The sequence below is a fragment of the Streptomyces sp. NPDC042638 genome, assembly GCF_040647235.1.
GTDB classification, from domain to species: Bacteria; Actinomycetota; Actinomycetes; order Streptomycetales; family Streptomycetaceae; genus Streptomyces; species Streptomyces rameus.
Genome location: NZ_JBEZBT010000007.1, coordinates 117,822 through 174,046, shown reverse-complemented (window position 1 = coordinate 174,046; position 56,225 = coordinate 117,822). Strand labels below are relative to the sequence as shown.

The following is a 56,225-nucleotide window of genomic DNA, read 5'->3' as shown; positions in this document are numbered from 1 at the left end:
GGGCGTGCGAGAGCAGCGGGAGCACGCCCGCGTCGTGCGCGCCGCGTGGTCCGTCGGCGCTCACCTCGCGCACGATCAGCTCGGCGAGCCCCGGTTCCAGTTCGAGGCCCACGGCCCGGGCCGGGCCGGTCACCGCGTCGCGCAGCTCGGAGTTGGTCAGCGGGCCGAGCACCATGTGGCGGTGCTGGAGCGCGTCGGACAGTTCCGGGTAGCCGAGGCACTGCTCGTAGAAGTCGGCGCGGATGCCGAGGACGACCCGGGCGGGCGCGGGCTCGGCGGAGCCGGCGGGCGCCGTGCAGGCCGCGTGCAGGAAGTGGATGAAGGTCCGCCGCTCCGCCTCGTCGGAGCAGAGGGTGAACGCCTCCTCGAACTGGTCCACGATGACGACCGGCCGCCCGTCCGGGGCGTTCGCGCCGCCCGCCCAGCCCGTGATCGCCGCGCGCACGGCCCGGGTGACGCGCGGGGCGTCGCAACCGGGCAGCGCCGGGTTCTCCGCCGTCTCCCGCTCGGCCGCGAGCGCTTCGGCCGCGACGGCGGCGAGATCGGGTATACGGCGGACCAGCTCACCGAGCGGATCGGCACCCGGGACGAACTGCAGGACGGGGCCGGGCAGGACGGCGGGGGGATCGGCGGGAGGCGGAGCGGGCCGGGAGGAACCGGCCGGCTGCTGCCGGGGATGAGGGAGCGGGCCGGCCTGTGCCGGGCGAGCCGCGGTGGCCGTCTCGCCCCGCTCCCGCTCCCGTTCGTGCTCCTGCTCCTGCTCCTGCTCCTGGGGGGTGTGGACCGCCCCGTCGGCCGCCGGGGCGGTCCGTCCGGAGCCGGAGCCGGTGGTCAGGGCGCCGCCCCGGACCGCGGGGACCAGGCCGGCGTTCAGCAGGGACGACTTTCCGGCTCCCGAGGCGCCGACCAGCACGATCAGTCCGCCGGACCGCTCGGCCGCGCGGAGCTGGGCGACGAGGGTGTTCGTGCTCCGCTCCCGGCCGAAGAACCACCGGGTGTCCTCCTGCCGGTAGGGGGACAGCCCCCGGTACGGGCACACGCCACCGGCGACGGGCGGCGCCTGGGCCGGTGGCCGCCGGTTCTCCTCCGCGGGCGGCGCGGGGCGGTCGCCGACCGGTCCGGCCAGCGCCAGCTCCCACAGCCGCTGCCAGTGGGCGATGTCGTACAGGCCGGCGGAGACCGGAACGGGACGCAGGCGCCGGGCCTCCGGGATCAGGATCTGCAGGACCGCCGCGAGGGCGGCGAACTGGGCCGGTACGTTCCTGGCCCGGCGCCAGTCACTGATCCGCTGCGCGGACACCCGTACGGGCCGGCCGCGCTCGTCGATCCGCTGCAGCCGTCCGACCGACTCGGCGACGCTCTTGAGGGGAGGATTTCCGGCCTCCTTGTACAGCAGCGCGAGCCGCTCGGCGAAGGCTGTGCGTGCCCCTGAGTCGGAACTCAAGGTTCCACCCCTTACTTTCCCCCGCGTGCGAACGTCCGGACCGGAAAACCCACCCTATACGCCTGACCTGCGAATAAGGGGTGGTCCGAAGACCGGAACCTCCTCGACGGCGGTGACAGATGGCAGGATCCGAACCCGGTAGCCGGCCCGTCACATACCGTCCGGACAGGCCACCGGCACAGTGCTCTGAGAGACAGTCTCATGGCACCGATCGTTCTCGGTCAGGTTCGGTCCATCGGTACCGCGCCCGGCGGCTGACCCGGCGGGCACCCCGTGGAACCCGCCCGTACTTCGACCCGCGCCGTACGCCGACACGGTACGGGTCGACGGCCTCGCACCGTCCGGCACCGGTCCCCACGAGGGGAGGGACCGGTGCCGGGCGGTCGGGAAGCGGAATCCGTCAGGCGAGCCACCCCGCCTCGCGGGCCGTGACGACGGCCCGTCGCTCGGCCTCCCCGGCATCGGCGTTCAGGGCCGCGTCCCGTCCCCGTGCCGTGCCGCCGGCCGCTGCCGCCGCCGTCCGGGACGCCGTGAGTGCCGCGCGCAGAGCCGCCGCGGCGGCCGGGCCGCCGTCCCGGGCCGCGGCCAGCTGTGCCGCCAGGGCGGCGGTGGCGGCGGCGTTGCGGGCGCAGCGGGCGTCGGCCGCCGGGTCGGGAGCGCTCGCGGCCAGGGCGTCCAGCGACCGCGCCGCCAGCCGTAGCGCGTTGGCGGCCCGGCCGACGGCGTCCTTCGGCACGATCTCCGCCGCGTCCTGGCCGACACCGGCGTACCGGCACGCGGCGACCGCACGGTCGTGGGCGCTGTGGGCGCGGGCGCCGTGGACCCGGCGCAGTCCCTCCGCCCGTGTGTCCGGCCCGGCCCCCACCGCTTCCCGTCCGCTCACACCCATACTCCGGCCTCCTCTCCCGGGACGGTCTCCCGGGACGGCCTCCCGGGACGACACCGCGTGCCCCGCCGCCACGGGCCGGGCGCGGGCAGGGTGCCACGCCGGGCGCGAAGAGACCACACACGCACCCTGGATATCTGATGGGCCGTCAGCTACGGTCGGTCCGCCGGCCGTTCCCGAAGGGATGAGTGCCATGGAGAAGCAGCGTTCCCGGTGCCCGCGCCCCCCCGGCGAGCCGCGCTGGGTCGCGATGTTCCACGCGGGCGCCCAGGACACCTGGACGGTGGGCGCGGAGTCCCCGTACCGGGACCCGGTGCTGTACGCCGTCGGTGACATGACCTGGACCGCACGGGCGCGCGGGGAGGAGACGACGGTCGCGCTGTGGGGGCCCGAGGACGGCGTCTGGCGCCTCTTCGACAGCCCGTCCGCCACCGCACCCGCCCCCGGGCCGGAGCGGCCCGCGCCCGGTTCGTCCGAACCGGCCCGGCTCGCGGAACGTATGACGGGCCGCCGGCACCAGGTGCTCCTGGCCGGTCTGGGCAGGGCGGGCCTGTACGACCTGACCCCCGAGGACGGCGCGGCGGTCCGTGCCCTGGCCGAACGGCTGGACGAGCCCACCGTCCGCCGGGTGGCCCACTGGCTGTCCGCCGCGGGGGGTGGGCGGTAATCACGGGGGCGGTGAGGCGGTCGGGCGGGCGGTTCGGCGGGCGGCCGGCCGGGCAGTGACGTCCTGGAGGTCATCGCTCACGGCTGGAGGACGCATGAAGGTCTCCGTCGACCGCTCCCTGTGCTACGGCTCGGCCGAGTGCGCGTACCGGGCACCGGCCGTGTTCGCGTTCGAGGACGGGTACGGCGTCGTACGCCCCGGTGCCGCCCAGGCCGCCGACGGCCCGCAGGTCCGCGAGGCGGTGGAGAAGTGCCCCTCGCAGGCCATCGTCCTCACGGAGCGGGAGGAGCGGGAGGAGTAGCGGGAGGGGTGGGGGCCGCGGTGGCCGGGGCCGGCGGGTAGCTCCAGCCGAGGCCGGCGAGCGCGCGGGCCCGGGCCTCCGCGACCGTCGTACGGGCCGTGAGTTCGGCGGGGTCCACATGTGCCGACTGGCCCGTGACCTGCCCCTCCCACTTGCGGTACAGCAGACCGGCCTCGGCCGAGAACCAGCCGCGGCTCACCGCGTCCAGCGCCAGCAGCAGACCGGTGTCCTCGGAGGCGGGCAGTGCCATCCAGCCGCCCAGGGCGATGAGCAGCTCGCGCCGTACGCACAGGCTCGCCGGATGGACCGGGGCGCGAAAGCCGTTGCGCTTCCAGTGGTCGAGGACGGTGCCGCGTTCGATCGGGCCGTCGTCGGGGTCACCGGGGAAGCCGGCCGTGGAGCCGTCGGGCAGCAGGTCCAGGACGCGGCAGGTGGTCCATCCGACGGCGGGGTCCGCCTCCAGTACGGCCAGGTCGCGGGCGAGCGCGCCCGGGGTGAGCCGGTCGTCGGCGTCCAGCACCTTGACGTACGTGCCCTCGGCGCGCGCCAGCGCGACCGTCCGGGCCACGCCGGGACCGCCCGGCCGGCCCTGGCGGAAGCTCACGCGCGCGTCGTCCGGGAGGTAGCGGCGGACCTCGTCCGAGGTGCCGTCCTGCTGGACGACCCAGTCCCACTCCCAGCAGACGGGCATCCGCTGCGCGCACAGGGACGCGTACGCCTCCGGCAGGAAACGGGCGGACGGGCCGTGGACAGCGGTGACTACGGTGACGCGCCGGCTCACGGCAGCGCTCACCACCTTTCCGTGGGTTGCGGATCACTGCCGTACGAGGATGACGTACGACAGCGATGCCCTGCCGTGCCGTGGTGTGCCGTGGTGTGGGGGCCGGTGCTGGGGGCGGTGCGGCGGCCGGTGCGGGGGTGCGACGCGGGAGCGGCGGCGCAGTGACGGGGGAAAAGCGCGAGACCCCCGGCCGAACCCGGCCGGGGGTCTTTCCGTGTCGACTGGTGCGTACGCAAGTCGCCGTCGTGTCGAGACGTTGCGGTACTGCGGCTGGTGGCGGGATCAGCAGTCGAGGGAGGCCGAGAGGTGGTCGGTGGAAGAGGTCTCCGACGGTGACTGCGTATCGGTCTCGGCGAGGGGGCGGTGGCGGCAGCTCGGGGACTTTCCGTGGGCCTCGGCCCGGATCCGCTGCTTCATCGTGGGGGGCAGGGCCCTGGCATGGGGCCAGGCCCAGTGGTGCATCGCCGGGATCGTCGGGATCGAGTGCTGCGCGGTGCCGGTGCGGGGGCTCTCGGTCCGGGGTCCGGCCGCGGTCGCGGTGGCGGCGCCCGCGGCGACGAGTCCGAGCGCCGTGCACAGCGCGAAGAAGGCGGTGACGATGGCGGTCCACAGTTTCATGACCTTGTTCTTGGTCATGGCCCCTCACTTTCGGGTTGGGCGATTTGCGTACTTTGCTCATCATGTGTATGTGGGTCTCGAAGTGGTGGACCGACGCCCGTGGCGCGTGGATGTTCCGATGAACACCACTCGTATGGACGCAAAAGGTCAGAAAACGTCGCGAACCTGAGTGAGCCGAGCGAAGAGGGAGCAAAGTAACCGTCCGTGCGGGCGTGGTCACCCTCCGGCCCGATCGGCGTCCGACCTGGCCTATTGGGCTCACGGGGGCGGCAGTTGGGCCCCGGCGCAGGTCACCGATCGATATCGGTCGGTGTGTATAGTCGGGCGCCAGAGGTCCCCTACGTCAAGGAAAGACGAGGTCGCGCGGTGAAGAAGCTGCTCCTGGTCGCACTGGCCGCCATCGGCGGGCTCCTCGTGTACCGCCAGATTCAGGCGGATCGCGCCGAGCAGGACCTGTGGACGGAGGCGACTGACTCCGTGCCCACGGGTTCGTGAGTCCGGATACCGACTCCGATACCGAAGCTGAACAGACCCCGGCCGCCCGCGCGGCCGGGGTTTTGTGTTGCCCGGGACGGGGCGGGGCCCGGGAGGCGACGGCCTTCGTGTTGCGGGGCCCCGCGGGGTGAGGTAGCCGCGGTGGCGGGCGGTGCCGGATGGTGCCGGACGTTTCGGACGGGCGTACGCATTGCCCGGATGGCGCAGGGGCGGCCAGGGCAGGATGGAGCCCTGCGGTCCGGTACGGCTTGTCCGACGACTGGGGGTGGTGGCGCGTGCGGGGGCGAGGGCGTACGGCGTGGGCGGGGTGGCGGGTCGTCACCGCCCGTCGCGCCGTGAGCGTGCTGCTGGGACTCTGCGCCGCCGTCGGCCTGCCTGCCGTCGCCCCGGCCGCCGTCGGCGGGGCGTGGCCCGGGCCGTACGCCTTCACACCCGGCGCCCGGACCGTCACGGGTACGGAGAGCACCGCGCACGCCGCCCTGCTGGACCCCCGCCACACCTACCGCAGCTCCCTCCCACGAGGTGGCAGGCTCTACTACCGCCTGCGGCTCGCCGCCCAGGACACGGCCTACGTCCCCGTCACCGCCGTACCGCCGACGGGCACCGCCGTCTCCGCCACCGACGGCATCCGTGTCTCGCTGCGGGACGCCGACGGCACCTCGTGCTCCTACGCCTCCGCCCGCTTCGGCGCCGGACTCAGCCCGCGCCCGGTCACGGCCCTGGGGCAGCGCGAGACCGGCAAGGCGCTGTGCCAGGGCGGGGGCACGTACTACGTGCTCGTCGAACGGCTCGACGCCGGGGGCTCCGGCGCGGTGGCCTCGGCCGAGCGGTGGGGCCTGGAGATCGCGCCCGCCACGGAACCGGGCCTGGCGCGGGCCGGCACCACGACTCCGCCGCGGAACTGGGACTCCGCCACCCCGGAGCCCCTCGGCGGCCGGCCCCGCGACCGCTCCGGCGGCACCGGGTTCGCCGGGGCGCGTCCGCTGGGCCCGGGGGTCTGGCGGACCGCCCTCGCCCCCGGCGAGACCCGCTTCTACAAGGTGCCGCTGGACTGGGGCCGCCGGCTGTACGCCTCCGCCGAGCTGGGCAGCGCGCCGGGCCACGGCTATGTCGGCAGCGCACTGAACCTCTCCCTCTACAACCCGGTCCGCGGCGCCGTCGAGGACGCCTCCCTCGGCTACACCGGCGCCGCGAAGCCCGCCGCCCTCCCGCCGCTGCCGCCGGTGGAGTACGCCAACCGGTACGCCGTACAGGCCGCGGTGACCTCCGTCCGCTTCGCCGGCGAGTACTACCTCGTCCTGCACCTCAGCACGCAGCTGTCCCGCACGTTCGGACAGGGGCCGTTCGAGGTGACCCTGCGGGTCCGGGTGGACGGACAGGCACACGCGGGGCCCGCGTACGCCGGCCGTGCCGTGCCGGAGGACCTCTTCACGATCACCGGGCGGGACCGGGCGGCCGTGTTCACCGGGGGCGCCGGGGGCGGGGGCGGTGACCGGGTGATGCGGCTGGTCGCCGTCGGCGGGATCGGCTCGGGGACCGCGCTGCTGCTGTTCCTCGGCGGCTGGACGGTGACGTCCCGGTGGCCCGGGTCCCCATCCCGGGCGCGGGCGCGGGACCGGGATCGGGATCGGGCCAGGGCTCGGTGAGGGGCGGGGCTCGCAGGCTGCCCTCGGGGGACGGGTCGGGAAGTCTCAGAGGCGGGTGAGCGCCCAGAAACCCACCGCGTAGCAGGCGAGCGCCAGCAGCAGGAGCGGGATCGCGGCCTTGGCCGGCGGGCCGGGGCGGCGCGGCGCGCGGCGTGCCCGACGTCCCCGTCCGTGCCGGGCGGACGGAGTGGGCACCGGGGGCGTGAGGGGCGGCGCGAGTGAGGGTGGGGTGTGCGCAACCGCCTGTGGGTCGCGGGCGGTGTACGCGGCGGTGGTGGTGGTGTCGGTGGTGCCGGTGGGGGGCGGGCTCGGCAAGGGGGCCCCGAACTGGGCCGGGAGCGGGGGCAGGTGCGGTACCGGGCCCGGTGCCGGGGCGAGGGGCGGTGGAGGGGTCGGGTCGGGGACCGGGGCGTGCCGGGGCGGCGGCAGCCGGAAGCTGCCGGTGTCCGACAGGGAGCCGGTGGGTGTGGGCACGCCCGGTTCCCTGCCGGCGCCGGGACCGGCTCCGCTACCGGCTCCGCTACCGGCGTCAGCATCCGTGCCGGCAGCCATACCCGTGCCGGCACCCATATTCGTCCCCGCTCCCGAACCGGCACCCGCTCCCGAACCGTCGGCCGAGTCGGCACCCGCACCCGCACCCGCACCCGAGCCCGAACGGGGGGCCGATCCCGCAACCGCACCCGAGCCCGAACCGGCGGCCGATCCCGCACTCGCGCCCGCACCCGCGCCCGTGTCTGTGTTCAGGCCCGTGCCCGCGCCCGCTCGCCCTTCCGGGGTTCTCCGCAACGTCGTTGCCGACGTCGTGCCCGGGATCAGCTCCAAGGCCACACCGGATGCCTGCTGCAAGGGGCCGTCCGGTCCGAAACCCGCGGGCAGCGGGCCGAGTTGGTCGAAGACCTCGATGAGGTCGTCCTCGGGGCCCGGTTCCGGCAGCAGCTCCACGGCACCGGCGAGCGCCTTGCGCGCCCCCGTCGCGGTACGGAAGCGGTCCGCGGGATCGGGCTGGAGCAGCGAGGCGACGATCTGCCAGAGCGGTTCCGGGATGCCCTTGGGCGGGCCGGGCGTCCCGTGTTCCAGGAAGTGCTGGACGATCGCCTTGGCGTCGGGTCTGGCGCCTTCGAGGAGGTACAGGGCGACCAGGCCGACGGCGAACAGGTCGGCCGGGAAGTCGGGTTCGGCGCCCAGCATCTGCTCGGGGGCGAGGTAACCGGGCGTCCCCACCACGAGGTTGGTCTCCGTCAGCCGGGGCTCACCGAGCCGCATGGCGATGCCGAAGTCGGACAGCCGCAGCCGCGGCCGGCCGGTACCGGTGGCTTCCAGGAGCACGTTGGCGGGCTTGATGTCCCGGTGCACGACGTCCTCCGCGTGGACGGCGGCGAGCCCGGACAGCAACTGGTCGAGCAGGGTGCACACGAAGGCCGGGGGGAGGGGGCCGTAGTCGCCGACCAGGTGGACCAGTGAGCCGCCGGCCACCAGGTCCATGGTGAACAGCACCTTGTCGTCGTCGGCGGCCCAGCTGGCCGGGGCGAGGACATGCGGGTGGTCGATCCGCATGCCCTGCTCCCGGACGAAGCGGAGCAGGGAGTGGGCGTCGCGCTGCTGGAGGACTTTGGCGGCCACGTACCGCCGTCGGCGATGGTCCCAGGCACGCCATACGGCGCCCACGCCCCCGCGTCCGATCGGGTCGGCCAGCTCGTACCGGCCGGCGAAGACCTCACCCATGGCAGCCGCCGCTCCTCCCACTGGCGCTACGGAGCCTCCGGGCCCCTTGCCCCCCTCGGCTCCCTCGTTCCCCTCCCTACCCAGGGGATGAGCGATACGACCCGACGGTCCGGCCCTTGCGCCGGGACCGGCCCAGGGGTCAGTTCTGGTGGGACTGGTAGTGCGCGACGGCGTCGGCGGTGCGGCCGGCGCCGTAGACGCGGAGGAACTCCGCGAGTTCGGGGTGGTTCGGAGCGAGGGAGTCCGCGGCGTCGATGATGTCACCCGCGGCGGCCACCGAGCGGAGCAGCGACTGGATCTCGCGGACCACGCGCTTCACCGTGGGCGCACCGGAAGTGCTCGTGGTGTGCGTGGTGTTGTTGAGCACGGAGCCCCCCTGCGATTTCTTGATCTCCTCCATGCGCTCGGTCGCCTCGGCCGCGCTGACGCTGCCGTCCGCGACCTGGGACGCCAGCTCCTGCAGCAGCTGCACCCGCTGGACCACCGCCGGATTGCCGATCTTGGCGCGCTGGCCGCTCATCAGCTGCGAGAGCATCGGAGCGGACAGCCCGAGGACCGCCGCGAGCCGCGCCTGGTTCAGCCCGAGATCGTCGATGAGCTTACGGAAGAGCGCCCCCAACGGCTCCCCGTACCAGTTCCGCTGCAGCTCCCGCGCTCTGGCGGTGGCTTCCTGCTGTGCGGCATCCATTGCGTCTCCCCATCGCTTCCCCTGAAAACCGCGGTTCGCTGTAGCGAACCACGCCGAGCATCTTACGGAGAGTGGTCATCCACGGGGACCCCCAATCTTTTTGCGAGATACGGGGGGTGACCCGGTACTCTGGTCTGCGGCACCCGCCGGAACCCACACGCTCCGGCCGGGAGCTGTTTTCCGGGGCCTTAGCTCAGTTGGTAGAGCGCCGTCTTTGCATGGCGGATGTCAGGGGTTCGACTCCCCTAGGCTCCACTGCAGGTCAGACACCCCTCGAGAGTTCATCTCGGGGGGTGTTCCGGCGTTCCGGCGTTCCGGCGTTCCGGCATGCCGTCGCCGGCGGCCGACGCGGCCCACTCGGGGACGTCACCCACCGCGTCGGCTCGGTCACCCGCCGTACGAGCCACGGGTGCCGATCAGCACCCGGAACCCGGCCCGGAGGCGGCGGACTCGCGCAGGGCCTCCTCGGGGCTCAGGCGGGAGCCGTGGGTGAAGGACCGGCCGAACGCCGCGTCGCCCAGGGTCTCGCGGGCCGATCGTGTGACGCGGTCCACGTCGATGCGCTCGGCCGCCGGCAGCGGGGCGCCCACGCTGCGCCGGGCCGCGTCGGCCGCGCCGAGCAGCAGGGCCGCGCAGCCGGCGGCGGACGCGGTGCCCCGCAGGGCCGCCGCGCCGGCCAGGCCCTCCAGGGACAGCGCGAGGGCGCGCGGCTCGCCGAGTGCGCGGGCCACCTCCAGGCCGCGCAGGTGATGGGCCGTGGCCCCTTCCGCGTCGCCCCGCAGTTCGGCGACGAAACCCAGTTCGGCCAGGACCAGATGGTCGCCCGCCTGTGAGGACACGTCCGCGTAGCCGTCGCGCAGGTGCCGCAGATGCGTTTCGGCGGCGTCGAGGTCGCCGGAGCGGCGGGCGCCGAGCGCGAGGCCCATCTCGGCGTGGATCTCGCCGTACTTGTAGCCCTGCTCGGCGGCGCTGCGCCGCGCCTGTTCGTGCAGGTCCCGGGCCCGGTCCCAGTCGCGGGCCAGCAGGGCGAGGCGGCCGAGGCCCGACAGCCGGGCGGAGACCTCGGCCGCGAGGCCCAGTTCGCGTGCGATCCGCAGCCCTTCGTACTGGCGGCTCTCCGCCTCCTCGTACTCGCCCTTGATCTCCGCGAGGGCGGCGAGCGGTGACACCGTCTGGAGTTCGCCCCAGCGGTCGCCCACCTCGCGGAAGAGCGCGGCGCTGCGCCGTCCGTCACGGCCCAGTCCGGCGAGGTCGCCGCGGATCAGCGCGAGCGTGGCCCGCAGGCCGAGCGCGGCGGCGGTGCCCCATTGATCGCCCGCGGCCGTGAACAGCGTCAGCGCCCGGTCGTTCAGCTCGTCGCTGTCCGCCGCGCCCGCGCTGAACAGGCCGTACGCGCACAGCCACAGCGAGCGCGCCCGGCGTACCGGGTCGGGGAGGGCCGTGTCGTCCGGGAGGGGGACGGCCGATTCCCGATCGCCGGTGAGCAGGGCGAACGCGGTGTGCAGGAGGGTCAGTTCGGCCTGGCCGGGTGTCGGCTCGGCGGCCGTGGTGGTGTCCAGGACCGCGCGCAGGCTGCGGCGGGCCTGGGTGAGGCGCCCGCGCAGCAGCCACCACCAGGCCAGGGCGGTGGCCAGGCGCGCCGCCTGGGCCGGGGTACCGGCGGCGGCCCGGCGCACGGCCTCGTCGAGGGCCGCCCGCAGGTTGCCGGACTCGGCGTCCAGCCGGGCGAGCCAGGACCGCTGCCCGGTGCCGCGCAGTTCGGGCTCGGCACGTTCGGCGAGCGCGAGGTAGTGACGCAGATGCCGGTCGCGTACGGCGGTGAGGTCCTCCATCTCGTGCAGCCGCTCGGTGGCGTAGGCGGCGACGGACTCCAGGAGCCGGTAGCGCGGGCCGGTCGGTCCGTCCGCGACGACGACCAGGGAGCGGTCGACCAGCCGGGTCACCAGGTCGGGCACCTCGAAGGCGGCGACGCCGTCGCCCGCGCACACCGCCTCGGCCGCCCGGAGGTCGCAGCCGTCGCTGAACGCGGCCAGCCGGCGCAGCACGATGCGCTCGGGCGCGCTGAGCAGCTCCCAGCTCCAGTCGATCACCGCACGCAGGGTCTGCTGGCGCTCGGGCGCGCCGCGCCGGCCAGAGGTGAGCAGCCGGAACCGGTCGCCGAGCCGGGCCGACAGCTCGCGCACGCCCAGCGCGCGTACCCGGGTCGCGGCCAGTTCCAGGGCGAGCGGGATGCCGTCCAGACGGCGGCAGATCTCCGTGACGGCGGCACGGTCGGCGTCGTCGCAGGCGTCGGCGGCGAGGGAGAACCCGGGTGCCGCGGCGGCGGCGCGCTGCGTGAACAGCCGTACCGCGTCCGCGGTGGGCAGTGGTTCGACCAGGAACACCTCCTCGCCCGGCAGGCCGAGCGGCTCCTGGCTGGTGGCCAGCACGCGCAGGCCGGGTGCGGTGCGCAGGAGCAGGGTGGTGAGTTCGGCGGCGGCGTCGACGACGTGCTCGCAGTTGTCCAGGACGAGCAGCATCCGCCGGTCGCGCAGCACGGCGGCGAGGTGGTGGGCGGGGGAGCGGGTGCCGGTGGCGGAGACCGGTACGGCGGAGGGCGCGTGGTCGCTGATGCCGAGGGACGCGGCGACGAGCTGGGCGAGGTCGGCGGCGGTCGCGGAGCGGACGCCGGAGAACTCCACGAACCAGGTGCCGTCGGGCAGTTCCTCGGCTGTTTCGTGGTCGTGGTCGTGGTCGCGGTCGCGCAACAGTCCGTGGGGGGTCCCGTGGTCCCGTAGTCGCTCGGTGGGCTCGGTGGGCTTGGCGGGCTCGGCGGCCTGGGTGACCTGCGTGACCTGGGTGGCCTGGGTGGTCTCGGGGGCCCGTGGCTCCGTGCCGGGTCCGTCGTGCCGGAGTTCCTCGGCCGCCGCCACGGCCAGCCGGGACTTGCCCACGCCGCCCGGGCCGGTGAGGGTCACCAGGCGGGCGGCGCGCAGGAGTTCGGACAGCCGGTCGAGGGCCTCGCGGCGCCCGATGAGGGGAGTGAGGGAGACGGGCAGGTTGGAGGGGGCGGGTGCCGGCCCGGCGGCGGGGGCGGCGTCCGGGGCGGTGTCCGTACCGGCGCCGGCGGCGGGTGCGGGGCGCGGGCGGGCCGCCGGGGCGGGGGTGTTCTGCGGTATCGCCGTCAGCTCGGGGGCCTGGCGGAGGACCGCCTGGTGCAGTGCGGCGAGTTCGGGGCTCGGGTCGACGCCCAGTTCGGCGACGAGACGCGCGCGCAGGTCCTCGTAGGCCGCGAGTGCCTCGCTCTGCCGGCCGGCCGCGTACAGCGCCCGGATCTGGAGCGCGCGCAGCCGCTCCCGCAGCGGATGCCGGGCCACCAGGTCGGCCAGCTCACCGGCGAGGAGCACCTGGTCGCCGGCCGCGAGGCGGGCCTCGGCCTGCTCCTCCAGCACGGACAGCCGCTGCTCGGTGAGGCGTTGCACCGCCCCGCGGACGAACTCCCGGTCGGCGAAGTCGGCGTAGGCGGGTCCGCGCCACAGCTCCAGTGCCTCGGTGAGCAGCGTGGCCCGGGCACCAGGGTCGGGGACGCCGCCGGCGCGGTCCACGAGGGCGCGGAACCGGGCCGCGTCCACCTCGTCGGCGTCCCCCAACCGCAGCCGGTAACCGGACGGCTGGTGCACCACGCGGTCCCGGCCGAGGACCCGGCGCAGCTGCGAGACCTTGGCCTGGAGGGAGCCCGCGGGACGGCCCGGCGGGCGGTCGCCCCACAGGTCGTGGATGAGCCGGTCGGCGGAGACCGGGCCGCCGTCGTGGGCGAGCAGGTCGGCGAGCAGCGCCCGGACCTTCGCCTCGGGAACCCTGACGGCCACCCCCTCGTCGTCCCACACCACCAGTGGTCCGAGCACGCCAAACCGCATGCGCGTCACTGTACGTCACGGCACCGCTCCGGCTCGGCGGCCACCTGGGACCCGGCGGCGGAAGGCGTGGCGGGCGGGGCCGTCAGCCCGCCGTAAGCCGTTCCGAAGGTTTCCCGAAGCGGCCGGCCGCATGGTCGTGGTCACGGGGCAGTCCGAGGCGGGTGCGGCGGAGGAAACGGCAGCATGACCAAGTACACGGGCCGGACGGCCGTCGTCGTCGGAGAGGCCACCGCCGTCGGGCTGGCCGTCGCCAAGCGCCTGGTGGAAGGCGGCGCCCGGGTCGTGCTGACCGCCCGCTCCGCGGAGGAGCGCCGCCGGCTGGGCACCGAACTGGGTTCCACCGCCCGGGTCGTCGCACCGTCCGGCGTGGAGGACTGTCTCGCGTCCGGCGTGGCCGTCGACCTGCTGTTCGCCGATGTGGTGGCCACCGCCCGGCCGCTGCTGCCGCGTGTCGGGGACGGCGGCGCGGTCGTGCTCATGACCCCGGCCCCGTCGCCCGCCGCCGTGCACGCGCTCGCCGCCGAGCTGGTCTCCCGCGGCATCCGCGTCAACGCCGTGGCGCCGGGCTGCATCGCGGCGCCGGGCGGCGCCGGGGTGCCCCTGCCGCCCCTGGGCCGTCTCGGCGCCGCCGAGGAGGTGGCCCGGGCCGCGCTGTTCCTGGCCACCGACGCCACCTTCACCACCGGAGTCCGCTTCCCGGTCGACGGCGGGCTCAGCCGGCCATGAGCCCGCCCCGGCCCGCGACGAGCCCCGCCCGCCCCACCGACCAGGTCCATTCCACCCTGTCCCGAAACCCTGGAGCACAGCCATGAGCACCACACCAGAGACCGCGGCCGGTTCGCCGACGCGAACAGACGGCGATGCGCCTCGGCAGGGCGCGGAGGAGCAGCCGCAGAAGCTGCCCATGTTCGCCCTGCTGGCCCTGGCGACCGCCGTGTTCATCACGAGCCTCACCGAGACCCTGCCCGCGGGTCTGCTCCCGGCGATCAGCCGGGACCTGCACGTGAGTGAGTCCGCGACCGGGCAGACGGTCACCATCTACGCGATCGGCACCGCGCTGACCGCGATCCCGCTGACGGCGGCGACGGCCGGCTGGCGCCGTAAGCGGCTGCTGCTGACCGCCATGGTCGGGTTCGCGGTCGCCAACACCGTCACCGCGGTGTCCTCCGTCTACGGGCTCACCATGGTGGCGCGCTTCGTCGCGGGCGTCGCGGCGGGGCTGGCCTGGGCGCTGCTCGCCGGGTACGCGCGCCGGCTGGCCCCGGTCCAGCTGCAGGGCCGGGCGATCGCCGTCGCGATGGCGGGCATTCCGGTCGCGCTCTCGCTGGGCGTGCCCGCCGGCACCTTCCTGGGCAAGGTGACCGACTGGCGTGTGGCGTTCCTCGCGATGACGGGGCTGACCGTCCTGCTGCTGGCGTGGATCGCCGCGGCCGTACCGGACTACCCGGGCCAGGAGCGCGGCGAGCGTCCGAAGATGCTGCACGCCCTGCGGGTCCCGGGCGTGGTCCCGGTGCTGTTCGTGACGCTGGTCTTCGTCCTGGCGCACACCATCATCTACGCGTACATCGCCACGTTCCTCGACGACCTCGGCATCGGCGGGAACACCGACCTGGTGCTGCTGGTCTTCGGTGCCGCTTCACTGGCGAGCATCTGGATCGTCGGCGCGCAGATCCACCGGCGGCTGCGGGTGCTGACCGTCGCCAGTTCGCTGCTGGTCGCGGTGGCCGCCGCGGTGCTGGCCGTGCTCGCCGACCACACCGCGTTCGTCTACGTCGCCGCCGTGCTGTGGGGCCTGGGCTGGGGCGGCGTGCCGACCCTGCTCCAGACCGCGGCCGGGGAGGCGGGCGGCGAGACGGCGGCCGACGCGGCCCAGGCCATGCTCGTGACGCTGTGGAACGTCGCCATGGCGGGCGGCGGCGTCATCGGCGGTGTGCTGCTCGACCTGAGCGGCAGCGACTCCCTGCCGTGGAGCGTGCTGCTGCTCATGCTGCCGGTGATCGCCGTCGTCGTGCTCGCCCGCGGCCACGGGTTTCCCGCCCGGAGGCAGGCGGCCTGACCGCACCGGGAGACGTCGGGTACCGCGTCCTTCCCGGGCCCTCTCCCAGGCCCCTCCCGGGGCTCTGGCCATCACACCATGTCAGCACCGGACTGTGGAGCCATGACCGAAGAGACTGGATCGAGCGAGGCGACCGAGGCGGCGCGGCGGCCACAGCGACCGCTGCACCACGTCGAGTTCGGTTCCGGCACGCCCGTGCTGCTGCTGCCCGGCCACACCGTCGATCACCGGCTCCTGCTGCCGCTGGAGCCCGTGTTCGCCGCGCGGCGCGGCTGGCGGCGGATCTATGCCGACCTGCCCGGCTCCGGTCGTTCACCGCGGCTGACCGGGCCGGTCACGGCCGAGGCCATGGACGAGGCGGTGCTGCGGTTCGTGGACGAGGCCGTCGGCGACGAGCCGTTCGCGGTCGTGGGCATCTCCTACGGCGGCCGGCTCGCCCGTCGTCTGATCGCCGAGCGGGGCCCGCAGGTCCGGGGCACGGCGCTGATCGCGCCGCCGGTCAGGCCGGGCGGTGAACGCGTGCTGCCCGAGCGGCAGGTGCTCACCCGGGACGAGGCGCTGCTGGCCGCGCTCGAACCGGCCGACCGCGAGGCGTTCGCGGGCATCGCGCTGTACCAGGACGACGCGGGCTGGAGTGCCTTCCGCGACCATGTGCTGCCCGGCATCCGCGCCCATCACCGGGAGGACGCCGCCGCGCTGCTCACGGCGTACCGGTCCGAGGAGCCGCCGGAGTCCCGTACCGGCACGCACGACGGCAGGCATCTGCTGGTGACCGGCCGCCAGGACCACCTGGTGGGCTGGCGCGACCAGGTGGACCTCCTGGAGCACTACCCGCGCGCGACCTACGCGGTCGTCGACGGCGCCGGTCACCACGTCCATCTCGATCAGCCGGACGCCGTACACGGCCTGCTGGGCAACTGGCTCGACACCCTGGCGGTGCCCCAGGCCTGATTGAACGGCGCGGCGGTCCCGAGATCCGACCGCCGAAGGTATCCCCCGGCCTTCGGCGGTCCTCGGCATGCCCGGAACCGTGTTTGTTCATAAACTTTTGACACGCCATCGGACAAGTCCAGACCGGTCCATGAATATTGGCCGACCGGTATTTTCCGGGCTCCGGTGTCCGACTCCATCCCCGGTCTTACCGGGCGTTTCCCCAGGTCGGCGCGCGAAGTCGTCAAGTGCGGACGCTCGACGGACAGGATTGCGGCTCCGAGGGTATTTTGTGGCACGGGCACATGCCTGATGCACCGGCCTCAGTCTGAGCGTTACGAAATGCGAGGGGACGTAGCGTTTATGTCATCGAGTGAGACGTGCGTGTCATCGGCCGACGACCTGCGTATGCAGGGGTTTGTAGAGGACATTTTCTGGTCACTTCACAGAGTGGAACAACACCGTTGGGCCCGGGCGTATCTGTGGGCCCTGATCCACGGCTCCGGCAAGAAGACACCACGGCGCATGGCGCGGGAGGATGCGTTACCCCCGGCGGCGCTGCGCGGGCTGCACCAGTTCATCAACGCCAGCTCGTGGGACTGGCGGCCGGTGCGCAGAAGGCTCGCCGAGCGCGTCGCCGCACAGGCGTCGCCCTACGCGTGGACGGTCGCCGAGCTGATCATCCCCAAGAGCGGCGGACACTCGGTGGGCGTGCACCGGAGGGTGGACCCGGTGACCGGCCATTCCGTCAACTGCCAGCGGGCGCTCGGCCTGTTCCTGGCCGGCGCCGGCCACGCCTTCCCGGTCGACTGGAGCCTGGTGCTCAGCGGCGCCTGGGACTGGGACCCGCAGCGCCGGCGGCGTGCCCGGATACCGGAGGAGGAGAAGGAGCGCCCGGTCGGCGTCCACGTCCTCGGCCACGTCACGGACGCGGTCACCCTGCCGCATGTGGCCGGGCTGCCCTGGGTCCTCGACCTGACACGGTGCGAGGACGCGGCCGGCGTGCTCGCGGGGCTGGCCCGGGAGCGGCTGGACGTGGTGTGCGAGGTCGATCCCGGCCAGGTCGTGCTCGTCGGACAGCACACGCCGACCGTGTGCACGGTGGGTGCGCTGATGGGGGCACGGCACGCACGGCAGCCGCATGTGATCGTGCGGCAGGCTCCGGACGGCCGCACCAAGGTGGTGCCGGTCCACCTCTACCCCGGCACGGTACGGCTGCCGCAGCTGACGGTGGGGGCCGACGGAGCCTCGCGCACGTACCGGATCCTGGAGCGGTCCGCCCCCGACGGGCGGCTGCCCGCCCGGTACTGGATCACCAGTCTCACCGACCGGCCGGTGGACGAGGTGCTCTCCCTGGTGCGGGGCCGGACCGCCGCGCTGATGACCGTCTCCGTCCTGCAGAACCGTCTCGGCGTCCTGGACTTCGAAGGGCGCTCCTTCCCGGGCTGGCACCACCACATGACGATGGCGTCGGCCGCCTACGTCCACCAGTACCTCGACGGCGCCCCGGGAGGCGCCCCCGCCGAGCCGAGCGGGGCCACGTGCTGACGGCGTCCGAGGGAGCCCGAGACGAGCAGACGATGAGGGGACGGCAAGGGGTGACGAACGTACTCGTGGTGGAGCGGGACGCCTTGGCGGCCGAGGCCGTCGAGCGTGATCTGCGCAGACAGGGCTACACCACGCGGAGCGTGCACACCGGGGCGCGGGCGCTGCGCACGTACCGCGACGCGGACCTGGTGCTGCTCTCGCTGGAGCTGGTGGACATGGACGGACTGGAGGTGTGCCGGTCGGTGCGCAGCGACGGTGACACTCCGCTGATCGCCGTGACCGACCTCGACGACGAACTGGAACGGGTGCTCGCACTGCGGGCCGGCGCGGACGACTGCGTGGTGAAGACCTGGGGTTTCCGGGAGGTCGGCGCGCGCATAGAGGCGGTGCTGCGCCGCGCCCACCGCAATACCGCCCAGGACAAAAGCATTTCCCTGCGCCCGCTGCACATAGATCCACGCAGCCGGGAAGTACGGCTGCACGACCGCCTGATCCCCGTCACGTCGAAGGAATTCGAGCTGCTGTACGTCCTCGCCACGCATTCCGAAACGGTCGTGTCGCGGAAGGAGCTGATGGCGAGGGTGTGGGGCAGCAACTGGGCCTGCACCAGCCGCACCATCGACACCCATGTGAGCAGCCTGCGCGCGAAACTCGGCAGCGGCCGGTGGATCACCACGGTCCGCGGCGTCGGCTACCGGATGGGATACGGCGGCGGGCGCGCCCTGGGCGGCCCGGAGGCGCCCGGAACCTTCGAGATGCCCGAGGCGTCCTAGGCGCTCGGGGAACCGAAGACGGCCCACAGGGCCCCGGCGCGCGGTGACCCGCGTGCGCCGGGGCCCTCCGTACTCATGCCGCGCCGCGCCGTGTCCGCCGGCCCCCTCCGCCGTCACGCCGCCGTCCTCCAGTGGGTCCCCCGTGCCGTCACGCCGCCGTTCTCTCCAGGCGCCGCAGGAGCGGGTGGCCGGCGGTGGCGGTGCCGTCGGACAGGACGCGGCGGGCCCACCATGCCGATGCCAGGTTGGACGTCAGCAGCACCCGGCCGGGCTCCTGCCGTGCCAGTTCCCCGAGCGCGGCGAGCGTGCCCATGCCCGTGCCTGTGAACAACAGGGCGGCGTCGCGGGGGAGCTCGCCCGCCGCTGTGCGGTCGAGTATCTGCGCGGTGCTGACCTGGTACGGGTCGAAGTGCGGGTCGGCGCCGGGAGCCGAGCGGGCCGGGACCGACACGGTCGCGTCGACCGTGAGGCCGGCCCGCTCCCAGAAGGCGCGTGAGGTGTCGGTCAGCCACGGCTGGTACGGCGAGACGAGGGTGAGCCGGCGCACCCCCAGGGCCTCGCACGCGGCCAGGATCGCCTGGGTCGAGGACGTCACCGGGAAGCCCGCCCGCTCGGACAGCTCGGCGCAGAAGGCGCGGTCGCCGTCCGGTTCGAGCAGGTAGTGCGAGGCGCTGCACGCCACCACGGCCGCGTCCAGGCGCATGCCGCCGAACTGGCCGAGGGTGTCGGGCAGCACACGGTTGTAGGACTCCAGCATGTCCCTGAGGCCGAGCCCGGGTGTCGTCGGGAAACGCGCCGCGTACACGTTCACGCGGTGGCCGAGCAGCGTCGTGAACTCCGGTTCCGCGGTCGGGTTCTCGGGCGGGACGACCAACCCGAGCCGGGGCAGTGAGAGAAGGTCCATGAAAGGGCACGGTAGGCCCGCCGTGCTCGCCCCGGCGGTGTATTCGGTGCTCTTTTGCCCATCGCCACACCGTTCTTGCACGGCCTGTACTTCCTGACATTCCCTGACAGTTTTCCATGGCCTTCTGACACCGTGTTCCTTGCCTCGCACCCAGCCCGCCACGGAGGCTGTTGTGCAGCGCCAGACGCATTCGTTCCGGGATTGCGGTTCACCGAACTCTTCCGGAAGCAGGGATGGAAATTCCTTTGCAACAAGGAGTGAACGGAAATGGCAGCAACGGAAAACCATGAGGAACTCCCGAGCCCGCCTCGGATATCCGACGCGACCCTGCGGGACTCCGCGCACATGGCGGGGGTCGAGTTCGGCCCGGACGACGCGGCGGCCATCGCCGGCCTGCTGGTGCGCACCGGGGTCGAGCTGGTCGAGGTGGGCATGGTCTCCGGCCCGGGCTCGAAGGACGCCCCCCTGGTCGAGGCCGTGCACGACGCCGTCGGGCCCGAGCGCGGCATGACGCTGCTCGTGGTGCGGGACCGGCAGCAGGTGGCCCGCGCCCTCGACGAGGCCGAGCGCCTCGGCGTGCGCCACATCATGTACTCCATCCCCACCTCGGAGCAGCACGCCCAGCTGAAGCTGGGCACGCCGAGCGCCAAGTTCCTGAACGCCCTGGCCCGTTCGGCGATCACCCAGGCCAAGGAGCGCGGCTTCCACGTCACCTTCAGCGGCGAGGACGGCGCCCGCACGCCCAGGGAACGGCTCGTCCCGTACGTCACCGCAGGCTTCGAGGCCGGGGCCGACCGGTTCCGGCTCGCCGAGACCGTCGCCTGCCTCTCCCCCTGGCAGATGGAGACGGTGATCGGGGACCTGACCGCGATCGACGGCTCCGAGATCGAGATCCACTCGCACAACATGCTGGGCATGGCCGTCGCCAACTCGCTCGCCGCCGTCCGCGCCGGTGCCCGGTGGATCTCGGCGACCGTCGGCGGCATCGGCGAACGAGGCGGCAACGCCCCGCTGGCCGAGCTGCTCACCGCGCTGCGGGTCGTGCACGGCGACACCCGCTTCGACCTCGGCCACCTCACCGAGCTGTCCCGTCTCGCCCTCCAGGGCGCCGGCCTCGGCACGGCCTTCCAGTCCGGCCCCACCACCCCGCACGCCTTCGCCTACGAGCTGCCCGGCCAGCTGAGCCACCCCGAGGCCTACGAGACCCTGCCGGCCGAACTCGTCGGCGGCTCACGTGAGCTGCGGGTGCGCACCCGGCTCACCCCGGCCCTCGTCAAGTGGGCACTGGCCGACTCCGCCGCCTCCGTCGACGTCGACGCCTTCACGGGCTGGCTCGTCGACCGCCAGCAGAACACCGGCGGCCCGCTCCTGGACCGGGACGCCATCCGCAAGGCCGCCATCGACTTCCAGGCCGCCTGAACAGCCGTACTCCACCCGCCGATCCGTATGACAGAACGGAGCCCGACCATGTCCACCGCCACCCTCACCGGCGACTGCCCGGAGTGCGAGACCGACCTGACCGTGCCGCCGGTCGTCCAGGGCGAGACCCTGTCGTGCCCCGAGTGCATGCTCACCCTGCGCGTCGAGGACGTCTCGGACGGACGGCTGACCCTCCAGATGGTCGAGGTGCAACTGCGTGACTGGGGCCAGTGAGATGGGCCGCAAAGTCGCCATAGTCGCCGACCGGATCGCCTGGGAGGAGCGCCGGCTGATCGAGTGCGCCGACACGTTCGGTCTCTCGGTCGACTGGGTCAACGACGAGTCCCTGTGCCTCGGCGGACCCGGCGCCCCCTCCGTCCGGGACTACGACGCGCTGCTGATCCGCAGCCGCAGCTACACCCGCGGCGGCCTGGTCGCGAGCCTCGCCGAGGCCGCCGGAGCCCGCACCCTCAACACCGCCCGGGCGATCCACGCCTGTGAGAACAAGGCCGTGCTGCGCACCGTGCTGCGCACGGCGGGCGTTCCCGTGCCGGACTTCCGGCTCGTGCTGTCCCGCAAGGACTTCGAGCAGGCGCTCACCGAACTGGAACTGCCGGTGGTCCTCAAGCCGGTCTTCGGCGGCATGGGCAAGCGCGTCACGCTGATCCGGCACGCCGACACCGCCCAGTCCGTGTACGACTACGTCGAGGACCTCGGCCACGCCTTCGAACAGGCCTGCCTGGTCGAGCCGTACCTGGGCGGCACCTCGGTGCGCTGCCTGGTCGTCGGCCGTGAACTGGTCGGCGCCGCCGAGTTCGCCAGCGGCGGCACCGACTGGCGCAACAACGCCGCCCTCGGCAACAACACCCGCGCCCTCGCCCACGACCCCGACCTCGTCAAGATCGTCGACGCGGTCACCGCGGAGCTGGGACCCGGCATCTACGGCGTCGACCTGTTCCGCACCGCCGACGGCTACGTCGTCAACGAGGTCAACCACGCCCCCGGTTTCCGGGCCGTGGCCTCGGCCACCGGCGCGGACGTGCCCTCGGCCATCGCCCGCCATCTGCAGGAGCTGCTCGCATGATCCGCGCAGGAGTCGTCGGCGCCTCCGGGCTGGCCGGCGGCGAACTCATCCGACTGATCACCCAGCATCCCGACCTGGAGCTGACCTTCCTCGGCGGCTCCTCGAACATCGGCAGGCGCCCGGCCGAGCTGCACCCGGCCCTGCGCGTCGACACCGGCCTGACCGTGCGGGCGGTCACCGAGGACGTCGCCGACCAGGTGGACGTCCTGCTGCTGGCCACGCCCGCCCCGGTCTCCGCCGAGCTGGCCGCCCTGTTCGCCGACCGCGTCCCGGCGGTCGTCGACCTCAGCGGCGCCTTCCGCATCCGCACCCCCGAGCGGCACGCCCGCTGGTACCCGAAGGTCCAGCGGCGCACCGGCCTGGCCGACCGCTTCGTCTACGGCGTGCCGGAGCTGGTCGGCGACCAGCTGGCCGGCGCGGCGCTGATCTCGCTGCCTGGCTGCTACGCCACCGCGATCACGCTCGGTCTGGCCCCGCTCACCCTCGGCCTCGGCCTCGACCTGAAGACCGTGGTGGTGGACGGCAAGAGCGGCTCCAGCGGCGGCGGCCTGCAGCTGCGCACCGCCGACCTGCACCCCTTCCGCAGCGGCGCCATCGCACCGTACGCGCCCACCGGTCACCGGCACGCGGCCGAGGTCAGCGACTTCCTGGAGCGCGGCAAGCCCGGCTCGATCGGCTCGCTGAGCATGTCGGCGTACGGCGTCTCGCACGTACGCGGGCTGCTCACCAGCTCCTACGTGTTCACCGACGACGCGGTCGACCAGCGCGCGCTGCAGCGGGCGTACCTGCGCTTCTACAAGGAGCACCGGTTCGTGCGGGTGCGCCGGCACACCGAGACGCTGATCCCGGTGCCGGACCCGCAGGCGGTGCTCGGCTCCAACTACTGCGACGTGACGGTGCTGCACGACGAGGAGGGCGGCCGGATCGTCGTCCTCGCCGCCCTGGACAACCTGGTCAAGGGCGCGGCCGGCCAGGCCGTGCAGGCGGTGAACCTGCGGTTCGGGCTGCCCGAGGAGACGGGCCTGACGATGCACCCGGTGATGCCCGCATGAGCACCGCACAGCAGCCACGGCAGGCCCCGGCCGTCGTGAAACTCGGCGGCAGCGCCGTCGACGAGCTCGACGGGACCTGGTGGGACGACCTGGCCGAGCTGGGCCGGCAGCGCCCGCTGGTCCTGGTGCACGGCTGGTCCAAGCCGCTGAAGAAGCTCGGCGCCCGCCACCGCGAACCGTCGGCGATCCTGCGCGACCGGTACGGCAACCAGAGCCGCTGGACCACACCCGAGGTCATCGACGACATCAAGACCGTCAGCGCCCGGCTCGGCGCCGAGGTGCTCCAGCGGCTGCAGGACCGCGGCCTGCGGGGCGAGCGGCTGCTCGGCAGCGACGGACTGCTCGCCGCCGGCGAGGCCGAGCGCTGGTGGTGGCGGGACAAGCAGCTGGTCGAGCTGGAGAACCTGGTCGGCCCGGTCACGGACGCGGACCCCACCCTGCTGAAGGACCTGGAGCCCGGCCGGCCCCGGCTCGTCACCCCGCTGGCCCGCAACCCCTCGGGCCGGGAGGTGAACACCGACGCCGACCGGGCCGCCGCCGCCCTCGCCGGTGCCGTGGGCGCACCGGACCTGGTGCTCGTCACCGACGTCACCCACCTGCTGATCGACGGCGAGCCGGTCCGTGAGATCGGCGCCGAGGCCGCCGCCGCGTTCCGTGACAAGGGCGCCACCGGCGGCATGCGCAAGAAGCTGCGGGCCGCCGACGAGGCCCTGCAACGCGGTGTGGCACGGGTCGTCATCGGCAGCGCGCCCGTCTCCGACCTGCTCGCCGCCCGCACCGGCACCGTCATCACGCGAACGTGAGGAGTACGCACGTGGCGCAGCCCCGTGTCCTGGTCGTCAACAACGGAACCCTCTCCCTGCCCCAGCTGCGCCGCCGCTTCGAGGAGCTGGGCTCGGCCACCGACGCCGTCGACGCGGCGTCCGTCCCCTCCCGCCCCGACGGCCGCTACCAGGCGATCGTGCTGAGCGGCACCAAGGTGCGGGCCTACGACCAGGACCACTACAAGCCGCTCGTCGACCTCGTCATGACCTCCGGCGTACCGGTCTTCGGCATCTGCGGAGGCATGCAGATCCTGGCCGTCTCGGCCGGCGGCCGGCTCGCCGAGGGCCCGCAGCGGGTCGGCGGCTACGAGGTGCAGGTCGACCCGGACGAACCGCTGTTCAGTTACGTCAAACCGACCGTGACGGTGTTCCACCGGCACACCCTCTACCTCCAGCAGGCCCCGGCGGGCTTCCGCTCCATCGGCCGCTCCGCGCACGCGCCCGTGGAGTTCCTGCGCTCCGACGACGGCCGCATCTTCGGTTCCCAGGCGCATCTGGAGTTCCGCAGCGACGGCCTGGAGATCCTGCGGGGTTTCACGCAGCTCTACCGGTGACCGCCACCGGGCCACCCACTCACGAGGACTTGAGAGTTGACATGAGTTTTGTGGAAGACACCCAGGAGCCCGCGTTCACCGTCCACCTGAACGGCAGCGGCGGCACCGTCAGGAGCTGGGTGGTCGTCGACACGCTCGTCGACGGCCTGGCCATGGGCGGTGTGCGGATGACCCCGACGGTCACCGAGGACGAGGTCCGCGGCCTGGCCCGGGACATGACCGACAAGTTCACGCTCGCCGGCCTGCGGATCGGCGGCGCCAAGGGCGGCATCGTGTCCGCCGGCGGCGACCGCGAGGAGACCTTCCGCACCTTCGGCCGTACCGTCAAGCCCCTGCTGCACGGCGGTATCCACCTCGGCATCGACATGGGCGTCACCCCCGCCGACCGGGCCGTGTTCTTCGACGAGGCGGGCTACGACCCGCGCTACCGCCTGGGCGCCCCGGACATGCCGGTCGACTGGCGCACCTACTACGAGCCGCTCATCGACGTCACCGGGCACGGCGTCGGCGTCGCCGCGGTCACCGCCCTGGAGGCGACCGGCCGCGGCGAGGCCGCCCGCGTCGTGGTGCAGGGCTTCGGTGCCGTGGGCCGTGCGGTCGCGCGGTTCCTGGAGGACCGCGGCCATGCCGTCGTGGCCGTCGCCGACGTGCAGGGCACCATCAGCGCCGACCGGCTGCCGGTGGCCGAACTCGTCGCCATCACCGACGAGTTCGGCCGGATCGACCGCGCCCGCCTGCCGCAGCACGTCACCACCTCCAGCGCCCCGGACGCCTGGCTCGACGTCGACGCCGACGTGCTGGTCCTCGCCGCGCAGAAACACGCGCTGAACGCCGAGAACGCCCACCGGCTGCGTGCCGCCCTGGTCGTCGAGGGCGCCAACCTCGCCTCCGACGCCGAGGCGCGGGAGAAGGCACGGGCCGCCGGCACCACCCTGGTGCCGGGGGTCATCGCCAACATCGGCGGGGCCGGCGCCGCCGCCCTGGCCGTCACCCGGGTCGTCCCCTTCGAGCTGGCGGCCGACGCCCGCAAGGCATGGGTCTTCGACTGGATCGGCGACCGCGTCCGGCAGAACACCCGCGACCTGCTGGAGATCGCGGCCGGCGGGGCGGGCGACCCGCTGCCGGAGCTGCTCGCGGCCCGCCGGAAGGACCGCCGATGACCGCCCCGGCCGAGGCCGGCCGCCCCGCCCCGGCCGCCGCGCCGGCCCGGGAGGACGCCGCCGAGTACCGGCGCCGCGGCTGGTGGCGCGACGAGACCTTCCTCGACGACCTGCACCGCCGGGCGCGCGAGCAGCCGCACAAGCTGGCGATCGCCGCGCGCCGCGTCGCCGAGGCCCGCACCGACACCCTGGACTACGCCGAACTGGACCGGCTCACCGACCGGTTCGCGCTCGCGCTGCTCCGGCTCGGCGTGCGCCGGGGTGACGTCGTCGCCGTCCAACTGCCCAACCGGTGGGAGATGGTGCCGCTGATGTTCGCGTGCATGCGCGTCGGCGCCGTCATCTGCCCGATCTCCCCCGTCTGCCCCAAGGAGGAGCTGCGTCACCGCCTCGGGCTGACCGGGGCCCGGGTGTGCGTGACACTCCCCGAGTGGTCGGGCGCACCGCTGGCGGAGACCGTCACCGGGCTGCGGGCCGAGCTGCCCACGCTCGCCCATGTCGCGGTGGTGGACGGCCCGGTACCGGACGGCGCGCTCTCCTTCCACTCCCACTTCGTGGCCGAGGCCCGGGAGGAGGAGCCCGGAGCGGCCGAGCTGGACGGCCTCGCGCTGGGCGCCGACGAACCCTTCGTGGTGCTGTTCACCTCCGGGACCACCGGCGAGTCCAAGGGCGTCCTGCACAGCCAGAACACGGTCCACTCGGCCGTGCGCGGCTACGTCGACGCCTTCGGGCTCGGCGACGACTGGGTGGCCGCCGTGTCCACGCCGCTCGTGCACTACTCCGGTTTCGCGCAGGGCGTCCTCGCGGGCGTCCTGGTCGGCGGCACCGTCGCCTTCCAGGACGTGCGCCGCAACGAGGTGCTGCTGGACCTGGTGGAGCGCTACGGGGCCACACTGCTGTACGGGCCGCCGGCCACCCTCGCCGACGTCGCCGCCTCGCAGCGGGCCGTGCGGCGGGACACCGGCACACTGCGGCACGTGGTCATCGGCTCCGCCCAGGTCCTCAGGGAACTCGCCGACGAGGTGCACGCGACGCTGGGCGCGCGGACGTACTCGCTGTGGGGCATGTCCGAGAACGGACCGGTCACCATGACCCGGCCCGACGACCCCGAGGACTGGGCCGCGCACAGCAACGGCCGCCCCATCGACGCCATGCGGACCCGGATCGAGGCGCCCGGCGCCGACGGCACCGGCCGGCTCCGGGTGCGCGGCGCCTCGCTCGCGCTCGGCTACTACCGGCGCGAGGAGGTCTTCGCCGCCGAGTTCGACGCCGACGGCTGGTTCGACACCGGTGACCTGGCCCGGGACGACGGCCGCGGCGGCCTGCGCATCGTGGGCCGGGCCCGCGACGCCGTCGTCCGCGACGGCCGGGTCGCGCCCATGACGGAGCTGGAGGCGGTCATCGGCGGTCACCCCCGGGCGGTGGAGGCCGCGCTGGTCGGGCTGCCGCCCGCCGCGGCCGGTGCCGACCCCGTGCTCTGCGCGGTGGTGGTGCCGCGGGGTGAGCGGGGCCCGACGCTGGACGAGATCCGGGACCGGCTCCGCCGGGCGGGACACGACGAGCGCTTCCTGCCGGACCGCGTCGAGCTGGTGCCCGCGCTGCCCAAAACGCTCACCGGCAAGGTCCGCAAGGCCGAACTGCGCCAGCGCTACGAGACACGGTGACCCATATGCCCACGTCCCCGGAGACGACCGCGCAGACGGCCCCGGAGGCGGTCCCCGGGGCGGCCCCGAAGACGGTCCCGCAGGTCTCCCCCCGGCGCGCCGCGCCCGTTCCCATGTCGGTGACCCTCGCCGCCGATGCCGCCCTGGAGGAGCGGCGTCGGTCGGGGCAGCGCGTGCTGGCCATGACCAGCGGCGAGATCGGCCTGCCGGTGCTCCCCGCGCTGCGCGGGCGGCTGGCCGCCGCGGCCGGGGAGAACGCCTACGGCCCGGTGGCCGGCGGCCCCGCGCTGCGCGAGGCCGCCGCCGGCTACTGGCAGCGGCGCGGCCTGCCCGCCGACCCCGGTCTCGTGGTGGCGGGACCGGGCAGCAAGGCGCTGCTGTACGCGCTGCTCCTCGCGGTCGGCGGTGACGTGGTGGTGCCCGTGCCGAGCTGGGTCAGCTACGCGGCACAGGCCCGGCTCGCGGGCGGCCGGCCGCTGCCGGTGCCGGTCCGGCCGGGGGAGGGCGGCGTCCCGGATCCCGAGCGGCTGCGCGAGGCGGTCACCGGCGCGCGCGCCGCCGGGCGGGACCCACGCGCCGTGGTGGTGACGGTGCCGGACAACCCGACCGGCACCATCGCCTCCGCCGGGACCGTGCGCCGCCTCGCCGAGGCGGCCCGTGACCTGGACCTGGTCGTGATCTCCGACGAGATCTACGGCGATCTCGTCCACGACCCCGCACGGCCCGCCGTCTCCCCGGCCGCGTACGCCCCCGAGCGAACCGTCGTCACCACCGGCCTCACCAAGAACCTGGCGGTCGGCGGCTGGCGCACCGGCGTGGCCCGGCTGCCCGACAGCCCCGCCGGGCACGAACTGCGCACCGCGCTGCTCTCCGTCGCCAGTCAGATCTGGTCCAGCCCGCCCGCCCCCGTGCAGACGGCCGCGGCCTGGGCCTTCACCGAGCCGCCGGAGATCACCGAGCGGATCGCGGCGAGCCGCCGGCTGCACGCCACGGTCGCCCGCGCGGCGGCCGGCCGCTTCACCGCGGCCGGCGCGCTGCTCGCGCCGGTGACCGCCACCTGCTACCTCTACCCGGACTTCGAGCCGCTGCGCGCCCGCCTCGCCGCGGCGCACGGCGTCACCGACGGCGCCGGCCTGGTCCGGCTGCTCGTCGAGCGGCACGGCGTCGGCGTCCTGCCGGCGAGCGCCTTCGGCGAGCCGGACCGCGCCCTGCGGATCCGCGCCGCCACCAGCCGCCTGTACGGCGACACCGACGAGCGGCGCACCACCGCGCTGACCGCGCCCGACCCGCTCGTCCTGCCGTGGATCCGCGCGGGCCTCGACCACCTCGGCGCGGCCCTGGCCGACCTGACCGACCCCCGACCCTGACCGCATCTGGAGGCTTCCCATGTCCCCGTCCCTGCCGCCCGTGCTCACCGAGGTCGCCTACGAGGACGGCCGCTACGTCACCTTCGGCCGGCCAGAACCGGGCGAACCGCAGACGCTGTACCGGGTCGCCGACGGCGCCCCGGCCGCCGCCTTCACCGGCACCGACGGCTCCGCGGACGCCGTCCGGGCAGCCCTCACCGAGGGCGCCGAGACGGTCGTCGTCCCCGCCGGCGACCCGGCCGTGCGCCCGCTGGTGCCGCTGCTGCCCCAGGCGTCCGGCGCCGCGCTGCTGAGCGGCTTCATGGGCACGCACAAGAAGAAGTGGGGCGGGCGGAGCCAGCCGGAGGACGGCGAGTTCACGCCCCCCAGGTGGTTCTTCAAGGGCTTCGGTGACTGGGCCCGGCTGCCCGGCGAGCCGCTGACCGTGCCCGCCCGTCCGGTCGCCCTCATCGAGGAGCCGGAGGTCGCGCTCGTGTACGTCAACGACGCCGACGGCACCCCCCACTACGCCGGCTACACCTTCGGCAACGACCTGTGCGACATCGGCCTGCACCGCAAGGACCCCGGCTACAACCCGTACTGCAAGCTGTGCGACACCGCGCTCGCGCCCTGGCTGTTCCTCGGCCCGCCGCCCACCTCGGCGACCGGCCGGGTCACCATCGTGCGGGACGGCGCGACGGCCTGGGAGGGCAGCTTCGACTGCGGCGGCGACGCGCTGTACTTCCGCATCCGGGACATGGCCGAGCACCTCTTCTCCTTCCCGGCGGTCCGGCGGCCCGGCCTGGTCAACTACGTGCTGCTGGGCGCCGACGAGGCCAGCTTCCACGACGGCTTCCGGATCGCCGACGGCGACCGCATCGGCATCGACGTCAAGAGCCACGGCGTCAGCTTCGAGAACACCGTGCGGTACCTCTCCCCGGCTCCCGCGGCCGTGCTCCCGGCCTCATGAGCGGCCCGGCCGCCGCGGGCCGCAGGCAGGTGCACCTCGCGGCCCAGCTGCCCGGCATCCACAACGTGACCGTCTGGTCGGACCCGCGCTCGAAGAGCCAGATCGCCTTCGACTCCTTCCTGCACCTGGCGCGGACCGCCGAGCGCGGCCGGTTCGACTTCTTCTTCCTGGCCGAGGGACTCAGGCTGCGCGAGCACAAGGGCGAGCTGTACGACCTGGACGTGGTGGGCCGGCCGGAGAACCTCACCCAGCTGAGCGCCCTGGCCGCCGTCACCACCCGGCTGGGGCTCGCCGCCACCGTCAACGCCACCTTCAACGAGCCCTACGAGGTGGCGCGCCGGCTGGCCACCCTGGACCACCTCAGCGGCGGGCGCTCCGCCTGGAACGTGGTCACCAGCTTCGACGCCTTCACCGGCGAGAACTTCCGGCGCGGCGGTTTCCTCGCCGAGGCCGACCGGTACGGGCGCGCGGCGGAGTTCCTGGCGACCGCGCGCGAGCTGTGGGACAGCTGGGCCGACGGCGACGTGCGCGCCGACGCGGCGGCCGGCGCGTTCGTCCGGCCCGGTGCCGGCCGCTTCGCGCACCACGGCCGGCACTTCGACATCTCCGGCCGCTTCACGACCCCGCGCCCGCCGCAGGGACACCCGGTGATCATCCAGGCGGGCGAGTCCGACCAGGGCCGCGACTTCGCCGCCGCCGAGGCCGACGTCGTCTTCAGCAAGTACAACCGGCTCGACCAGGCACGCGCCTTCTACCGGGACGTCAAGGGACGCCTGCCCCGGTACGGCCGCGGCCCGGACGAGCTGAAGATCCTGCCGACGGCCGGCGTGGTGGTGGCCGACAGCGACGCCGAGGCCGCCGCGTACGCCGACGAGATCACCCGCGCCCAGGTCGGCCCGCAGACCGCGATCGCGCACCTGGAGGCCGTCTGGGGCCGTGACCTGTCCGGTTACGACCCCGACGGCCCGCTGCCGGACATCGACCCGGAGCCCGACTCGCTGATGCTGAAGGGCCACTCCCTCTTCCGCCGGGACCGCGCCGAAACCGCGCGGCGCTGGCGGTCCCTCGCCGCAGAACGCGGCCTGAGCATCCGCGAACTGGTCATCGAGGTCACCGGCGGACAGACCTTCGTCGGTACCCCGCGCACCGTCGCCGACGCGATGGACCACTTCGTGCAGACCGGCGGCGCCGACGGCTTCGTCCTCGTCCCGCACCTGACCCCCGGCGGCCTGGACGACTTCGTGGCCCGGGTCGTACCGCTGCTCCAGGAAAAGGGCGTCTTCCGGCGGGACTACACGGGTCCCACCCTCCGTGACCACCTGGGTCTGCCGCACGGCCCGGCACGCGCCGCCACGGACCCCACCGCCGAGGAGGCATCGTGACCGCACCCCCGCTGCATCTCGCCGTCGCCCTCGACGCCGCCGGCTGGCACCCGGCGGCCTGGCGGGCCGAGGACGCCCGGCCCGGCGCGCTGTTCAGCGCCGGGTACTGGGCGGACCTGGTCACGGAGGCCGAGCGCGGCCTGCTCGACTTCGTCACCTTCGAGGACGCGCTCGGTGTGCAGTCGGCCGCCTTCCACCGGCCCGACGACCGCACCGACCAGGTGCGCGGCAGTCTGGACGCGGTCCTGCTCGCGGCCCGCGTGGCACCGCTGACCACGCACATCGGTCTGGTCCCGACCGCGAACGTCACCCACACCGAGCCGTTCCACGTGTCCACCGGCATTGCCACCCTCGACCACGTGAGCACGGGCCGGGCCGGTCTGCGGCCGCAGATCGCCTCGCGCGCCGCCGACGCCACCCACTTCGGCCGCCGCACGACGCCGCAGCTCACCGACGACGACGTACGGGACCCGGAACAGATCGGCCGGCGGCTGCGCCCGCTGTTCGGCGAGGCCGCCGACGCGGTGGAGGTCGCCCGGCGGCTGTGGGACAGCTGGGAGGACGACGCGGAGATCCGGGACGCGGCCACCGGCCGTTTCATCGACCGCGACAAGGTGCACCACATCGACTTCACGGGCGAGCACTTCAGCGTCCGCGGCCCCTCCATCGTCCCGCGCCCGCCGCAGGGGCAGCCGCCGGTGATGAGCCTGGCGCACGCCAGCGTCCCCTACGAGTTCGCGGCACGCTCCTGTGACGCCGTGTGGGTCACGCCGCACGACCGCGCGGGAGCCGGAGCGGTCCTCGCCCAGGTGGACACCGCCGTCGGCCGCGTCGGCCGCGACACCCGCGCCCGGCCGCTGCTGCGCTTCGCGGAGCTGCTCGTCGTCCTGGACGCCGAGCCGGGCGCCGCCGCGCGCCGCAAGGCCCACCTCGACGCGCTGGCGGGCGCCGAACTCGCCTCCGACGCCGAGGTGTTCACCGGCACCCCCGGTGAACTCGCCGACCTGCTGCTGGACTGGCGGGAGGCCGGACTCGACGGTTTCCGGCTGCGTCCCGCCACGCTGCCGCACGACCTGCTGGAGATCACCCGGGGCCTGGTACCGGAGCTGCAGCGGCGCGGGGCGTTCCGCACCGCCTACGACGCGACGACGCTGCGGGGCCACCTGCGCCTGCCACGCCCCGCCGGCCGCTACCCGGAGCACGCCCGGACCGCCCGCCGGTGACCGCACGCTCACCCCGGTCCACGCCGATCCCACCCCCGCCGGCATGACCACCGCGCGGCGGCAGGCCGCGCGCGCCGGGACCGGCCGACGGCGGTGAGCGCGGCGCCGAGCGGGCTGGCAGGGGCGAGCCCCCGTCGGGCCCGGTCGGGCGGGTCAGCAGGGGCGAGCCCCCGTCGGGCCCGGTCGGGCGGCCCGGCGGAGGCTCGTCGTGCGGGGGCCCCGAGGGGCCCCGGGGCTCAGGACTCGTCGTCGCGGTGGGCGGCTTCCTCCTCCGCCTGCTTCGCCTGCACCTCGGGATCCAGGCCCGAGGCGCCGGTGCCGTCCACGGAGCTGAGACGGGACGCGTCGGGGACCTCCGTGGGCGCGGGCGGCTCGACCAGCCAGTCGGGGTTGGCCTGCTTGTCCCACCACTTCCAGGCCGCGAAGGCACCGCCCGCCAGGACGGTGAGCAGCGCGGTCAGCTTCACGGCGCGGCCGGTCCGGCACCGCCGCTGTTTGCGCCGGGCCAGCTTCTGGATGTCCTCGGCCGAGACCTGACCGCGCAGCGCGACCAGGGCGGCGGCGGCGCGCGCTGAGGCCTCGTCGCGCACCGGAGCGGTCGCGGCGACGGCCTGCTCGATCCTGGGGCGCGAGTAGACGGCGGCCTGCCGGGCGGCCTTGCGGGTACGGACGGCGGCCTCGTGCGCGGCCAGGTCCACCTTGGGCGGGACGTGTGCGCGAGCCTGCTCCAGGCGCGGGGCGAGCCGGGCGTCGTACTGTTCGCGGGCCTGTTCAGCAGCCTGCGACACCACGGGCGCCAGCCGTACGCGTGCCTCTTGCGCGTAGTACGCGGCACGCTCCTTGGCCGTGTCGGCGTAGGGCGCCACCACTTCCGCGGCGTGCAGCACGCTGTCCTTCGCCGAGCCGGTCGCGGCGCGCACGCTGTCGATGCGGGTCACGGGTTTCCTCCTCCTCGGTGGCGGTACGGTATTTCGACTTTCCGCCCTTTTACGGATCATGCCTGCCGAGGGCCGGTGCGGCATGCGTGGGCGGGCATATGGGTGCTGATCGCTCTGTCCGGCGCGATACGGGGGCACGGGGCCCGCCGTCGACACTGCCACGGATCGCCGCGCCGCGCCGCACGCCGGGCGCAAGTCCCGGCCGCTCGACGACGCGGGGCCGGGAGCGTGGAAGGATCGAGGTGCCGCGGCGGACGACGACGGAAGGCGGACCGTGCCCGAGCAGCTGTACGCGACCCTGAAGACCACCCTCGGCGAGATCGAGGTCCGGCTCTTCCCGCTGCACGCTCCCGTCACGGTCCGGAACTTCGTCGAACTGGCCCGCGGCGAACGGGAGTGGACCCATCCCGGCACCGGCGTGCGCAGCAGAGACCGGCTGTACGACGGCACGGTCTTCCACTCCGTCATCGGCGGCTTCATGATCCAGGGCGGTGACCCCCTGGGCAACGGCCTGGGCGGGCCCGGCTACGGCTTCGAGGACGAGTGCCACCCGGACCTGGCCTTCGACACGCCGTATCTGATGGCGATGGCCAACGCCGGGCCGGGCACCAACGGCTCGCAGTTCTTCATCACCGTCACCCCGAGCACCTGGCTGAACGGCAAGCGCACCATCTTCGGCGAGGTCACCGGACCGCTCGGCCGGAAGGTCGTCGACGCCATCGCGCGCGTGCCGACCGGACGCAACGACCGGCCCCTCGTCGACGTCGTCCTGGACACGGTGGTCATCGAGGCGCGCGAGGGCTGATCCGCCCGCCCCGCGCCCCCCCGGTACCGGGAATCGGCGAAGGGAACCGAACACCCCGCTCGACCGTGAGGATGAGCGGGGCAGGATAGTGCTGTCAGGCATACGAGGAGCAAGGGGATCTGATGGAGCAGGCCGCAGGGAGCGAGCGGGACACCCGCAGCGTGCCCGTGTGCTACCGGCACCCGGACCGCGAGACCGGTGTGCGCTGCACCCGCTGTGAACGGCCCATCTGCCCCGAATGCATGGTCAGCGCCTCGGTCGGGTTCCAGTGCCCGGACTGCGTCCGCGGCGGTTCGGCCACGGGACCGGCGCCGCAGGCGTCCCGGCCGCGCACGATCGCGGGCGGCACGGTCACCGCCGACCCCCGGCTGCTCACCAAGATCCTGATCGGGATCAACCTCGCGGTCTTCCTCGCGATCCAGGCCGACCGCTCCCTGCTGGACCACGTGGTGCTGTACGGCGCCTGGCCCCCGAAGCCGTTTCCGCCGGCCTCGGGTGTCGCCGGCGGGGAGTGGTACCGCTTCGTGACGTCGATGTTCGCGCATGAGCAGTACTGGCACATCGGCTTCAACATGCTGAGCCTGTGGTGGGTCGGCGGCCCGCTGGAAGCGGCCCTCGGCCGGGCCCGCTATCTGGCGGTGTACTTCGTCTCCGGGCTGGCGGGCGGCGCGCTGACCTATCTCCTCGCCCCTCCGGCGACGGCCTCGCTCGGCGCCTCGGGCGCGATCTTCGGCCTCTTCGGTGCCACCGCCGTCCTGATGCGCCGCCTCAACTACGACATGCGGCCGGTCATCGCCCTGCTGGTGATCAACCTGGTCTTCACCTTCAACCCGGCCATGAACATCTCCTGGCAGGCGCACATCGGCGGGCTCGTCGCCGGTGTCGTCACCGGGTACGCGATGGTCCACGCCCCGCGCGAGAGGCGGTCGCTGGTGCAGTACGGCACCTGTGCCGTCGTTCTGGCCCTGGCCGTGGCCCTCGTGCTGGTCAGGACCGCGCAGCTCACCTGACGTGCTGGGGAACACCCGGATACCGAACCGTTGTCCACAGCGTGTGGCCGATCTTGTGCATAGGGTGCGGGCACAGCTGTGCCCCCTGTCGCACGGATGTGTTTCCGCAGGTCGGACAGGGGGCGAACGGATGTCTGAGGATCGGTTGACCAGTCACACCGGCGTCAACACCCGACGGGTTATCCACAGATCGTCGTTCTTTTTCCCCACTGTGGAAAACCGCTGTGGATAACTCAGTGGATAGCCCTGGGCAGAGCTACTTCCACTGCGTGGACACACCGAAGCCGGCGGCGATGAAGCCGAAGCCGACCACGATGTTCCAGTTGTCCAGGCTGTCGATCGGCAGCGACCCGTCGGTGACGTAGAAGACGACGATCCAGGCCAGGCCGATCAGGAACATGGCCAGCATGACCGGCGCGACCCAGGCCCGATTGGTCAGCTTGATGGCCTGCGCCTGCTTCGCCGGCGGCGGCGTGAAATCGGCCTTCTTGCGGATACGTGACTTCGGCACGAGGGTCTCTCCTGTCGATGCGCTGCGTGGCCGCGCAGGTAACTGGGTCGGGCTCGGGGGCAGCGTACAAGGGGCCAACATGACGACTCTGTGTGCTCCCCCGGGCGTCCGTTAGCGTAGTGCTTCCGTGGCGCCGAAGGAGATAAGGGTACGTTGAGCAATTCTGCCGACTCCCCCGGGACGGGATCAACGGGCACCGGCCCCGACCGCAGGGCGCGTTTGCGGCCCGTGCGGATGCTCACGGCCGCCGTCTTCGCCCTCGCCGGGCTCATCTTCTTCACCAGCTTCGACACGGCCAAGGGCACCGACATCCGCCAGGACGGCTCCCTGCTGAAGCTGTCCGACCTGATCCAGCAGCGCAGCCGCAAGAACAAGGAGCTGGACGACTCCAACGCGGCCCTGCGCGACAGCGTGGAGTCCCTCGCCGAGAGCGACGACGGCAGCACCAAGGCCCAGGACGAGAAGCTCGGCGGGCTGGAGGGCCGGGCGGGCACCCGGAAGCTGACCGGCAAGGCCGTCACCGTCACCCTGAACGACGCTCCGCCCGACGCCACCGCCAAGCTCCCCGGCTACCCCGCCCCGCAGCCGGACTACCTGGTCATCCACCAGCAGGACCTGCAGGCCGTGGTGAACGCGCTGTGGCAGGGCGGCGCCCAGGGCATCAAGGTCATGGACCAGCGGCTGATCTCCACCAGCGCGGTGCGCTGCGTCGGCAACACCCTGATCCTCCAGGGCCGCGTCTACTCGCCCCCGTACAAGATCACGGCGGTCGGGGACCCGGACCGGCTGAAGCAGTCCCTGGCGGACAGCAAGGCGATCCAGACCTACATGGTCTACGTCAACGTCTACGGCCTCGGCTGGAAAGTCACCGACGACGGGACGGTGACTCTCCCCGGCTACTCCGGCACAGTGGATCTGCACTACGCGAAGCCAGTGGGGTAGACGTCCGTCCGGGAGCCGCCGGTGCGTGTGATCGTCAGGACCGTCAGCGAACTGTGCATCACCCTCGGCACCCTGATCGTGCTCTTCGTCGCCTACGTGCTGTTCTGGACGGGCGTACGGGCCGACGGCGCGATGAACGACCAGATCGACCAGCTGCACCGGCAGTGGTCCCGGGGGAGCGTGCGCCCGCCGGACGCCCCGGGCGAACAGACCCTGACCGTGACGCAGCCGGAGCCGTACCGCGACGGCCGGCCCTTCGCCATCATGTACATCCCGCGGCTCGGTTTCACGTGGAACAAGCCGGTGCTGGAGGGCACCGGCCGGGACGTGCTGGCCAAGGGACTCGCCCACTACCGGGGGACCGCGCGGCTCGGACAGCGGGGCAACTTCGCGGTCGCCGGGCACCGGCGGACCTACGGCGACCCGTTCAAGGACTTCCCGAAGCTGCGGCCGGGCGATCCGGTGGTGCTCACGGACGGTACGACCTGGTTCACGTATCGGATCGACAAAGGGCCCTACAAAACGGTTCCGACCGACATCGAGGTGATCGACCCTGTCCCCCGTAAGTCCGGGTATACGCGTCCGGGCCGGTACCTGACGCTGACCACCTGCGATCCGGAATGGGGGCACAGTCACCGGCTGATCGTCTGGGCGCACCTGGATTCCACACAGCCTGTGGAGGCAGGCGAACCGAGGGCTCTGCGCCGTTAGTCTGGTGGCGTACGGCGTGGGTCTGGGTGCCGTAGGGACACGGAAGGGACGGCAAGGGACGGCATGTACGGCTGGATCTGGCGGCATCTGCCGGGGAACGTGTGGGTGAAGGCGCTCGTCTCGCTGGTACTGGTCCTGGCCGTGGTCTACATCCTCTTCCAGTACGTCTTCCCCTGGGCCGAGCCGCTGCTGCCCTTCAACGATGTGACGGTGGACAACCAGTGAGTGCGCGGATTCTCGTCGTCGACAACTACGACAGCTTCGTCTTCAACCTCGTCCAGTACCTGTACCAGCTGGGCGCCGAGTGCGAGGTGCTGCGCAACGACGAGGTGTCGACGGCGCACGCCCAGGACGGCTTCGACGGCGTGCTGCTCTCGCCCGGGCCGGGGACGCCGGAGCAGGCGGGCGTGTGCGTGGACATGGTCCGGCACTGCGCCGCCACCGGGGTGCCGGTCTTCGGAGTGTGCCTCGGCATGCAGTCGATGCAGGTGGCGTACGGCGGTGTGGTCGACCGGGCGCCCGAGCTGCTGCACGGCAAGACCTCACCCGTCGAGCACGAGGGCAAGGGCGTCTTCGCGGGACTGCCCTCACCCTTCACCGCGACCCGCTACCACTCCCTGGCCGCCGAACCGGCCACGGTCCCGGCCGAGCTGGAAGTGACCGCCCGCACGCACGACGGCATCATCATGGGCCTCAGGCACCGGGAACTGCCGGTCGAGGGCGTGCAGTTCCACCCCGAGTCGGTGCTGACCGAACACGGACACCGGATGCTGGCCAACTGGCTGGTGGAGTGCGGCGACCACGGTGCCGTGGCGAGGTCGGCGGGGCTCGCCCCGGTGGTGGGCAGGGCCACGGCGTGACCGCGCTGCGCCCCGAGCGCGAGGACGTGTACGGCGGGGACAGGCCGTACGGGTCCTCCGGCGGTGCGCGGCCGTACCCGGGGCGCCGACAGGACCCGCCGACGGCGCCGATGCCCCGGCTGACCGAGGAGGACCTGACGGTGCCGGTGCCCCGGTCCGCCCGGAACGGCGGCAGGGCGGCGTCACCCCCGCCGGCCGAGGACTTCACGGCGCCGCCGCCACCCGTCGACGAGGAGACGATGGCGCTGCGCCTCCCCGAGCCGGACCGGTTCGGCCGGGACGGCGGGGCCGTACGCGCCTCTGCGGCCTCCGCGGGCCCTTACGCCACCGGAGCCGCACCGGGCGGCCGCGCGGCCCGCAGAAAGGCCGCCAAGCGGCGTGGCGGGGGCCGGCACGGCAACGGCGGCGGGGAGGCGGCGGCCGCCCCGCCGGAGCGGGACCCGCAGCGGCCCCTGACCCGCGTGGAGGCCCGGCGGCAGGCCCGGCTGCGCAAGCCGAGCCCGGCGACCGTCGCCAGCCGGGCCGTCGGCGAGGTGTTCATCACCACCGGTGTGCTGATGCTGCTGTTCGTCACCTACCAGCTGTGGTGGACCAACGTCCGCGCGCACGCGCAGGCCGGCAGCGAGACGCACCAGCTCCAGGACGACTGGGCCAGCGGCAAACGCAACCCGGGAGTCTTCGAGCCGGGGCAGGGCTTCGCCATCCTGCACATCCCGAAGCTGGACGTGGTGGCGCCCATCGCGGAGGGCGTCAGCAACACGAAGGTGCTCGACAAGGGCATGGTCGGGCACTACGGCGAGGCCCCGCTGAAGACGGCGATGCCCCAGGACAGGACCGGCAACTTCGGCCTCGCCGCGCACCGCAACACCCACGGTGAGCCGTTCCGGTACATCAACCGGCTCACGGCCGGTGACGCGGTCGTCGTCGAGACGCAGGACACCTACTTCGTGTACAAGGTGACCTCGATGCTTCCGGTCACCCCGCCGTCCAACACGCGGGTGCTGGACCCGGTCCCCCCGGGCTCCGGCTTCACCGGGCCCGGCCGCTACATCACCCTCACCACCTGTACGCCGGAGTTCACCAGCAAGTACCGGCTGATCGTCTGGGGCAAGATGGTCCAGGAACGCCCGCGCAGCAAGGGCAAGCCGGACGCGCTCATCGAGTAGGGCTCATCGAGTAGGGGCAGAGGAACTGTGGCAGCGACCGCCGACGAGACCGAAGAGACCACGGACGCGTCCGAACCGCACCCGGCCCCGCGCCGGCCGGCCGGCCGGATCGCGCTGGCGGTCAGCGTCCTCGGGGAACTCCTCATCACGGCAGGCGTGTTGCTCGGCCTGTTCGTCGTCTACTCACTGTGGTGGACGAACGTGATAGCCGACCGCAAGGCGGACCGGCAGGCCGGCAAGGTGCGCGACCACTGGGCGCGGCAGCAGGACTCCGCCCCCGGCGCGCTCGACACCAAGGACGGCATCGGGTTCCTCCACGTACCGGCGATGCGGAACGGCGAGGTGCTGGTCGAGAAGGGTACGGACACGGACGTCCTCAACGACGGCGTGGCCGGCTACTACACCGACCCGGTCAAGGCCACGCTGCCCATGACCGGCAAGGTGGGCAACTTCGCCGTCGCCGCCCACCGGGACGGGCACGGCGCGAAGTTCCACAACATCGACAAGCTGGAGAAGGGCGACCCGATCGTCTTCGAGACGCGGGACAAGTGGTACGTCTACAAGGTCTACTCGATCCTTCCCGAGACCTCGAAGTACAACGTCAAGGTGCTGTCGTCGGTCCCGGAGGAGTCCGGCACGAAGAAGCCCGGCCACTACATCACCCTGACGACCTGCACCCCCGTCTACACCTCCCGCTACCGGTACGTGGTGTGGGGCGAACTGGTCCGCGTGGACAAGGTCGACAGCGAGCGCACACCGCCGGAGGAACTGCGCTGACGCTCCGGTGAGACGGCGTGGGCCCCGGCCGGAGTGTCCCGGCCGGGGCCCACGTACGTCCGCCGGAGGCGTCAGCCGCCGATGCCGCCGAAGAAGTTGGTACCGCCGTTGTTGCCGTTGCCGTTGCCGTTGCCGTTGCCGCCGCCGCCCAACGTGGTCAGCGTGATCGTCGCGCTCTTGGGATCGGTGGGGGTGTTGGCCGGCGGATTCTGCTGCGCGACGAACGCGTTGTCGTCGCCGGAGCTGCCGTCCGCGAACTGGATGTTGTTGAATCCGGCCTGCTGGAGGATCGTCTTGGCGTCCTTCACCCGCTGACCGACGACGTTCGGCACCGGCGTCTGCTGCGGCTGGGCCTTGCCGACGTTGATCACCACGTTGGTGTTCTTGGCGACTTCCTGGCCCGCCCCCGGGTTGGTGTTCTGCACCTTGCCGTCCTGGGCGGGATCGGTGACCGGAGCATCGGTGCAGCTCGGCACCAGGCCCTTGGCCTGCAGCTCGGCCTTCGCCTCGTCGCAGCTCTTGCCGGTGACGTCGGGTACGGCGATCTTCTCCTCGGCCTTGGCGACCTTGAGGGTGATCGTGGTGCCCTTCTCCTTGGTGGCACCGCCCGCCGGGTCCTGGCTGATGACCACGCCCGGTGTCTGGGCGGACACCTCGGTCTGCTTCTCGACCTCGAAGCCCTTCTCCTTGAGCTGGGACTCCGCCTGGTCGAACTGGATGCCGCGCACGTCCGGCACCTGGATCTTCGGCGCACCCGACGAGATCACCAGGCTGACCGTGTCGCCCTTGTTGACGTCCGTGCCGGCCTCGGGGCTCTGGGTGCAGACGTTGCCCTTCGGCTGGTCCTGGCACTCCTTGCGGGTGAACGCGCCCAGCTTCAGGCCGGAGTTCTCCGCCATGTTCCTGGCCTCGCCGACGGTGTGACCGACGAAGTTCGGCGCCTTGAAGGACTGGTCGTTGTTCCCGCCGCTGAACGCCCACTTGCTGATCAGGACCGCGCCGACCAGGACCAGCAGACCCGCGACCACCAACAGGATCGTGGAGGTGTTGGACTTCTTCTGCTGGCGCCGCCGGTCCGGGCGGTCGTCGTAGCCGTATCCGCCGTCGTCGGGGCTCATGGGCGGAAGCATGGTGGTCGCGCCACCGCCCGCGTCCGAGCGCAGGGCGGTCGTCGGCTGCTCGTCGGGGTAACCGCCGTAGCCCACCGCGCCCAGCGCGGCCGTGGCCGCGACCGGCTGGCCGTCCAGGCACGCCTCGATGTCGGCGCGCATCTCGTCGGCCGACTGGTAGCGGTAGTCGGGGTCCTTGACCAGCGCCTTGAGGACGATCGCGTCCATCTCCGGCGTGATCTCGGGGTCGAACACCGACGGGGCCTGCGGTTCCTCACGCACGTGCTGGTAGGCCACGGCCACCGGGGAGTCGCCCACGAAGGGCGGCCGTACCGTCAGCAGCTCGTAGAGGAGGCAGCCGGTCGAGTAGAGGTCGGACCTCGCGTCGACCTGCTCGCCCTTGGCCTGCTCCGGCGAGAGGTACTGGGCCGTGCCGATGACCGCCGCCGTCTGGGTCATGGTCATGCCGGCGTCGCCCATGGCGCGGGCGATGCCGAAGTCCATCACCTTGACCTGGCCGTTGCGGGTCAGCATGACGTTGGCCGGCTTGATGTCACGGTGGACGATGCCGCTGCGGTGCGCGTACTCCAGGCCCTGGAGGATGCCGATGGTCATCTCCATCGCGCGCTCGGGCAGCAGCTTGCGGCCGGAGTGCAGCAGCTCGCGGAGCGTGGAACCGTCGACGTACTCCATCACGATGTACGGGATGGAGACCCCGTCGATGTAGTCCTCGCCCGTGTCGTAGACCGCGACGATCGCGGGATGGTTGAGCGAGGCGGCCGACTGGGCCTCCCGGCGGAACCGGGCCTGGAAGGACGGATCGCGCGCGAGGTCCGCGCGCAGCGTCTTCACCGCCACGGTGCGGCCGAGCCGGGTGTCATGCGCGAGGTAGACCTCCGCCATGCCACCGCGGCCGAGCACCTGGCCCAGCTCGTACCGGCCGCCGAGGCGACGCGGCTCTTCCATAGCTACCTACCAGCCCTCTCCGTCGGTCTCGGCCGCGCGTCCTCGTGCGCGGCCGGAGGCTGCCGTCCGGGCCTACCGTACCCGGCTCGTTCTGTGTGACCTGGCCAAGCCCGGAACCCGATACAGGACCGGTATCGCAACGTGCAACGATGTGAAGGGGCTGTGAGCGGCATCACCCGCCGCGGCCGACGGCGGTCACTTCTTGGAGTCGATGACCGCCTCCATGACGTTCTTCGCGATCGGGGCGGCCAGGCCGCCACCGGAGATGTCGTCGCGGTTGGCCGCGTCGTCCTCGATCACGACCGCCACGGCGACCGGCGAGCTGCCGTCGGGCAGCTTGGCGTAGGAGATGAACCAGGCGTAGGGGTTCTCGCTGTTCGCGACGCCGTGCTGGGCGGTACCGGTCTTGCCGCCGACCTTCACGCCGTCGATCTTCGCGTTGGTACCGGTGCCCTTCTCCACCACCGTCTGCATCATCTCCTGCAGGACCTGCGCGTTCTGCGGCGACAGCGGCCGGCTCAGCTCCTCCGGCTGGGTCTTGGCGACCGGGTCCAGGTTGGAGGACTGCAGCGTGTCCACCATGTACGGCTTCATCAGCTTGCCGTCGTTGGCGACCGCCGAGGCGACCATGGCCATCTGCAGCGGCGTCGCTGCGGTGTTGTACTGGCCGATGGAGGACAGCGCGGTCTGCGACTGGTTCATGCCGTCGGAGAACACCGAGGCGGTGGCCCGCACCGGGGTGAACTGCTCGGCGTCGAAGCCGAACTTCTTCGCCTCGGCGAGCATCTTGTCGTTGCCGAGGTCGGCGCCGATCTTGCCGAAGACCGTGTTGCAGGAGTACTGGAGCGCGACCCGCATGGTCGCGTCCTTGCACGGGATGCTGCCCTCGTTCTTCAGCTCGGTCGTGGTGCCCGGCATGGTCCACGGCAGCGGCGAGTCGGTCTTCTGGTCGGCCGAGGTGTACTTGCCGTTCTCCAGCGCCGCCGCCGCCGTGACCACCTTGAAGGTGGAGCCCGGCGGGTAGGTCTCGCGCAGCGCCCGGTTCAGCATCGGGTCGTTGGGGTTGTACTTCTTCTGGAGCTTCTTCCAGGCCGCCGCGTCGGTGTCGCTGTTGCCCGCGAAGGACGAGGGGTCGTACGACGGGTAGGAGGCCAGCGCCAGGATCTTGCCGGTGGAGGGGTCCAGGGCGACCACGGCACCCTTGCCGCCCTGCTTCTTCAGGCCGTCGAACGCGGCCTTCTGGGCGGCGGCGTTGAGCGTGGTGACGACGTTGCCGCCCTGCTGCTCCTTGCCGGTGACCATGTCCAGGGTCTTGCGGAAGAACAGCCGGTCGTCGTCGCCGGTGAGGATGCCGTCCTCGATCGACTCCAGCTGGGTGGCGCCGAAGGCCTGCGAGGCGTAGCCGGTGACCGGCGCCCACATGGAGCCGTTCTTGTAGGTCCGCTTGTACTTCAGGTCGTTCAGACCGGTCTTGCTGCTCTCGGCCGACCCGGTGATCGGGTTGCCGCCGACGATGATGTCGCCGCGCGGGTTGGCGTAGCGGGCGATGGTGACGCGGCGGTTCTTCGGGTCGTCCTTGAGGGCGTCGGTCTTGACGTACTGGAGCCAGTTGTCCCGCAGCAGCAGGGTCAGCACGAGCAGGCCGCAGAAGACCGCGATCCGGCGCAGGGGCTTGTTCATGACGGGCGCACCACCTGGGTCATCTCGGCGTCGGGGTTGCCGGCGGGGGTGGGCGCCGGGCGGCGGGCGGTGTCGCTGATGCGGATCAGGATGGCGATCAGCGCCCAGTTGGCCAGCACGGAGGAACCGCCGTACGCCATGAACGGCATGGTCATACCGGTCAGCGGGATGAGGCCCATGACACCGCCGGCCACCACGAAGACCTGGAGGGCGAAGGCGCCGGACAGGCCGATGGCGAGCAGCTTGCCGAACGGGTCGCGGGCGGCGAGGGCGGTGCGCACGCCGCGTTCCACGATCAGGCCGTAGATCAGCAGGATCGCCATGATGCCGGCGAGACCCAGCTCCTCGCCGAAGGTGGCGAGGATGAAGTCGGAGTTGGCCGCGAACTTGATCAGGTCCGAGTGGCCCTGGCCCCAGCCGGTGCCGAGGGTGCCGCCGGAGCCGAACGCCCACAGGGCCTGCATGGCCTGCTCGGAGTGGCCGCCCACGCCCTGCTGGCTGAGGGTGTACTCCTTCAGCGGGTCCATCCAGGCCTGGACACGCATCTTCACGTGCGGCTCGAAGCTCGCCACGCCGACGGCGCCGGCCGAGGACATCAGCAGACCGAAGACGATCCAGCTGGTCCGCTCGGTGGCGACGTACAGCATGATGATGAACATTCCGAAGAACAGCAGCGAGGTGCCGAGGTCGGTCTCGAAGACCAGGATGAGGATCGAGATCGCCCAGACGACCAGGATGGGGCCGAGGTCGCGGCCGCGCGGCAGGTACAGGCCCATGAAGCGGCGGCTGGCGAGGGCCAGGGCGTCCCGCTTCACCATCAGGTAGCCGGCGAAGAAGACGGCGAGGACGATCTTCGCGAACTCACCGGGCTGGAGCGAGCCCAGACCGGGCACCCGGATCCAGATCTTGGCGCCATAGATGTTGGCACCGAGGCCCGGCACCAGCGGCAGGATGAGCAGCACCAGGGCGCTGAACATGGAGATGTACGTGTAGCGCTGCAGGACGCGGTGGTCCTTGAGGAAGATCAGCACCACCACGAACAGCGCGATGCCGAGCGCGGTGTACAGCAGCTGGCGCGGCGCGGCCGTGACGAAGTTGGGCAGCGACTGCAGCAGCTTCGACTGGTCGAGCCGCCAGATGCACACCAGCCCGAGCCCGTTCAGCAGGGTGGCCAGCGGCAGCAGCAGCGGGTCCGCGTACGGCGCGAACTTCCGCACCCCGAGATGGGCCACCCCGGCCAGCAGGCCAAGGCCGAGGCCGTAGCTCAGCAGGCCCGCGGGGACCTGGTCATCGATGGCCAGGCCCACGTTGGCGTAGGCGAACACCGGGATGACCACTGCGAAGACCAGCAGGGCCAGCTCGGTGTTGCGGCGGCTCGGGGCGCCGATGGCGCCGATCGTGGACGTGTGGTGCGTCGGCGAGTTCGTTGTACTGCTCATCGTGTGACAGGGCCTCTCACGGCTTGCCTACTGCTTACCGCACAGCGAGACGACCTTCTGCTCATCCTCCGAGAGAGTGGGGCCGGGGCTGGGGGTCGCGGACGGGGTCGTGGACGGAGACTGCGAAGGGGACGCCGGGGACGTCTTCGACGCCGACGGGTTCGGGGTCGTATGCGGCGTCGGGGAGGCCTTGGTGAAGGCGGCGGTGTGCGCGACGGCACCCGTGGCTCCCGTGGCTCCCGTGGTGCCGTGCGAGCCGCCGGTGCCGGAGGTCTTGTCCCGGCGGTTCGCGGCGTTGCGCCGCGCGTCCTCGGCGGCCTGGCGCTCGGTCTGCTTGCGGCAGGCGGAGGCCTGCACCGACAGCTCCTGGACCTTCGTCCGGGCCGCCTCCAGGCCGCCCTCCGCGATCGTGGCCTTCACCTGCTTCTGCTGGTACGGCGGCAGGTACTTGAGTTCGATCTCGGGGTGGTCCTTCTCCACCTTCGACAGCGAGACCCAGGCCAGGTCCTGGCTGATCCCGCGGTACAGCGCGACGTGCTCGTCCTTGGTGCCGACGTAGAACTGCGTCTGCGTCCAGCGGTAGCCGCCGTACAGACCGCCGCCGATCACGGCGAGGGCGAGGACGCCGTAGAGCGAGGTCCTCAGCCAGCGGCGCCGTTTGCGCGGCTTGGTGAAGTCGCCGTCGGCGTAGTCGCCGAAACCGTCCTCCGGCACGTAGCCGGCGGTGTCGCCCGAGCCGGGCGGCCCGAACTCGCCGCCGCCGTGCCCCTGCCCCTGCCCCTGGCCCTGGCGGCCCAGGTGGGAGGCGCGGCCGGCCGGCGTCTGCATGATGCCGTTGTCGTGCAGGTGGTGCTGGTTCTCGGCGACGGCACCGACGACGACCGGCTGGTCCGACAGCTGCCCGGCGAGGGTGTCCCCGGTGTCCAGGTCGAGCACGTCGGCGACGATCACGGTGATGTTGTCGGGGCCTCCGCCGCGCAGCGCGAGCTGGATCAGCTCCTGCACGGTCTCCTGCGGGCCCTGGTAGCTGGCGAGGGTCTCCTCCATCGTCTGGTGGGAGACGACGCCGGACAGGCCGTCGGAGCAGATCAGATAGCGGTCGCCGGCCCGGACCTCGCGGACCGACAGGTCGGGCTCGACGTGGTCGCCACTGCCGAGGGCGCGCATCAGCAGGGAGCGCTGCGGGTGGGTGGTGGCCTCTTCCTCGGTGATCCGGCCCTCGTCCACCAGGCGCTGCACCCAGGTGTGGTCCTGGGTGATCTGGGTGAGCACACCGTCGCGCAGCAGATACGCGCGGGAGTCGCCGACGTGCACCAGGCCGAGCCGCTGGCCGGTCCACAGCAGCGCGGTGAGGGTCGTCCCCATGCCTTCGAGCTGGGGGTCCTCCTCCACCATGGCGCGCAGCTGGTCGTTGGCGCGCTGCACGGCCACGCTGAGGGAGGTGAGGATGTCGGAGCCGGGTACGTCGTCGTCGAGCGTGACCAGGGTGGAGATGACCTCGGAGGAGGCGACCTCGCCGGCCGCCTGGCCGCCCATGCCGTCGGCGATGGCGAGCAGGCGCGGCCCGGCGTAACCGGAGTCCTCGTTGCCCTCCCGGATCATGCCCTTGTGCGATCCGGCGGCGAAGCGCAGTGACAGACTCATGCGCACCTCGCCCGTCGGCTCCGGGTACAGCCGGTCGTGTCGAGCCACACTGCCCACCCTCCGGTCGGGAGCGCGCCGGAGACCGGGTGGCGGCCTGCCGCTGCGTGCTCGCTCCGCTCGCGCTTACTCATGACGTAGCACTACTTCCGCAGCTCGATTGCGGTCTTGCCGATGCGGATCGGCGCGCCCAGCGGGATCGGTGTGGGCGTCGTCAGCCGGGACCGGTCCAGGTAGGTGCCGTTGGTGGAACCGAGGTCCTCGATGATCCACTGGCCGTCGCGGTCCGGGTAGATCCTGGCATGGCGGCTGGAGGCGTAGTCGTCGTCCAGCACGATCGTGGAGTCGTGCGCCCGGCCCAGGCTGATGGTCTGGCCCTGCAGCGCGACGGTGGTGCCGGTGAGTGTGCCCTCGGTCACCACCAGCTTGGTGGGGGCGTTGCGGCCACGCCGGCCGCCGCCGCTCTGCTGGGCGCGCTGCTGCGGCGGCGCGGCCTGCTGTTGCCGTGCCTGCTGCCGGCCCGACTGCTGGGGCCGGGTCGCTTCCCTACGCGATCCGCGCTGGGTGACGCGCGTACCGAACAGGTCGCTCCGGATGACCTGCACGGCCACGATCACGAACAGCCACAGTACGGCCAGGAAACCCAGCCGCATGACCGTGAGGGTCAGCTCTGACATTGCCCCCGCTTCACCCTTCGGCTTGCCTATAGATAACGGTGGTACTGCCCACGACGATCCGCGAGCCGTCGCGGAGCGTAGCGCGGGTGGTGTGCTGCCCGTCCACCACGATGCCGTTGGTGGAGCCGAGATCCTGGATCGTCGAGGGCGTTCCGGTCCGGATCTCGCAGTGCCGGCGGGAGACGCCGGGGTCGTCGATCCGCACGTCGGCGTCGGTGCTGCGGCCCAGAACCAGCGTCGCGCGGGAGATCTGGTGGCGGGTGCCGTTGATCTCGATCCAGTAGCGGGTGCGCGCGCCGCTCATCGGTGCGGCGGCGGGTCGCTGGGTGGCGGGCTGCGGATAGCCGTACCCGCCGGGGCGGGCGCCGGGCGGCGGCGCGGCCGGCATCGGCGGCGCGCCCGCGGGGGCGGCCGGCGGGTAGCCGTAGCCGCCGGGGGCGCCCTGCCCGGGTCGGCCGGCCGCCGGTGCGCCGGGGGCCGGCGGTGCCGCCTCCTGGCTGCTGGAGGAGGCCAGGGTGCGCGAGCGCACCCGGTACAGGCCGGTGTCCAGGTCGTCGGCCTTCTCCAGGTTGACCTTGATCGGTCCCATGAAGGTGTAGCGCTGCTGCTTGGCGTAGTCCCGCACCATGCCGGCCAGCTCGTCGCCGAGCTGCCCGGAGTAGGGGCTGAGCCGCTCGAAGTCGGGCGTGCTCAGCTCCACGATGAAGTCGTTGGGTACGACGGTGCGGTCACGGTTCCAGATGGTCGCGTTGTTGTCGCACTCGCGCTGGAGCGCACCGGCGATCTCCACGGGCTGGACCTCGGACTTGAAGACCTTGGCGAAGGTGCCGTTCACCAGACCTTCGAGACGCTGCTCGAACTTCTTCAGGACTCCCATGGGGCACCTCCTCCGTCCCTGCCGTCGTCTTGCCTGCTCTGTGCCGCTGTCTGCCGGGTACTGCCGGTACTGCTTACTGATCGTATCTACGCGCCCGCCAATCAGCCGGTTCCCCCAGCGGCTCCCCTTCGAACTCTCGGCGTGCGTTCCTGCTGCCATGGATCGTAGAGGCGGGAGAAGACCAGTGTCCCGCACCCGGCTGTGGACCCGGTCCGTCTCCTGGAGAGATGCCCTGGACCGGTACGAGGTTGATACGTGAAGCGTGTCTCCTTGATACCCGTGGGACAGGTGAGACGTGGCAGGGACCGGCGCCCGGCGCCCCCGGGCGCGCCGGGCGCCGGGGTCCCGCGGTGCGGGCGGGCGGGTGCGGGGGCCGGGGAAGGGATGTGAATCCACCCCGTACGACGTGCTAATGTTCTGGATGTCGGAAGGGGCCAGCCCGAAAGGGCCGAAGCCGGAAGACACACCCAATGCGCGGGTGGCGGAATAGGCAGACGCGCTGGATTCAGGTTCCAGTGCCCGCAAGGGCGTGGGGGTTCAACTCCCCCCTCGCGCACGCAGGAGCACCGACGAAAGTGCTCTGGTTGCACCGACGGAATGGGCCGCATCGTGATCACGATGCGGCCCATTCCTTTTTCTGCGTGCTGTGTGACGCTTGTCTCCGGGCGTGCGGGAGCGGACCGTTCCGTGTGAGGAAGGTCTCAGGGTTGACTGGCCGAACGGCGGCGCGGCCGGTCCGCGTTGGCCAACTCCCTGGTCAGTCCTCGAATCGAGGGTTCCGCCCGCCTCCTCGGCCGGTTTGGCCCTGGTGGCGGTCAACACCTCGTCCCGGCGGGCCGCGGGGACGACCACGACGCCCTCGTCCTCCCGGCGGGCCGCGGGGACGGCGACGCCCTCGTCCTCGTCGGCCACCACGACGTCGTCGGCGTTCACCGGCACCCCGCCGCAGCGCACCTCGGTCTTGAGCCGCCCGACGGCCTTCTTGGCGCCGGGGGCGTGGATCACTCCGCGGGCGAAGACGGGGAAGACCCGGACGGAGGCACCGGCCGGGCTGTCGGCGGCCAGGGCACCATTCCCGCCACCGACGACGGCGGACAGATCTCGCGGACCCGGACCGGAGTCCCGGACGAAGCCCCCGACCCGGCCACCACCCTCGCCGGCGTCCTGGGCCGCGAGCGGGTCATGGACATCGGCATCCGTTCGTTGTGGCAGCCGGCGCCGCGCGTCGCCGGGCCCGCGGTCAGCGAGCCGAGCGGTGCCCTCCCGGCGACACCCTCATGCTGCACGCCGGGTGCCCGGGTTCCCCCGTGCCCGGGTGCCGTCGGTGTCCGGCGCCGAGATCCCGTACGGCCGTGCAACGTGGTGGGATCGGCCTGCCGACGGCTGCCGGCCACGGCGCCACCACCAGCACCGACCACGGAGGCAACTGACATGCGACTGCGCTGTGCCGTTCTCGACGACTTCCAGAACGCCGCCCTCGACTCGGCCGACTGGACCCCGGTGGAGGACCGCGTCGAGGTCGTCAGCTTCCGCGAGCACATCGCCGACGAGGACGAACTCGCCGCTCTCCTGGCCGACTTCGACATAGTCGTCACCCTGCGCGAGCGGGTGCCGTTCCCGGGCACGCTGCTGGACCGCCTGCCGCGGCTGCGGCTGCTCGTCGCCTCCGGTATGCGCAACTCGGTCATCGACCACGCCGCCGCGGAGCGGTGCGGGGTGACGGTGTGCGGCACCGCCAGCTCCTCCACCCCGCCGGTCGAGCTGACCTGGGCCCTGCTGCTGGGCCTCGCCCGCAACCTCGTGGCCGAGAACAACGCGCTGCGCGAGGGAGGCCCCTGGCAGTCCACCGTCGGCGCGGACCTGCACGGCCGCCGGCTCGGCCTGCTGGGCCTGGGCAAGATCGGCAGCCGGGTCGCCCAGGTGGGTCTGGCCTTCGGGATGCGCGTCAGCGCCTGGAGCCAGCACCTCACCAAGGAGCGCGCCGAGGAGGTGGGGGTCGAACTGGCCGCCTCGAAGGAGGAGTTGCTGCGCACCAGTGACTTCGTCTCGATCCACCTCGCGCTCAGCGACCGCACCCGCGGCCTGCTGGGCCCGACGGAACTCTCCCTCCTCCAGCCCACCGCCTACCTGATCAACACCTCGCGGGCGGCCATCGTCGACCAGGACGCGCTGCTCGCCGCCCTGCGCGAGGGCCGGTTCGCCGGGGCCGGCGTGGACGTCTTCGACATCGAACCGCTCCCCGCCGACCACCCGCTGCGCACGGCCCCGCGGCTGCTCGCCACCCCGCACCTCGGCTACGTCTCGCAGGCCAACTACGCGACGTACTACAGCCACGCCGTCGAGGACATCCAGGCGTTCCTCGCGGGCGATCCGGTACGCCGTCTCGGCTGACCGGGTGCCACGGCTGACCGGGTGCCACGGCTGACTGGATGCCACGGCTGACCGGATGCCACGGCCGGGCGGCCGCCGGCGGCCGGCCGTGCGTGCGGGGGAGCGCAAGACGCGGGCAGGGGCTGCCGTCGCCCTCCTGTGAGGTGTGTCCCGGTGCACCGGCTGGTGGCGTTGTCCACAGGGTCTGACGCGTTTCGGCCACTGGTTGTACGGTCTCCGAGTTGATGTTCGTATCGGCGCCTGCCGAAGGCGCGGTGCAGTACGGGGGAGGCGGTCACGGTGACCGGAACGGGTGTGGGAGCGACGGACGCGGCGGACCGGGGCGGGCGCCGGCTGCCCCGGGTGCGTGGATTCGCCCAGTGGCCGCCCCGGGACCCGTCGGTTTCGCCGAAGAGGGAGGGCAAGGCGCTCCGGTCGAGCGTGCCCCGCTCCGCCCACCACACCCTCGACCTGGACGCCGGCCGCCCCGACGCGGTGAGCGCGGTGGCCGAGTCGAACGCCGGCCGCATCCCCGAGCTGACCCCGCTGCGGGTGGGCCGGATGGCGGCCGGCCCGTTCGCCTTCCTGCGCGGCGCGGCCGGTCTCATGGCGTACGACCTCGCGCGTACCCCGACGACCGGGATCGGCACGCAGATATGCGGGGACGCGCACGCGGCCAACTTCGGGCTGTACGGCGACGCTCGCGGCGACCTCGTCATCGACCTCAACGACTTCGACGAGACCGCGCACGGCCCCTGGGAGTGGGACCTGAAGCGGCTCGCGGCCTCGCTGGTGCTCGCCGGCCGGGCGGCGGGCGCCGACGAGGACACCTGTCGCGCGGCGGCCCGCGACGCGGCCGGTGCCTACCGCCGCACCATGCGGCTCCTCGCGAAGCTGCCCGTGCTTGATGCCTGGAACGCCATCGCGGACGAGGAACTGGTCTCCCACACCGACGCCCACGACCTGCTCGGCACGCTCCAGCGGGTCTCGGACAAGGCCCGGTCCAACACCAGCGGCCGGTTCGCGGCGAAGTCGACCGAGGCGGCCGAGGACGGCGGGCGCCGGTTCGTGGCCGCCCCGCCGGTGCTGCGCCGCATCCCGGACGCCGAGGCCGCGGCGGTCGTCGCCTCTCTGGAGGAGTACGTCGGCACACTCGGCGAGGACCTCCACCCCCTGCTCGGCCGGCACGCCGTGCACGACGTCGCCTTCCGGGTGGTCGGCACCGGCAGCGTCGGCACCCGCTCGTACGTCGTCCTGCTGCTCGACCACCGCGGAGAGCCCCTGGTCCTCCAGGTGAAGGAGGCCCGTCCCTCCGCGCTCGTCCCGCACCTGGCCGCGGCCGGCTTCGCGACCCCGCCGGTGGCGCACGAGGGCCGCCGGGTGGTCCTCGGCCAGCAGCGGATGCAGGTCGTCAGCGACATCCTGCTCGGCTGGACCACCGTCGAGGGGCGCCCCTACCAGGTGCGCCAGTTCCGCAACCGCAAGGGCAGCGTCGACCCGGCCGCCCTCGCCACCGACGAGATCGACGACTACGGCCGCATGACGGGCGCCCTCCTGGCCCGCGCCCACTCCCACAGCGCCGACCCGCGGCTGATCGCCGGGTACTGCGGCAAGAACGAGGAGCTGGACGAGGCGATCGCCGCGTTCGCCGTCGCCTACGCCGACCGCACGGAGGCGGACCACGCGGACCTGCTCGCGGCTATACGCGCGGGCCGGATCGCGGCCGAGACGGGAGTGTGAGGACTACGGGGTGGGCCGGGGGTGTGACGGGCTGAGGCGCCTGCGCACCCCGGCCCGGTCGAGCAGGCGGTGACGACAGTCCCGGCCGGGGTCGCGGAGAACCGCGCGCCCGGCCGGGGTCGCGGAGAACCGCGCGCCCGGCCACGACGGGCCCGCACCCGGCGACGGTCCCGCCCCCCATGGCGAGACGCCGTGGCTCCCCACGGCGAGAGGCCGTATCAGGAACCGCCGCCCGCTTCACCGCACCGGAACCCAGGACCCAGGACCCAGGACCCAAGACCGAGCCGAGCACAGCGCTACGCTGGGCGGGTGACGACCCCCGAAGCCGACCAGTCCCCGCCGCCACGCCCAGAGGAACGGCTGGAACAGGCCGTACGGGCCGCCGAGCAGGCGTTGATCGAGTACGAGATCGCCGTGGAGACGTTCCGCGTCGAGGTCGAGAACTTCTCCCGCCTGCACGAGCAGCGACTCGGCCCCCTCTACCTCCGCATCGAGGAACTGGACGCGGAGATCGCCGAGGCGAAGGCCGCCCGCACCGGCGACCCCGAGGACATCCGCCGTGCCGCGGAGGCCCGGGCCCATGTGCTGCCGATCCCGGGCGTGGAGGAACTGCTCCACGGCTGGATGGACGGCAACGGCCTGTTCCCCGAGGCCACCGCCATGCTCACCGACCAGGAGGTACGGCCTCCGCAGCGGGTCCGGCCCAGCGAGGAGGCCCGCAAGCTCTACCGCGACCTCGCCCGCAAGGCCCACCCCGACCTCGCCCAGGAGGAAGAGGAGCGCAAGCGGCGCGAGGAGTTCCTGAGCCGGGTCAACGCCGCCTACGCCCGTGGCGACGAGACCCTTCTCATGGAGCTGGCCGCCGAGTGGGCCGCCGGGCCGGTGCCGCCCGAGCGCCGTCCGAGCCCCGCCGAGGAGCTGTACGCCCGCCTCGAATGGCTCGCCCAGCGCAAGGAGCTGATCGCCCTGGTCGCCCGTGAACTGGAGGACGGCGCGATCGCCGGGCTGCTCCGCCTCGCTCCGGACGACCCCGACGGCCTGCTCGAGGAGATCGCCGGCCGGCTGCGCGCCGACATCACCCGGCGGGAGGAGGAGCTGGCCGTGCTGCTGGGGCAGGACTGAGCCGGGCTGCCGGGCAGGGCGGACCGCCCTGTGCTTCGGGTAGCGTCGGAGCCATGAATTTCGGAGCTGGTGTGCCCACGGTCCAGGTGACGGACCTCAAGGACGGTGACTTCCTGCTGGACGTCCGCGAGGACGACGAGTGGCAGGCGGGCCACGCCGAGGGAGCGCTGCACATTCCCATCAGCGATTTCGTGGCCCGCTACGGCGAGCTGACCGAGGCCGCCCCGCAGGACGGCCGCGTGCACGTCATCTGCCGCTCGGGCGGCCGCTCGGCCCAGGTCACCATGTACCTGGTGCAGCAGGGCATCGACGCGGTGAACGTCGACGGCGGCATGCAGTACTGGCAGCAGACCGGCCGCGAGGTCGTCACCGACGACGGCAAGCCGGGCTTCGTCCTGTAGTCCGGAGCCTGTAGCCGGAGGCTGTGGCCGCAACCCGCAACCCGCAGGCCGCACCCGCAGGCCGCAACCCGCAGGCCGCAGCCGAACGACTGTGGCCGCCACCCGTAAGCCGCAAGCCGGAGCCTCCCGGAGGCGGGCCGGTGAGCCGCCTGCTCAGTCGAGCGGGTGGGCGGCCAGCAGGTCGCCGAGCCTCTCCTCGTGCGCCGACGCCGGGCCGAGCGCCAGCTCCAGGTGCTTGGCCCAGGCGTGGTAGCGGTGCAGCGGGTAGTCGGTGTCCGCGCCGAACCCGCCGTGCAGATGCTGTGCCGTCTGCACCACCCGCCGTACCCCCTCCGCCGCCCAGATCTTCGCCACGGCGACGTCCCCGGCGGCGGGCAGCGGCCCCGGTGCCCCGGAGGCGATCCGCCACGCGGCCTGCCACAGGGTGGCCTCCATGGCGCGCAGGTCGATGTACCGGTCCGCGGCCTGCATGGCCACCGCCTGGAACGTCGCGATCGGGTGCCCGAACTGTTCCCGCTTCCCGGTGTAGTCGCCGGTCATCCGCAGCACCCGCTCACCCAGCCCGAGCGCCAGCGCGCACGTCCCGGTCACCAGCAGCGCCTGCAGCCACTCCCAGGCGCCGTCGGCCTCGATCACATCGCCCGGCTCGACCCGCACCGATCGCAGCCGCAGCTCCGCCAGCCGCTCACCGCTGGTGGAGACCTGCTCGGCCGCCACGACCCCGTCCGCCTCGCGCGGCACCAGCGCCAGCACGGTCCGGCCGGCAGCCGTTGTCCCCGTGCACGCCGGTACGACGACCAGGTCCGCGTCGTACGCCCACGGCACCGCCGTCTGCACCCCGTCCAGCAGCCACGCCCGTCCGTCCCGGCGCGCGGTGACGGCCTGCTCCGCCGGGTCGTGGCCGGTACGTCCGTGTGCCGCGACGGTCAGCACCAGCTCGCCGCGCCCCGCCCGGTGCAGCAGACGGGCGGCCAGCTCGGGGCCGCCGTGGACCTGCACGGCCGCGGCGGCGGCGCTGTGTTCCAGCAGCGGCACCCGCGCCAGCACCTGGCCGGCCTCGCGCAGCACCAGACACAGCGCGATGGGGTCGAGGCCCGCTCCGCCGTGCGCCTCGGCCAGCAGCAGGCTCAGCAGGCCCGCGTCGGCGAGCCGGGACCACAGCGCCCGGTCGAAGCCCTCGGCCACGGCGCCGAGGGTGAGCGCCGGACTGGGCACCGCGTCCGGCACCACCCCGGCGAACACCCCCCGCGCCGCCTCGGATGCCGCCAGCTGCTCCTCGGTGAAGGTGAAGTCCACGGCCTGTCCTCCCGGCGGGTCCGGTCATCTGACGGTCCGTCAAGATAGAACAGGTTCTAGAAGAAGGGAACGGTGGCGTCAGCGGTCGAAGTCGAGCTCCACCATTTCGGTCAGCGGATGCGACTGGCAGGCCAGTACGTACCCGCCTTCCGTCTCCTCCGTCTCCAGCGCGAAGTTGCGGTCCATCCGCACCTCGCCCTCGACCAGGAAGGCCCGGCACGTTCCACAGACCCCGCCCTTGCAGGCGTAGGGCGCGTCGGGGCGGTTGCGCAGGACCGTCTCCAGCAGTGACTCGCCGTCCCGCACCGGCCAGGTGCCGCCGCGGCCGTCGAGCCGGGCGGTGACGGTGCTGTGCGTGTGCGCGGGTGCCGCACTCATGGCCGCCGGCGCCGACCCCGCGTCCACGTGGAAGATCTCCTCATGGATGAGGTCCCGCGCCACACCCAGTCCGCGCAGCGCCCGCTCCGCGCCCTGCACCAGCCCGTACGGCCCGCACAGGAACCAGCCCGCCACCTGTTCCACCGGCAGCAGCGCGGGCAGCAGCCCGGCGAGCCGGTCCCGGTCGAGCCGCCCCGACGGCAGGCCCGCCTGCTGCTCCTCCCGGGAGAGCACGGTCACCAGCTGAAACCGCTGCGGATAGCGGTCCTTCAGGTCGGCGACCTCCTCCAGGAACATCGTGGACGCGGCCGTACGGTCGCTGCGTATCAGGCAGAACCGGGCCGCCGGCTCGCGTGCCAGCAGTGTGGCGACGATGGACAGCACCGGGGTGATGCCGCTGCCGCCGACCACCGCCGCGTACAGGCCCGGCGCCGGTTCGAGTGTGAAGCGGCCCGCCGGGGTCATCACCTCCAGCTCGTCCCCGACGCCGATCTCCTTCAGCGCGTACGTCGAGAAGGCCCCGCCGTCGACCAGCCGCACCCCCACCCGCAGGCGGTCCGGGCCGTCACCGGCCGGGTCGGGGGCGGGTGAGCAGATCGAGTACGTGCGCCGGATCTCCGTGCCGTCGGTCCGGCGGCGCAGCGCGAGGTGCTGGCCCGGCGCGTGCCGGTACTCCTCGCGCAGCTCGGGCGGGACGGAGATGGTGAGGGCGACGGAGTCGTCCGTGAGCCGGTCGACCGCGGCCACCGGGAGCGGGTGGAAGCGTGCCATCACAA

The 56,225-nt window shown here is 73.0% G+C and carries 52 protein-coding genes, 2 tRNA genes and 1 pseudogene (2 of these 55 cut by a window edge); 35 read left to right on the top strand and 20 right to left on the bottom strand.

Annotated elements, in window-relative coordinates; genetic code table 11:
• Positions 1–1,444, bottom strand: the beginning of a protein-coding gene (locus AB0B40_RS09020) for a hypothetical protein (RefSeq protein ID WP_362263601.1). 2,792 nt of this gene lie to the left of the window's left edge; the window shows 1,444 of its 4,236 coding nt (coding positions 1–1,444); its start codon is at positions 1,442–1,444; its stop codon lies off the left edge, out of view.
• 400 nt (positions 1,445–1,844) lie between these two features.
• Positions 1,845–2,333: a hypothetical protein gene (locus tag AB0B40_RS09015; protein ID WP_362263600.1), complete on the bottom strand. Its 489-nt coding sequence runs from the start codon at positions 2,331–2,333 to the stop codon at positions 1,845–1,847.
• A gap of 190 nt (positions 2,334–2,523) precedes the next feature.
• Here AB0B40_RS09015 and AB0B40_RS09010 point away from each other — a divergent pair, with 190 nt between their 5' ends.
• Complete coding sequence (locus AB0B40_RS09010; RefSeq protein ID WP_345056112.1) at positions 2,524–2,997, top strand: hypothetical protein; 474 nt, start codon at positions 2,524–2,526, stop codon at positions 2,995–2,997.
• Between the two features lie 94 nt (positions 2,998–3,091).
• On the top strand, positions 3,092–3,298 hold the full coding sequence (locus AB0B40_RS09005; RefSeq protein WP_345056110.1) for a ferredoxin: 207 nt from the start codon (positions 3,092–3,094) through the stop codon (positions 3,296–3,298).
• Here AB0B40_RS09005 and AB0B40_RS09000 read toward each other — a convergent pair.
• Entirely contained in the window at positions 3,270–4,091 is an 822-nt protein-coding gene (locus AB0B40_RS09000; protein WP_362263599.1) for a glycosyltransferase family 2 protein, read from the bottom strand. The genes AB0B40_RS09005 and AB0B40_RS09000 overlap by 29 nt on opposite strands.
• Before the next feature lie 270 nt (positions 4,092–4,361).
• Positions 4,362–4,715: a DUF6344 domain-containing protein gene (locus tag AB0B40_RS08995; protein ID WP_345056106.1), complete on the bottom strand. Its 354-nt coding sequence runs from the start codon at positions 4,713–4,715 to the stop codon at positions 4,362–4,364.
• Between the two features lie 348 nt (positions 4,716–5,063).
• On the opposite strand from AB0B40_RS08995, the gene AB0B40_RS08990 reads away from it, so the two are divergent.
• Together AB0B40_RS08990 and AB0B40_RS08985 are read left to right on the top strand one after the other, a co-directional pair.
• Positions 5,064–5,192 carry a DLW-39 family protein gene (locus AB0B40_RS08990; RefSeq protein ID WP_003999697.1) on the top strand — a complete coding sequence of 43 codons (129 nt, stop codon included), beginning with the start codon at positions 5,064–5,066 and terminating at the stop codon, positions 5,190–5,192.
• 341 nt (positions 5,193–5,533) lie between these two features.
• On the top strand, positions 5,534–6,838 hold the full coding sequence (locus tag AB0B40_RS08985) for a hypothetical protein (protein ID WP_345056115.1): 1,305 nt from the start codon (positions 5,534–5,536) through the stop codon (positions 6,836–6,838).
• 45 nt (positions 6,839–6,883) lie between these two features.
• Here AB0B40_RS08985 and AB0B40_RS08980 read toward each other — a convergent pair whose 3' ends face one another.
• Together AB0B40_RS08980 and AB0B40_RS08975 are read right to left on the bottom strand one after the other, a co-directional pair.
• Positions 6,884–8,560 carry a serine/threonine-protein kinase gene (locus AB0B40_RS08980; protein WP_362263598.1) on the bottom strand — a complete coding sequence of 559 codons (1,677 nt, stop codon included), beginning with the start codon at positions 8,558–8,560 and terminating at the stop codon, positions 6,884–6,886.
• 139 nt (positions 8,561–8,699) lie between these two features.
• Entirely contained in the window at positions 8,700–9,248 is a 549-nt protein-coding gene (locus AB0B40_RS08975; RefSeq protein ID WP_362263597.1) for a DNA-binding protein, read from the bottom strand.
• Positions 9,249–9,430: 182 nt separating this feature from the next.
• Here AB0B40_RS08975 and AB0B40_RS08970 point away from each other — a divergent pair.
• Positions 9,431–9,503, top strand: a tRNA-Ala gene (locus tag AB0B40_RS08970).
• 161 nt (positions 9,504–9,664) lie between these two features.
• Here AB0B40_RS08970 and AB0B40_RS08965 read toward each other — a convergent pair.
• Positions 9,665–13,144, bottom strand: a complete 3,480-nt coding sequence (locus AB0B40_RS08965) for a BTAD domain-containing putative transcriptional regulator (RefSeq protein WP_362263596.1) — start codon at positions 13,142–13,144, stop codon at positions 9,665–9,667.
• Positions 13,145–13,327: 183 nt separating this feature from the next.
• Between AB0B40_RS08965 and AB0B40_RS08960 the strand changes: the two genes are divergently transcribed.
• The 5 genes from AB0B40_RS08960 to AB0B40_RS08940 all read left to right on the top strand — a co-directional run bounded on the left by AB0B40_RS08960 (position 13,328) and on the right by AB0B40_RS08940 (position 18,451).
• Positions 13,328–13,870: an SDR family oxidoreductase gene (locus AB0B40_RS08960; protein ID WP_345059130.1), complete on the top strand. Its 543-nt coding sequence runs from the start codon at positions 13,328–13,330 to the stop codon at positions 13,868–13,870.
• A gap of 82 nt (positions 13,871–13,952) precedes the next feature.
• Positions 13,953–15,200 (top strand): MFS transporter, encoded by a 1,248-nt coding sequence (locus tag AB0B40_RS08955; protein WP_345059132.1) that lies wholly within the window; start codon positions 13,953–13,955, stop codon positions 15,198–15,200.
• A gap of 102 nt (positions 15,201–15,302) precedes the next feature.
• The gene (locus tag AB0B40_RS08950) at positions 15,303–16,151 is read left to right on the top strand and encodes an alpha/beta hydrolase (RefSeq protein ID WP_362263595.1); all 849 of its coding nucleotides are present in this window, start codon (positions 15,303–15,305) and stop codon (positions 16,149–16,151) included.
• Between the two features lie 429 nt (positions 16,152–16,580).
• Complete coding sequence (locus AB0B40_RS08945; RefSeq protein WP_362263594.1) at positions 16,581–17,678, top strand: transposase; 1,098 nt, start codon at positions 16,581–16,583, stop codon at positions 17,676–17,678.
• Positions 17,679–17,728: 50 nt separating this feature from the next.
• Positions 17,729–18,451, top strand: a complete 723-nt coding sequence (locus AB0B40_RS08940; RefSeq protein ID WP_362263593.1) for a response regulator transcription factor — start codon at positions 17,729–17,731, stop codon at positions 18,449–18,451.
• 148 nt (positions 18,452–18,599) lie between these two features.
• Here AB0B40_RS08940 and AB0B40_RS08935 read toward each other — a convergent pair whose 3' ends face one another.
• Complete coding sequence (locus AB0B40_RS08935) at positions 18,600–19,355, bottom strand: arylmalonate decarboxylase (RefSeq protein WP_362263592.1); 756 nt, start codon at positions 19,353–19,355, stop codon at positions 18,600–18,602.
• 267 nt (positions 19,356–19,622) lie between these two features.
• Between AB0B40_RS08935 and AB0B40_RS08930 the strand changes: the two genes are divergently transcribed.
• The 12 genes from AB0B40_RS08930 (at position 19,623) to AB0B40_RS08875 (ending at position 32,033) form a co-directional block, all read left to right on the top strand.
• Positions 19,623–20,774: an isopropylmalate synthase gene (locus tag AB0B40_RS08930; protein ID WP_345059142.1), complete on the top strand. Its 1,152-nt coding sequence runs from the start codon at positions 19,623–19,625 to the stop codon at positions 20,772–20,774.
• Positions 20,775–20,822: 48 nt separating this feature from the next.
• Positions 20,823–21,008, top strand: a complete 186-nt coding sequence (locus AB0B40_RS08925; RefSeq protein ID WP_345059144.1) for a lysine biosynthesis protein LysW — start codon at positions 20,823–20,825, stop codon at positions 21,006–21,008.
• Position 21,009: 1 nt separating this feature from the next.
• Positions 21,010–21,858 (top strand): RimK family alpha-L-glutamate ligase, encoded by an 849-nt coding sequence (locus AB0B40_RS08920; RefSeq protein WP_362263615.1) that lies wholly within the window; start codon positions 21,010–21,012, stop codon positions 21,856–21,858.
• Positions 21,855–22,910, top strand: coding sequence for an N-acetyl-gamma-glutamyl-phosphate reductase (gene argC, locus AB0B40_RS08915; protein ID WP_362263591.1), 1,056 nt, complete (start codon positions 21,855–21,857; stop codon positions 22,908–22,910). The genes AB0B40_RS08920 and argC overlap by 4 nt, the downstream gene beginning before the upstream one ends.
• Positions 22,907–23,713: an acetylglutamate kinase gene (locus AB0B40_RS08910; protein ID WP_345059148.1), complete on the top strand. Its 807-nt coding sequence runs from the start codon at positions 22,907–22,909 to the stop codon at positions 23,711–23,713. The genes argC and AB0B40_RS08910 overlap by 4 nt, the downstream gene beginning before the upstream one ends.
• 11 nt (positions 23,714–23,724) lie before the next feature.
• Complete coding sequence (locus AB0B40_RS08905; protein WP_362263590.1) at positions 23,725–24,288, top strand: gamma-glutamyl-gamma-aminobutyrate hydrolase family protein; 564 nt, start codon at positions 23,725–23,727, stop codon at positions 24,286–24,288.
• Positions 24,289–24,329: 41 nt separating this feature from the next.
• Positions 24,330–25,448: a Glu/Leu/Phe/Val dehydrogenase dimerization domain-containing protein gene (locus AB0B40_RS08900; protein WP_345059152.1), complete on the top strand. Its 1,119-nt coding sequence runs from the start codon at positions 24,330–24,332 to the stop codon at positions 25,446–25,448.
• A complete protein-coding gene (locus AB0B40_RS08895) occupies positions 25,445–27,112 on the top strand; it encodes an AMP-binding protein (RefSeq protein WP_345059154.1) in 1,668 nt (555 codons plus the stop codon). The genes AB0B40_RS08900 and AB0B40_RS08895 overlap by 4 nt, the downstream gene beginning before the upstream one ends.
• Before the next feature lie 113 nt (positions 27,113–27,225).
• Positions 27,226–28,479, top strand: coding sequence for a pyridoxal phosphate-dependent aminotransferase (locus tag AB0B40_RS08890; protein ID WP_362263614.1), 1,254 nt, complete (start codon positions 27,226–27,228; stop codon positions 28,477–28,479).
• A gap of 19 nt (positions 28,480–28,498) precedes the next feature.
• Entirely contained in the window at positions 28,499–29,428 is a 930-nt protein-coding gene (locus AB0B40_RS08885; protein ID WP_345056512.1) for a fumarylacetoacetate (FAA) hydrolase, read from the top strand.
• Complete coding sequence (locus AB0B40_RS08880) at positions 29,425–30,810, top strand: NtaA/DmoA family FMN-dependent monooxygenase (protein ID WP_345056514.1); 1,386 nt, start codon at positions 29,425–29,427, stop codon at positions 30,808–30,810. The genes AB0B40_RS08885 and AB0B40_RS08880 overlap by 4 nt, the downstream gene beginning before the upstream one ends.
• On the top strand, positions 30,804–32,033 hold the full coding sequence (locus tag AB0B40_RS08875) for an LLM class flavin-dependent oxidoreductase (RefSeq protein WP_345056532.1): 1,230 nt from the start codon (positions 30,804–30,806) through the stop codon (positions 32,031–32,033). Before AB0B40_RS08880 ends, AB0B40_RS08875 begins: the two co-directional genes overlap by 7 nt.
• 236 nt (positions 32,034–32,269) lie before the next feature.
• Here AB0B40_RS08875 and AB0B40_RS08870 read toward each other — a convergent pair whose 3' ends face one another.
• Positions 32,270–32,971, bottom strand: coding sequence for a DUF5324 family protein (locus AB0B40_RS08870; protein ID WP_345056516.1), 702 nt, complete (start codon positions 32,969–32,971; stop codon positions 32,270–32,272).
• 274 nt (positions 32,972–33,245) lie between these two features.
• On the opposite strand from AB0B40_RS08870, the gene AB0B40_RS08865 reads away from it, so the two are divergent.
• Positions 33,246–33,776: a peptidylprolyl isomerase gene (locus AB0B40_RS08865; protein WP_345056518.1), complete on the top strand. Its 531-nt coding sequence runs from the start codon at positions 33,246–33,248 to the stop codon at positions 33,774–33,776.
• Positions 33,777–33,898: 122 nt separating this feature from the next.
• A complete protein-coding gene (locus AB0B40_RS08860) occupies positions 33,899–34,786 on the top strand; it encodes a rhomboid family intramembrane serine protease (RefSeq protein ID WP_345056520.1) in 888 nt (295 codons plus the stop codon).
• Positions 34,787–35,042: 256 nt separating this feature from the next.
• Here AB0B40_RS08860 and crgA read toward each other — a convergent pair whose 3' ends face one another.
• Positions 35,043–35,297, bottom strand: a complete 255-nt coding sequence (gene crgA / locus AB0B40_RS08855) for a cell division protein CrgA (RefSeq protein ID WP_161298380.1) — start codon at positions 35,295–35,297, stop codon at positions 35,043–35,045.
• 153 nt (positions 35,298–35,450) lie between these two features.
• Here crgA and AB0B40_RS08850 point away from each other — a divergent pair, with 153 nt between their 5' ends.
• The 6 genes from AB0B40_RS08850 to AB0B40_RS08825 all read left to right on the top strand — a co-directional run bounded on the left by AB0B40_RS08850 (position 35,451) and on the right by AB0B40_RS08825 (position 39,753).
• Positions 35,451–36,239 carry a DUF881 domain-containing protein gene (locus AB0B40_RS08850; protein WP_345056523.1) on the top strand — a complete coding sequence of 263 codons (789 nt, stop codon included), beginning with the start codon at positions 35,451–35,453 and terminating at the stop codon, positions 36,237–36,239.
• Positions 36,240–36,260: 21 nt separating this feature from the next.
• The gene (locus AB0B40_RS08845; RefSeq protein WP_345056525.1) at positions 36,261–36,950 is read left to right on the top strand and encodes a class E sortase; all 690 of its coding nucleotides are present in this window, start codon (positions 36,261–36,263) and stop codon (positions 36,948–36,950) included.
• 63 nt (positions 36,951–37,013) lie between these two features.
• Positions 37,014–37,175 (top strand): hypothetical protein, encoded by a 162-nt coding sequence (locus AB0B40_RS08840; protein ID WP_362263589.1) that lies wholly within the window; start codon positions 37,014–37,016, stop codon positions 37,173–37,175.
• Entirely contained in the window at positions 37,172–37,810 is a 639-nt protein-coding gene (locus AB0B40_RS08835) for an aminodeoxychorismate/anthranilate synthase component II (RefSeq protein WP_184967766.1), read from the top strand. The genes AB0B40_RS08840 and AB0B40_RS08835 overlap by 4 nt, the downstream gene beginning before the upstream one ends.
• Positions 37,807–38,976, top strand: a complete 1,170-nt coding sequence (locus AB0B40_RS08830) for a class E sortase (protein ID WP_362263588.1) — start codon at positions 37,807–37,809, stop codon at positions 38,974–38,976. Before AB0B40_RS08835 ends, AB0B40_RS08830 begins: the two co-directional genes overlap by 4 nt.
• 27 nt (positions 38,977–39,003) lie before the next feature.
• A complete protein-coding gene (locus AB0B40_RS08825; RefSeq protein WP_345055427.1) occupies positions 39,004–39,753 on the top strand; it encodes a class E sortase in 750 nt (249 codons plus the stop codon).
• A gap of 71 nt (positions 39,754–39,824) precedes the next feature.
• Here AB0B40_RS08825 and pknB read toward each other — a convergent pair whose 3' ends face one another.
• From pknB to AB0B40_RS08795, 6 genes are all read right to left on the bottom strand, one after another.
• On the bottom strand, positions 39,825–41,828 hold the full coding sequence (pknB, locus tag AB0B40_RS08820) for a Stk1 family PASTA domain-containing Ser/Thr kinase (protein WP_362263587.1): 2,004 nt from the start codon (positions 41,826–41,828) through the stop codon (positions 39,825–39,827).
• A 195-nt stretch (positions 41,829–42,023) separates the two neighbouring features.
• The gene (locus AB0B40_RS08815; protein ID WP_345055430.1) at positions 42,024–43,508 is read right to left on the bottom strand and encodes a penicillin-binding protein 2; all 1,485 of its coding nucleotides are present in this window, start codon (positions 43,506–43,508) and stop codon (positions 42,024–42,026) included.
• Positions 43,505–44,947: an FtsW/RodA/SpoVE family cell cycle protein gene (locus AB0B40_RS08810; RefSeq protein ID WP_345055432.1), complete on the bottom strand. Its 1,443-nt coding sequence runs from the start codon at positions 44,945–44,947 to the stop codon at positions 43,505–43,507. Before AB0B40_RS08810 ends, AB0B40_RS08815 begins: the two co-directional genes overlap by 4 nt.
• A gap of 27 nt (positions 44,948–44,974) precedes the next feature.
• A complete protein-coding gene (locus tag AB0B40_RS08805) occupies positions 44,975–46,591 on the bottom strand; it encodes a Stp1/IreP family PP2C-type Ser/Thr phosphatase (RefSeq protein WP_362263613.1) in 1,617 nt (538 codons plus the stop codon).
• Positions 46,592–46,731: 140 nt separating this feature from the next.
• Positions 46,732–47,265, bottom strand: a complete 534-nt coding sequence (locus tag AB0B40_RS08800) for an FHA domain-containing protein (RefSeq protein ID WP_345055434.1) — start codon at positions 47,263–47,265, stop codon at positions 46,732–46,734.
• 10 nt (positions 47,266–47,275) lie between these two features.
• Positions 47,276–48,142, bottom strand: a complete 867-nt coding sequence (locus AB0B40_RS08795; protein WP_362263586.1) for a DUF3662 and FHA domain-containing protein — start codon at positions 48,140–48,142, stop codon at positions 47,276–47,278.
• A 472-nt stretch (positions 48,143–48,614) separates the two neighbouring features.
• On the opposite strand from AB0B40_RS08795, the gene AB0B40_RS08790 reads away from it, so the two are divergent.
• Positions 48,615–48,698 (top strand) — tRNA-Leu (locus AB0B40_RS08790).
• 212 nt (positions 48,699–48,910) lie between these two features.
• On the opposite strand, the pseudogene AB0B40_RS08785 reads toward AB0B40_RS08790, so the two are convergent.
• A pseudogene (locus AB0B40_RS08785) lies at positions 48,911–49,168 on the bottom strand (hypothetical protein); the annotation flags it as partial.
• A 405-nt stretch (positions 49,169–49,573) separates the two neighbouring features.
• On the opposite strand from AB0B40_RS08785, the gene AB0B40_RS08780 reads away from it, so the two are divergent.
• From AB0B40_RS08780 to AB0B40_RS08765, 4 genes are all read left to right on the top strand, one after another.
• The gene (locus AB0B40_RS08780; protein WP_362263585.1) at positions 49,574–50,533 is read left to right on the top strand and encodes a D-2-hydroxyacid dehydrogenase family protein; all 960 of its coding nucleotides are present in this window, start codon (positions 49,574–49,576) and stop codon (positions 50,531–50,533) included.
• A 279-nt stretch (positions 50,534–50,812) separates the two neighbouring features.
• Positions 50,813–52,252 (top strand): DUF2252 domain-containing protein, encoded by a 1,440-nt coding sequence (locus AB0B40_RS08775; RefSeq protein WP_345047295.1) that lies wholly within the window; start codon positions 50,813–50,815, stop codon positions 52,250–52,252.
• Positions 52,253–52,561: 309 nt separating this feature from the next.
• The gene (locus AB0B40_RS08770; RefSeq protein WP_345047296.1) at positions 52,562–53,374 is read left to right on the top strand and encodes a hypothetical protein; all 813 of its coding nucleotides are present in this window, start codon (positions 52,562–52,564) and stop codon (positions 53,372–53,374) included.
• Positions 53,375–53,445: 71 nt separating this feature from the next.
• Positions 53,446–53,775 carry a rhodanese-like domain-containing protein gene (locus AB0B40_RS08765; RefSeq protein ID WP_345047434.1) on the top strand — a complete coding sequence of 110 codons (330 nt, stop codon included), beginning with the start codon at positions 53,446–53,448 and terminating at the stop codon, positions 53,773–53,775.
• Positions 53,776–53,928: 153 nt separating this feature from the next.
• On the opposite strand, the gene AB0B40_RS08760 is transcribed toward AB0B40_RS08765, so the two are convergent.
• The 3 genes from AB0B40_RS08760 to paaD all read right to left on the bottom strand — a co-directional run.
• Positions 53,929–55,071, bottom strand: a complete 1,143-nt coding sequence (locus AB0B40_RS08760) for an acyl-CoA dehydrogenase family protein (RefSeq protein ID WP_345047298.1) — start codon at positions 55,069–55,071, stop codon at positions 53,929–53,931.
• 78 nt (positions 55,072–55,149) lie between these two features.
• Entirely contained in the window at positions 55,150–56,220 is a 1,071-nt protein-coding gene (locus AB0B40_RS08755; RefSeq protein ID WP_362263584.1) for a 2Fe-2S iron-sulfur cluster-binding protein, read from the bottom strand.
• A protein-coding gene (gene paaD / locus AB0B40_RS08750) for a 1,2-phenylacetyl-CoA epoxidase subunit PaaD (RefSeq protein WP_345047300.1) crosses the window boundary here: on the bottom strand, positions 56,220–56,225 show its end. It continues 525 nt past the right edge of the window; only the last 6 of its 531 coding nucleotides appear in the window; its start codon lies beyond the right edge, outside the window; the stop codon is at positions 56,220–56,222. Before paaD ends, AB0B40_RS08755 begins: the two co-directional genes overlap by 1 nt.

Excerpts from the sequence above, each read along its gene's own strand:
- AB0B40_RS08880 (WP_345056514.1), top strand. The coding sequence starts at position 29,425 with ATGAGCGGCCCGGCCGCCGCGGGCCGCAGGCAGGTGCACCTCGCGGCC.
- AB0B40_RS08895 (WP_345059154.1), top strand. The coding sequence starts at position 25,445 with ATGACCGCCCCGGCCGAGGCCGGCCGCCCCGCCCCGGCCGCCGCGCCG.
- AB0B40_RS08975 (WP_362263597.1), bottom strand. The coding sequence starts at position 9,248 with ATGGATGCCGCACAGCAGGAAGCCACCGCCAGAGCGCGGGAGCTGCAG.
- argC (WP_362263591.1), top strand. The coding sequence starts at position 21,855 with ATGATCCGCGCAGGAGTCGTCGGCGCCTCCGGGCTGGCCGGCGGCGAA.
- AB0B40_RS08780 (WP_362263585.1), top strand. The coding sequence starts at position 49,574 with ATGCGACTGCGCTGTGCCGTTCTCGACGACTTCCAGAACGCCGCCCTC.
- AB0B40_RS08890 (WP_362263614.1), top strand. The coding sequence starts at position 27,226 with ATGTCGGTGACCCTCGCCGCCGATGCCGCCCTGGAGGAGCGGCGTCGG.
- AB0B40_RS08930 (WP_345059142.1), top strand. The coding sequence starts at position 19,623 with ATGGCAGCAACGGAAAACCATGAGGAACTCCCGAGCCCGCCTCGGATA.
- AB0B40_RS08955 (WP_345059132.1), top strand. The coding sequence starts at position 13,953 with ATGAGCACCACACCAGAGACCGCGGCCGGTTCGCCGACGCGAACAGAC.
- AB0B40_RS08935 (WP_362263592.1), bottom strand. The coding sequence starts at position 19,355 with ATGGACCTTCTCTCACTGCCCCGGCTCGGGTTGGTCGTCCCGCCCGAG.
- AB0B40_RS08815 (WP_345055430.1), bottom strand. The coding sequence starts at position 43,508 with ATGAACAAGCCCCTGCGCCGGATCGCGGTCTTCTGCGGCCTGCTCGTG.
- AB0B40_RS09015 (WP_362263600.1), bottom strand. The coding sequence starts at position 2,333 with ATGGGTGTGAGCGGACGGGAAGCGGTGGGGGCCGGGCCGGACACACGG.
- AB0B40_RS08920 (WP_362263615.1), top strand. The coding sequence starts at position 21,010 with ATGGGCCGCAAAGTCGCCATAGTCGCCGACCGGATCGCCTGGGAGGAG.
- AB0B40_RS08980 (WP_362263598.1), bottom strand. The coding sequence starts at position 8,560 with ATGGGTGAGGTCTTCGCCGGCCGGTACGAGCTGGCCGACCCGATCGGA.
- AB0B40_RS08925 (WP_345059144.1), top strand. The coding sequence starts at position 20,823 with ATGTCCACCGCCACCCTCACCGGCGACTGCCCGGAGTGCGAGACCGAC.
- AB0B40_RS08795 (WP_362263586.1), bottom strand. The coding sequence starts at position 48,142 with ATGGGAGTCCTGAAGAAGTTCGAGCAGCGTCTCGAAGGTCTGGTGAAC.
- AB0B40_RS08965 (WP_362263596.1), bottom strand. The coding sequence starts at position 13,144 with ATGCGGTTTGGCGTGCTCGGACCACTGGTGGTGTGGGACGACGAGGGG.
- AB0B40_RS09005 (WP_345056110.1), top strand. The coding sequence starts at position 3,092 with ATGAAGGTCTCCGTCGACCGCTCCCTGTGCTACGGCTCGGCCGAGTGC.
- AB0B40_RS08800 (WP_345055434.1), bottom strand. The coding sequence starts at position 47,265 with ATGTCAGAGCTGACCCTCACGGTCATGCGGCTGGGTTTCCTGGCCGTA.
- AB0B40_RS08810 (WP_345055432.1), bottom strand. The coding sequence starts at position 44,947 with ATGAGCAGTACAACGAACTCGCCGACGCACCACACGTCCACGATCGGC.
- AB0B40_RS08960 (WP_345059130.1), top strand. The coding sequence starts at position 13,328 with ATGACCAAGTACACGGGCCGGACGGCCGTCGTCGTCGGAGAGGCCACC.
- pknB (WP_362263587.1), bottom strand. The coding sequence starts at position 41,828 with ATGGAAGAGCCGCGTCGCCTCGGCGGCCGGTACGAGCTGGGCCAGGTG.
- AB0B40_RS08885 (WP_345056512.1), top strand. The coding sequence starts at position 28,499 with ATGTCCCCGTCCCTGCCGCCCGTGCTCACCGAGGTCGCCTACGAGGAC.
- AB0B40_RS08840 (WP_362263589.1), top strand. The coding sequence starts at position 37,014 with ATGTACGGCTGGATCTGGCGGCATCTGCCGGGGAACGTGTGGGTGAAG.
- AB0B40_RS09010 (WP_345056112.1), top strand. The coding sequence starts at position 2,524 with ATGGAGAAGCAGCGTTCCCGGTGCCCGCGCCCCCCCGGCGAGCCGCGC.
- AB0B40_RS08950 (WP_362263595.1), top strand. The coding sequence starts at position 15,303 with ATGACCGAAGAGACTGGATCGAGCGAGGCGACCGAGGCGGCGCGGCGG.
- AB0B40_RS08995 (WP_345056106.1), bottom strand. The coding sequence starts at position 4,715 with ATGACCAAGAACAAGGTCATGAAACTGTGGACCGCCATCGTCACCGCC.
- AB0B40_RS08910 (WP_345059148.1), top strand. The coding sequence starts at position 22,907 with ATGAGCACCGCACAGCAGCCACGGCAGGCCCCGGCCGTCGTGAAACTC.
- AB0B40_RS08805 (WP_362263613.1), bottom strand. The coding sequence starts at position 46,591 with ATGAGTCTGTCACTGCGCTTCGCCGCCGGATCGCACAAGGGCATGATC.
- AB0B40_RS08860 (WP_345056520.1), top strand. The coding sequence starts at position 33,899 with ATGGAGCAGGCCGCAGGGAGCGAGCGGGACACCCGCAGCGTGCCCGTG.
- AB0B40_RS08900 (WP_345059152.1), top strand. The coding sequence starts at position 24,330 with ATGAGTTTTGTGGAAGACACCCAGGAGCCCGCGTTCACCGTCCACCTG.
- AB0B40_RS08755 (WP_362263584.1), bottom strand. The coding sequence starts at position 56,220 with ATGGCACGCTTCCACCCGCTCCCGGTGGCCGCGGTCGACCGGCTCACG.